A 43,749-nucleotide genomic window follows, 5' to 3' on the forward strand; every position below is an offset into this window, starting at 1 on the left:
AACGCACCCGCACGCGCTACACAGGCCCCCACCGGACCGCAACGGGCCGCCGCAGGCCTCCAGGGGCGCGGGGAACTGCGCAAAACGCCCGCCCCCACCGAACCCGCAGACAACCAGGCGCCCCCACCCCACCAACCCTGGCCACCGCCCCCACCCCCCTGGCAATATCACCGCCATGCCCCACCCGCCGCCGCTCCCCCACCTCACCCGCCGCCAGTCAAAGATCCTCCAAGCCGTCGCCGCCACCCTCGTGGCCCTCGGCCTCCTCCTCTGGTGGCTGCTCCCCCTCGGCAAGACCCCCCCGAGCGGCACGATCATCTTCAGCACAGGCACCCGCGCCGGCGTCTACCAGAAGTACGGCGGGCTCCTCAACGACGCGATCCACAAGGACATGCCGGACCTGAAGGTGGTCCTGAAGGACACCGCGGGCTCCCAGGAGAACGTCAGCCTCGTCGCCAACGGGAAATCCGACTTCGCCATCGCCGCCGCCGACGCGGTGGAGAACTACCTCCAGAAGCACGACTCCCACGCCGACACGCTCCGAGGGGTGGCCCGCCTCTACGACGACTACGTACAACTCGTCGTACCGGCCGACTCGGACATCCGGACGGTGGAAGACCTCAAGGGCAAGCGCGTCTCGATCGGCGTCCCTGACTCCGGCGTACGCCTGATCGCGGAACGCGTGCTCAAGGCCACCGGCATCAATCCCGAAAAGGACATCCAGCCGAGGGCCTACGGCATCAACACCGGCCCCAAACGCCTCGGCCACGACCTGGACGCGTTCTTCTGGTCAGGCGGCCTGCCCACCGACGGTCTGAGGAACCTCGCGGAGCACTCGGCGATCCGCTTCATCCCGATCCAGCCGTCCCTCGTGGCGAAGCTGCACGCGGAAGGCGAGTCCACCCGCTACTACCGCGCCACCAACATGCCGGCGTCGGCGTACCCGTCAGCCCAGAACAACGCGACAGTGCCGACCATGGCCGTCTCCAACCTGTTGATCACCCGCAGCGACGTGGACCCCGAGCTCGTCGACTGGCTCACCCGGACCGTGATCAACAGCAGGGACCGCATCGGCCACGACGTCCACTCGGCCCAGCTGGTCGACGTACGCACGGCGATCTACACGGACCCGGTCCCCCTCCACGAGGGCGCGCGCCGCTACTACCGCTCGGTGAAGCCGTAACAGACGCGGAACCGGCAGACGCCGAACCAACCGCAACAAGACCCCACCCGGAATCGGACGATCCCCCGCCCCACCAGGCACCTCAAACCACAGGCCCACTACGCGGCACAGCCACCGTCACCACCAACCCATGCGGATCCTGACGCCCGTACGAGATCGTCCCTCCCCCCGCCGCCAGCAACGCCCGCGAGATGGACAGCCCCAGCCCGGACCCCTTGACGTTCTGATGCCGCCCGCTGCGCCAGAACCGGTCCCCCACCCGCGAGAGTTCCTCGTCGGTGAGCCCGGGCCCACGGTCGGCGACGACGACCGTCGACGTGTTCCCGTCCGCGGCGACGCTGACCGTCACGGTCTCGTCCTCCGGCGTGAACTTGAGCGCGTTGTCGATGACGGCGTCCAGGGCGCTGGACAGGGTGACGGGGTCGGCCCAGGCGGTGGTGGGCGGACACGTACCCACCAGCCGTACCCCCTTGGCCTCCGCGGTCGGCGTCCACGCGGCCACGCGCTCGGCCGTGAGCTCCCCGATGTCGGTGATCCTCAGATCCGCCTCGGTGTGCTCGGCGAGCGCGAGGTCGAGGAGGTCGTCGAGGACCTGGGCCAGTCGCTTGCCCTCGGTCTGGACGGATGCGATCTCCTTGTTGCCCGGGGGGAGTTCGAAGGCGAGCAGTTCGATGCGCAGCAGCAGGGCCGCGAGCGGGTTCCGCAACTGGTGGGACGCGTCGGCGACAAAGGCCCGCTGCTGTTCCAGCACGTCCTCGACGTTGTCCGCCATCTCGTTGAACGACCGTGCCAGCCGCTGGAGTTCGGGGGGGCCGCCGGCCACCGCCACCCGGGACTTGAGCCGCCCGGTGGCGATGTCGTGGGTGGTGGCGTCGAGCACCCGCACGGGCCTGAGCACCCAGCCGGTGAGCCGCAGTGCCGCACCGACGGCCAGCAGCATCGCCGCGAGTTCGCCCGCGAAGATGACGAGCCAGCCCTTCAGGATCCGTGAACGCATCGGCCCGCTGGGCGAGTCGGTGACGACGACCGCGATGACGTCCCCGTCGCGGATCACCGGCGAGGCGACGACGAGCCGGCCCTGCTGCCAGGGCCACACCTGCTTGGGGTCCTGGCTGCGGCGGCTGAGGAGCGCCTCGTCGAACGCCTCGCGGACCTCGCCCTGTTCGGGGATCGACCAGGTCCGGGGCGCCGTCGCCATGGGCACCCTGCCGTCGTAGAAGACACCGACGCGAATGTCGTAGACGTTGTGGTAGCTGGCGAGTTCGCTCTTCAGGGTCTCCAGGCGCTCGTCGGAGGAGTCGGTGACGAACTGGGCGAGCGCGGCGAAGTGGGCGGTGTCGTCGATCCGGTCGACGACGACCTTCTGCTGCTGCGCGGAGGCCACCCCGATGGCGAGCGGCACGCCCAGCGCCAGCAGCACGGCGGCCATGAGGACGATGAGCAAGGGAAGAAGACGTGTCCGCACGGTCCCGCCTACGCCCCGTCCACCGACGAACCGAGGAGCCACGGCCCCCGGCAGACGCCCGCACGGACCCAATACCCCCCGCAGCTGTCCGCACCGAGCCCCGCACCGGCGCCGCCCCCCAGAGCGCCGCGTCCGCGGACACCCACGCAGCCCCGCTCACCCGCGTCCACAGCCACCGTCCCTCTTCCGGTTCCGGCCCGATCTCCTCGCCCCGAGCCTCGCACAGGTCCGCGCCGCACACTCTCACGCAGCGCCTTCACCTCGGCGGCGCGGTCCACACACCTGACCCCTGACCTTGCAGCGGCCCCTCAAACCCCCGGCGCCACCAACCGGTACCCCACCCCCCGTACCGTCTCGATCAGCGCCGGCATCCGCAGCTTCGCGCGCAGGGACGCCACATGGACCTCCAGCGTCCGCCCGGTCCCCTCCCAACTCGTGCGCCAGACCTCGCTGATGATCTGCTCGCGCCGGAAGACCACACCGGGGCGCTGGGCGAGCAGCGCGAGGAGGTCGAACTCCTTGCGGGTGAGCTGGACGACCGTGCCGTCGACGCTGACCTGCCGGGTCGGCAGTTCGATGCGTACGGCGCCGAGGACGAGCGCGGTGTCGGCGCCGCCGGGGGCGTCCTCGTGGACGGTGCGCCGGCTGACGGCGTGGATGCGGGCGAGCAGTTCGCCGGTGTCGTACGGCTTGACCACGTAGTCGTCGGCGCCGAGGTTCAGGCCGTGGATGCGGGAGCGGACGTCGGAGCGCGCGGTGACCATGATCACCGGCGTGCTGGTGCGCTTGCGGATCTTGCCGCACACCTCGTAGCCGTCCTGGTCGGGCAGGCCGAGGTCGAGCAGGACGACTCCGAAGCCGTCACCCTCGGGGACGAGCGCCCGAAGTGCCTCCTCGCCGTTGCGCGCGTGCGTGACGTCGAACCCGTGGCGGGCGAGCACCGCGGACAGCGCGGCGGCCACGTGGTTGTCGTCCTCGACGAGGAGAAGTCTCACGCCGGCCCCCTTCGATCCATCGGGCGTACTATCTGAATATGTGCTGAACAGGCATAACGCGCACACTCACACGCGCGTGCGCACCGTGCAGTCATGCTGATGGATGAGGACGGCGTCAAGAGGGTTCCGGTTGCGCCGCGGTTCCGTTATCCGGCTGATACGCACACCGGACGCCCCTGGTCACAACTGCTACGACACGTGTCCGATTGCTATCGGATCGTGATGCTCAGATTCCCCTCAATACTAATGACGCTGGTCGCATACGGTTACTACTGTCCTCCGAAACCGAGGAGGACGGAGCCAGAGAGCGATGACCGAAGTATCGGCGGCCAAGGAAGATGCGGTCGCGACCGGCGAACTGGTCGTCCTGAAGGGCGTCAACAAGCACTTCGGTGCGTTGCACGTACTCCAGGACATCGACCTGACCATCGCCCGCGGCGAGGTCGTCGTGGTCATCGGACCCTCAGGGTCCGGGAAGTCCACCCTGTGCCGCACCATCAACCGCCTCGAGACGATCGACACGGGTTCGATCGCCATCGACGGCAAGCCGCTGCCCCAGGAGGGCAAGGAGCTGGCCCGGCTGCGCGCCGACGTCGGCATGGTCTTCCAGTCCTTCAACCTCTTCGCGCACAAGACCGTGCTCGAGAACGTGATGCTGGGTCAGATCAAGGTCCGCAAGGCCGACAAGAAGAAGGCCGAGGAGAAGGCGCGCGCCCTCCTCGACCGGGTCGGCGTCGCCACCCAGGCCGACAAGTACCCCGCCCAGCTGTCCGGCGGCCAGCAGCAGCGGGTCGCGATCGCGCGGGCGCTGGCCATGGATCCCAAGGTCATGCTCTTCGACGAGCCCACGTCGGCACTCGACCCTGAGATGATCAACGAGGTGCTGGAGGTCATGCAGCAGCTCGCCCGCGACGGAATGACCATGATCGTCGTCACCCACGAGATGGGTTTCGCACGATCGGCTGCAAACCGCGTGGTGTTCATGGCGGACGGACGCATCGTCGAGGAGGCTGCGCCCGACCAGTTCTTCAGCAACCCGCGCAGCGACCGCGCCAAGGACTTCCTGTCGAAGATCCTGCACCACTGACGTGCCACCCGGATCGACCACCGACGGCTCTCATCTCTTCACCACCCAAAGGATGTTCACCATGAAGCTCCGCAAGGTCACCGCCGCCTCGGCAGCCGTTCTCGCCCTCGCCCTGTCCGTGACCGCGTGCGGCGGCGACAGCAAGGACGAGGGCTCGGGCTCGGGTTCCGGCGGCGGCAAGATCAAGGTCGGTATCAAGTACGACCAGCCGGGCCTCGGCCTGAAGAAGCCCGACGGCTCCTTCTCCGGCTTCGACGTGGACGTGGCCACGTACGTGGCCAAGCAGCTCGGCTACAAGCCCGACCAGATCGAGTTCGTCGAGACCAAGAGCGCCGACCGTGAGAACGCGCTCGCCCGCGGCGACGTGAAGTTCATCGCGGCCACCTACTCGATCAACGACGAGCGCAAGAAGAAGGTCGACTTCGCCGGCCCGTACCTGCTGGCCCACCAGGACCTGCTGGTCAAGAAGGACTCCAAGATCAGCGAGGCCACGGACCTCAACGGCGAGAAGCTGTGTTCCGTGACCGGCTCCACCTCGGCGCAGAACGTCAAGGACGACTTCGCCCCGAAGGCCCAGCTGCGTGAGTACTCCGGCTACTCGGAGTGCATCGCCGGCCTCCAGAGCGGCGCCGTCGACGCCCTGACCACGGACGACTCGATCCTCGCGGGCTTCGCCTCGCAGGACAAGTACAAGGGTCAGTTCAAGCTCGCCGGCCTCAAGCTGAGCAACGAGAACTACGGCATCGGTGTCAAGAAGGGCGACACCGCCACCGTGAACAAGATCAACGCCGCCCTGGAGAAGATGGTCAGCGACGGCTCCTGGCAGAAGGCCGTCGACGCCAACTTCGGCCCGGCCGGCTACAAGAACGAGCCCGCCCCGAAGATCGGCGTCATCGTCAAGTAACGCGGGGACCCACCAGCGCAGCGCTGCGACCGCGGTTCGGCCGCGCCCCTGCGGGGGCGCGGAGCGCCGGCCCACGTGTGGCCGATCATCGGCGGCACCTGCCGGCGACGACCGGCCGGCGGAGCGTCTGCGCGGGGAACCCACCGGCACGCCGCCGTCCGCCGCGATCAGGGCGGCGGCGGGTCGCGCCCTCATACCTCCGCCACACACCCGGAAGCGCGGGAGATCGTGTTCGACTTTATTTCAGACTATGACGACCCGAGCCTGTGGGGCGCCTTCTGGATGACGGTGAAGCTGACCTTCTTCTCCGGCATCGGCTCCCTCGTCTGGGGCACCCTGCTGGCCGCGATGCGGGTCAGCCCCGTCCCGCTGATGCGCGGGTTCGGCACCGCCTACGTCAACATCGTCCGGAACATCCCCCTGACGGTCATCATCGTCTTCACCTCCCTCGGCCTCGCCGACATCTTCCGCATCACGCTGGGCGCGGGCGACGACGTGAAGGTCATGAGCTTCCGGCTGGCGATCCTCGGCTTCATCGTCTACACCGCCGCGTTCGTCTGCGAGGCGATCCGCTCCGGCATCAACACGGTGCCGCTCGGCCAGGCCGAGGCGGCCCGCGCGATCGGGCTCAACTTCAGCCAGACCCTGCGCCTCATCGTGCTGCCGCAGGCCTTCCGCTCGGTCATCGGCCCGCTGGCCAACGTCCTGATCGCGCTGACGAAGAACACCACGGTGGCGGCCGCGATCGGTGTGGCCGAGGCCGCGTACCTGATGAAGACGATGATCGAGAACGAGGCTCAGACGCTGCTCATCGGCGCGGTCTTCGCCTTCGGTTTCGTGGTACTGACCCTGCCCACCGGCCTCTTCCTGGGCTGGCTGAGCAAGCGACTGGCGGTGAAGCGATGAGCTCGGTCCTCTACGACACACCGGGACCCCGCGCCAAACGGCGCAACGTCCTGCTGTCGATCGTCTTCACCCTCCTGCTCGCCCTCGTGCTGTGGTGGGTGTGGCGGACGATGGACGACAACAACCAGCTGGAGTGGGACCTCTGGGAGCCCTTCACCACGAGCGAGGCCTGGACGACCTACCTCCTGCCCGGCCTCGCTGACACTCTCAAGGCAGCGGCGATCTCCATGGTGATCGCCCTGCCCCTGGGCGCGGTCTTCGGCATCGCCCGGATGTCCGACCACGCCTGGGTGCGGGGCGTGGCCGGCACGGTGGTCGAGTTCTTCCGGTCCATCCCGGTCCTGCTGCTGATGCTGTTCGCCAACGAGCTCTACGTCCGTTCCTCCCTGAACATCAGCAGCGAGGAACGTCCCCTGTACGCCGTGGTCACCGGCCTGGTGCTCTACAACGCCTCGGTGCTCGCCGAGATCGTGCGGGCCGGCATCCTCTCGCTGCCCCGGGGGCAGACGGAGGCGGCCTACGCGGTCGGTCTGCGCAAGGGCCAGACGATGACCAGCATCCTGCTTCCGCAGGCGGTCACCGCGATGCTGCCGGCCATCGTCAGCCAGCTGGTGGTCATCGTGAAGGACACCGCGCTCGGCGGTGTGATGCTCGGCTTCACCGAGCTGCTCAACGCGCGCCAGACGCTGGCGGCCAACTACGCCAACGTCATCCCCAGCTTCATCGTCGTGGCGATCATCTACATCATCGTCAACTTCATCCTCACCAGCTTCGCGAGCTGGCTGGAGCAGCGGCTGCGGCGCAGCAAGAAGAGCACGGGGGCGGTGCTGGGCGAGGACACGGAGATGAACCCGGCGGCGATCGGCGGCACCTTTGGGACCGGCGGCGAGGGCGGCGGTCCGAGCGGATTCACCTTCACCGACAAGCCGCCCCGATGATCTGATGCGCAGTCAAGTGACTTGAGGGGCACGGAGGGCAGTGGCATGATCGCCACTGCCCTCCGTCACTTGACGCAAGCACCGGCAATAGGTTGCATACGTTCTGTGATCGTGCACCCTGCTCCAACCTCCTGTTCACAAACGTCCCTCGGGACTCCGCCGCGGTCAGGAGGCGCCGCACCGTGGACCCGGTGATCATCGTCGGAGCGGGGCCCGTCGGGCTCACGCTCGCCCTGGCGCTGGCGCGCCAGGAGGTCCCCTCCGTGGTCCTCGACGAGGGACCCGGCAAGGACGAACCCCGCCTGGCCCGCACCGCCGTACTGCACGAGGACACCGCTGCCCTGATGTCCCGCCTGACCGGGGTCCCGGTCACCGGGCTGGGCGCGCACTGGGCCGGATGGCGGTCCATGCGCCGCAAGCAGGTGATGCGCGAAGTCGACTTCGAGGAGACCGGGGACGCCCCCCTGCACCTCGCCCAGCACGTCCTGACGAACGCCCTGCGCACCGCCCTCGCCGAGGAGCGGCTGGTGAAGATCGTCACGGACAGCAGGCTCGACGCCGTCGAGCAGGAGCCTTCGGGCGTCACCGCCCACACCCGCGGCCCCAAGGGCACGTGGTGGCGCGGGAGTTACCTGGTCGGCTGCGACGGTCCGCGCTCCACCGTGCGCAAACTGGAGGACATCCGCTTCCCGGGCCGTACGGCGGTGGAGCGCCACGCGGTCGCCGCCCTGCGCACCGAACTTCCCTTCGAGAACTGGGCGCTGCTGCACCGGACGCCCCCTTGGCGGACGTCCGGGGCGTCGGCCGGGGAGATCTCCGCCCGCCCGCTCCCGGACGGCGTGTGGCGCCTGGACTGGCTCCTGCCCCCGGGCAAGGACCTGGTCACGCCCGAACTCCTGGTGAACCGCGTCCGGGAGACCCTCGCGGGCTGGACGGGCGGCTCGACACCGCCGTACGAACTCCTCGACACCGGAGTCCACACCGTGCACCACCGGCTGGCCCGCCGCTGGCGCGCCGGGCGGGTCTTCCTCGCCGGGGACTCCGCGCACTGTCTCGGCGCGCTCGGCACCCAGGGGCTCGACGAGAGCCTCAGGGACGCCGACAACCTCGCCTGGAAGCTGGCCCTGGCCTGGCACCACGGGCCGCACGAGGCGCTTCTCGACAGCTACCAGGCCGAGCGGCGCGCGATCGTCTCCGCCCGGCTGCGCGCCGCCGACCAGGCGCTGCCGCTGGTGCGCGGCGGCGGGGGCCTGCGCTCGGTCGTCCCGGGCTCGGCCCGCGGCCACGACGCGCTGCTCACGGACGGTCATCTGGGGCGCGGTCCGCTCGGCGCGCCGGGGTCGTACGCCCACTCACCGCTCGCACCCCGGCACCTCGAAGGAGAGGTACTGGTCGACACCCCGCCGGGCGCCTCGGTCACGGACGTACGGGTCACCGCCGAGGACGGTTCGTTCGTACGGCTGCACGAGCGCCTCGGCCGGGGCGCCCTGCTGGTCGTCCTGGTCGCGCCGGGCACCGGGGTGTGGGAGCGCAAGCACTGGGTGACCGCCGGAATCATGCCCCGCCTGGCCGCGGCGGTGACGGCGCTACCGCACTCCGCCGAGCTCCTGGTCGCCGAGGAGTACCCGGGAGCCGCCCCGCACACGGTCCTTCTCGTACGGCCCGACGGCTACCTCGTCACCGCCCTGAGCGGTGTCCGCCCGGCCGACCTGTACTCGGCGGCCGAGACGGCACTGGGCGGACCGCCGGCCAGGACCGAGGCGGGCACGGGGGCCGGCCCTCGTTGACGTGCTCACTGTCACTGTGCGTCCACATAGGGACAGTGAGTTGAAAGGCCCCTGGGCGTCATGGTGTACTCCGCATCGTGACCGACACCTGTGTGCGCCTGTGGCGGAGGGTCCATATGGACCTCGTCCGCTATGCGGGCTGCGTGTGTCGCCCGTCCTGCTGAATTCGCCGCTTTCCTTTCTCGCGTGCCGCCGCTGAGCGGCACCGCGGTTCCGCGAACTCTTCTCAGGACGGTACCCGTGTCTGCCCTCCCCTCTGTCTCCGCCGTCGCCGCGCCCACCCAGGCCGAACTCCTCGACTTCGTCCGACGTACGGCCGCCGACACCGAGCTGATCGACTCGCTCCCGCTCGACCCCGAAGGCCGCACCTGGGTACGCCTGGAGGGCCCGGGCGGCAGCGAGGCCTGGCTGATCGGCTGGCCGCCCGGCACCGGTACCGGCTGGCACGACCACGCCGAGTCGGTCGGCGCATTCATCACCGCGGCCGGTGAGCTCAAGGAGAACTCCCTGGCCGCCCGGCTGCCCGCCGACGGCTGGAAGACCCTCGAACTCTCCGACGACGTGGACCGTGAGCGCCGCCTGCCCGCCGGCAAGGGCCGCTCCTTCGGACAGCACCATGTCCACGAGGTCCTCAACGAGTCCACCGAGGTCCACGCGGTCTCGGTGCACGCCTACTACCCGCCCCTCCCCCAGATCCGCCGCTACAGCCGCACGGGCCAGATCCTGCGCCTGGAGCACGTGGAACGGCCGGAGGACTGGCAGTGAGCAAGCCCGGCCCGCCGTCCGTGCGGCCGGAATCCTGGTCCCCCCGGACCTACCCCCGTCTCAGCAGCCCTCGCAAAAGCCCTCGTCTCAGAACCCCTCGTCGCCGAGGAACTCCGTCTCCTCCCCCTCCTCCTCCAGTGCCTGCCTGACCACCCGCAGGGCCATGCCCTCGGAGTAGCCCTTGCGGGCCAGCATCCCGGCGAGGCGGCGCAGCCGCTTGTCCCGGTCGAGGCCCCGGGTGGCCCGGAGCTTGCGGTCGACCAGCTCGCGCGCCGTCGCCTCCTCCTGCTCGGAGTCGAGCTGGGAGACGGCCTCGTCGATCAGCGTGGAGTCGACGCCCTTGGTCCGCAGCTCCTGGGCGAGCGCCCGCCGGGCGAGCCCTCGGCCATGGTGCCGCGACTCCACCCAGGCGTCCGCGAACGCGCTGTCGTTGATCAGCCCGACCTCCTCGAACCGCGACAGCACCTCCTCGGCGGCCTCGTCGGGGATCTCCCGCTTGCGCAGGGCGTCGGCCAGTTGCTTGCGGGTGCGCGGGGTCCCGGTGAGCAGGCGCAGACAGATCGCCCGCGCCCGCTCCACCGGGTCCGCCGGAGGCTCCCCCTTCTCGGCCCTCGACGAGGAAGGACCGCCTCCGTCCTCACCGGGCGACTCCCCGAAGCCGCGCCGGCGCTGCCGACGCCCACGGGGACCGCCCCGTCCGGGAGCGCCGCCGTCACCGCGACGCGAACCCCGTCCGACCGCCCCGAAGCCAGGCGCGGCCGTCTCGTCACGGCCGTGCGCAGGACCGTCATCGCCGTGGGAAGGACCGTCGCCGCACGAGCTGTATGACGCGCCGTCACCGTACGACTCAACAACGCCGTTTGACGGATCGTCACCGTACGGCTCATGGCCGTGCCCCGCGCCCCCGCTCGACCCACCGCCATGCGAGACGGCGGCACCGTCGCCGGGGCGGCCAAGCAGGTACGGCCGGCCGTCGCCGTACCTCAGCGCGCGGCCGAAGCCCCCGTCCGCACCGCCCCCCGACGGCCCGTCGGCGGAGGGCCGACGCGAGCCGCGCGACACCGGGCGGCCGTGTCCCCCGTCCGCCCCGTGCCCCGTACCGTCCCCGTGCTCGTCGCCGTCCGGCCCGGCAGAACCCCCGTCGCCCTTACCGCCCCGCCCTAGCGGAGCGTCCTCGTACTCGGCCCAGCCGGTTCGCCATGTCTCTGAATCAGGCACGGTACGGGATCAGCTCTTGGCGGCCGGGGCCTTGGCCTTCGTCGCCTTCGCGGCCGACGGAGCGGGCACCTTCGCGGCGTCGTCCGCGGCGGCGGCCACCGCGGCGTCCGCACCCGGCTCGGCGGTCGGCTCCTGGGGACGCACGCCGACGCCCAGCTTCTCCTTGATCTTCTTCTCGATCTCGTTGGCCAGGTCGGGGTTGTCCTTCAGGAAGTTGCGCGCGTTCTCCTTGCCCTGGCCGAGCTGGTCGCCCTCGTACGTGTACCAGGCGCCGGCCTTGCGCACGAAGCCGTGCTCCACGCCCATGTCGATCAGACCGCCCTCGCGGCTGATGCCCTGGCCGTAGAGGATGTCGAACTCGGCCTGCTTGAAGGGCGGCGCGACCTTGTTCTTGACGACCTTGACGCGGGTGCGGTTGCCGACCGCGTCGGTGCCGTCCTTCAGGGTCTCGATGCGGCGGATGTCCATGCGCACCGAGGCGTAGAACTTCAGCGCCCGGCCACCGGTCGTGGTCTCCGGCGAGCCGAACATCACGCCGATCTTCTCGCGGAGCTGGTTGATGAAGATCGCGGTGGTCTTGGACTGGTTGAGCGCGCTGGTGATCTTCCGCAGGGCCTGGCTCATCAGACGGGCCTGGAGACCGACGTGGCTGTCGCCCATCTCGCCCTCGATCTCCGCGCGCGGGACGAGCGCGGCGACGGAGTCGATGACGATCAGGTCGAGGGCACCGGAGCGGACCAGCATGTCCACGATCTCCAGGGCCTGCTCGCCGTTGTCCGGCTGGGAGAGGATCAGGTTGTCGACGTCCACGCCGAGCTTGCGCGCGTACTCGGGGTCGAGGGCGTGCTCCGCGTCCACGAAGGCCACCTGGCCGCCGGCCCGCTGAGCGTTGGCCACCGCGTGCAGGGTGAGGGTCGTCTTGCCGGAGGACTCCGGACCGTACACCTCCACCACACGGCCACGCGGGATGCCGCCGACGCCGAGCGCGACGTCGAGCGCGGTCGACCCGGTGGGGATGACCTCGATGGGCTCGTTCGGCCGCTCGCCCATGCGCATGACCGCGCCCTTGCCGAACTGCCGTTCAATCTGTGCGAGCGCGGCGTCGAGCGCCTTCTCGCGGTCGGTTCCTGCCATGGGTTCCACCCGATTTGCTTGAGTCGATCGCTTCACGTCAAAGACGCTAACGCCTGCCACTGACAATGCGCCCTGACGCCCGTCCGGCCTGTGGATAACTCGGGTACTTCTCCGGGCAAATCATGCCGAATGACACGCCGTCGGCTAGGCCGGAGCCTCCATGAGAATGGATGTTCGATTCTTGTGTCAAGCGCACCACGCGGCACCCGAGCGACTTCCCCCGACAGGCTCCGACCGCCTTCAGAAGCCTCCGTCGACCGCCCTCCCCCGCTTTCTCCGGTGGGCCGGCTACTGCCCGCGGCGTACTCCAGGTGCCTTCGGCCGTACGACGACCCCGGGGAGCGTCCTCGCCAGTCTTGAGCCATGAATCCCCGGAACACCAAGGGCCTCCTCTCGTCGGGGGACAGCCCGCTCGTCGCCGCCACGGTCACCGAAGCCTTCACGTCGATGCCGCGGACCCCCGGCGCGCGCCGCATGGAGCGGCTCTGCCATGCCACCGGTCTCCTCCTCGTCGTCTCCGGGCTCGTGCACCTGGTGGTGTTCGCCGTGGACGGCGGCCCATGGGACGGACCGGTCTCCTGGCGCAAGCCGGTGACGTTCGGACTGTCCTTCGGGGCCACGCTGATCGCGGTCACCTGGGTGACGTCGTATCTGCGCGTCGGCACCCGCACGCGTGCCGTACTGCTCGCGGTGTTCGCGGCCGACTGCGTGGTCGAGGTCGGCGGCATCACCCTCCAGGCGTGGCGCCGGGTGCCCTCGCACCTCGACATGGAGACACCTTTCGACACGGCTGTGTCCATGACGCTGGCGGTGGGCGGGGGCGTCCTCGTGGTCCTGCTGACCGTGTTCGCCGTCGCGTCGTTCCGGCAGCGGCCCTCGGGCCCCGCGGGGATGGACCTCGCGGTGCGCTCGGGGTTCGCGATCCTGCTCGTGGCGCTCGCGTCGGGTGCCGTGATGATCGCGCGCGGGGTCGTCCTCACCCGGACCGGGCACCAGGAGGCGGCCTACCACTCGACCGCGCCGCTCAAGCCGCTGCACGGTGTGAGCCTGCACGCGGTCCTGGTCCTGCCCGCGCTGGCCTGGCTGCTGTCCCGCACCCAGTGGAGCGAGACGCTGCGGCGCGGGCTCCTGTACGCGGCGATCGGTGCCTACGTCACGGCCGTCGCCGGCGCCGGACTCTGGGCCGCCCTCACGTACTGAACCGGCGTCCTCAGGCCGACCCGTCCCCGTCGGTGGAGTCCTGCGCCCCATGCCGCCGCCGCTCCCACAGCGCACGCGCGCGCGTGACCGGCGAGGGCCCCTCGCCCCGCTTGCGGTGGCCGTGGACCCGCGGGTCGTCGGTGACGGCGTACCGCTTCACGTACGCCCCCAGGAACGCCTGGAGCGTGGCGACCGCCGGGATGGCGATCAGGGCGCCGACGGCACCGAGCAGGGCGGTACCCGCGATGACCGAGCCGAAGGCGACCGCGGGGTGGATGTCGACGGTCTTCGAGGTCAGTTTGGGCTGGAGCACGTAGTTCTCGAACTGCTGGTAGATCACCACGAAGATCAGGACCCACAGCGCGTACCAGGGGTCGACCGTGAAGGCGATCAGCATGGGCAGGGCGCCCGCGAGATAGGTGCCGATGGTCGGGATGAACTGCGAGACCAGGCCCACCCACACGGCCAGCACGGGCGCGTACGGCACCTCCAAAGCCTGGAGCAGCACGAAGTGCGCGACTCCGGAGACGAGTGCCATCAGACCGCGCGAGTAGAGGTAGCCGCCGGTCTTGTCGACGGCGATCTCCCAGGCGCGCAGCACCTCGGCCTGCCGGGCGGGCGGCAGGACGGAGCAGATCGCGCGGCGCAGGCGGGGCCCGTCCGCGGCGAAGTAGAACGAGAACAGCACGATCGTCAGCAGCTGGAAGAGGCCGCCGAGCACCTGGGCGGACACGTCCAGGACGCCGGTGGCGCTGTTCTGCACGTAGTTGCGCAGCCAGTCGGAGCGCAGCAGGCCCTCCTGGACGTCGACCCGCTTCAGATCGGTGTGGAAGTGCCCGTTGATCCAGCTGATGACGGAGTCGAGGTAGTCGGGGAAGTCCTCGACGATCTTGATGATCTGGCCGGCGAGCATCGATCCGAGCAGCACGATGAAGCCCGCGGACACGATCAGCACCGCGAAGAAGACCAGGAAGGTGGCGAGTCCCCTGCGCATGCCCCGCGCGGCCATCTTGCTCACCGCGGGTTCTATGGCCAGGGCCAGGAAGAACGCGATGAGGATGTTGGTCAGCAGCCCTATGAGCTGGTGGAAGGCCCAACTGCCGAGCTGGAACACGGCGATGAGAGCGAGGGCGAGCACCATGGCGCGCGGCAGCCAGCGCGGCATGCGGGCGTCCGGCCCGGCGCCTGCGGCCGGGGGCCGGGCGGGCGGCGTCGTGCCGGGCGGAGGTGCCTGCGGGGCTGTCTGCCCGGACTCGTCAGTGGGTGCCACGGAGCAAGTCTCACCCACGGCACTGACATTCGGCTGCCCCGGTGCGATCTTCGTGACCGGTCAGTGCTCTTCAGTGCCTCTCCGCGCTCTTCAGTGCCTCTCCGCGGGAACGTTCATCACCGTGCACACCACACGCCATACGTCCTTGGCGTCCCAGCCGGAGTCCAGCGCCTCGTGCACCGTGCGTCCGCCGAGCTCCGCCATCACATGATCGCGCGCGAAGGTGTCGGCGTACCCCGGACCGAAGTGTTCCGCCATCCGCTGCCAGAAGACCGTCAACCGCATGACTCCAGTATCCCGCCCCTGAGGGTGGGCCTCGGCCGGGACCGCTTGCCGAGACCGCTTTCCGCCCTACGGTCTGTCGCATGCCCGAAACAGGAGCTTTCCCACTCCCCCAGACACCACCGGCGCACTCCCCGCTCTTCCGCGCGGAGCACTTCGTCTGGCTCACCGCGCGCGTGCTGGAACAGCGGCTGTTCGCGTACCACTTCCTGAACGGCGGCCCCGACCCGGTGGAGACGGCTCTGGATGCCTACCGCAACACGGACGGCGGTTACGGCCACGCTCTGGAGCCCGATCTGCGCGGCCCGGTCAGCCAGCCCCTGCACATCGCGCACGCCCTGCGGATCCTGGACGCCGTGGGGCGCTGCGGCGGACAGCGGGTGGAGCGTGTGTGCCGCTATCTCACGTCCGTCTCCACCCCGGACGGCGCCCTGCCCGCCGTCACGCCCGCCCAGCGCGGCTATCCGACGGCTCCGTTCCTCCCGGTGGTGGACGCCCCGCCGAGCGAGCTGCTCGCCACGGGTCCGGTGGTCGGCCTGCTGCACCGCAACGAGGTGTGGCACGCCTGGCTGTTCCGGGCCACGGACTTCTGCTGGCAGGCGGTGGAGTCCCTCCAGGTGTCCCACCCGTACGAGATCAGAGCCGCCCTGACCTTCCTGGACTCCGTTCCCGACCGCCCACGCGCGCAGGCCACCGCGGACCGCCTGGGCCGGCTGGTGCGCGAGCGACGGCTGGCCGTGCTGGACCCGGCGGACCTCGCCGCGTTCCCCGTCGCCCCCGGCTACGCGCCGGGCGAGCACCACTTCCCGCACGACTACGCGCAGACTCCGGACTCCCTCGCGCGCGCGTGGTTCACCGACGAGGAGATGGCCCGCTCGCTGGACCACCTGGCGGCCGAACAGCAGGAGGACGGCGGCTGGCCGATCCGCTGGCGCCCCTGGGCACCGTCCACCGCCCTCGAAGCGCGCCCCATGGTGACGATCGAGGCACTGCGCACCCTGCGCGCGTACGGCCGCGGCGTCGGCTGAGCGGCCCCTCCAAGCGTGCTCGGCACCCTCAGGCTCCCAGAGCCCGGACCCCCGCCGTCACGACCACCGCGGTGGCGACCACGACCAGGAACGGCGCCCGCAGGATCAGTGCCACGGCGGCCGCGGCCACTCCCGCGGCCCGCGCGTCGAGCACCGGCACCCGCCCGTCGGCGAAGGTCTGCTGAGCGGTGAGCGCGGCCAGGAGTGCCACCGGCACCAGTGCGGCAAGGCGCTTCACCAAGGGCCGGTCGAGCACGCCCGCGGGCACGAGCAGTCCGAGAAGTTTGACGACGTAGCAACCGAGGGCGGTGACGCCGATCGCGATCCAGGTGCTCACCGCCCCTCCTCCTTCGCCCGCTCGCGACGCCCTTGTTCCCAGAGGACCAGAGGCGCGGCGAGGGCGGCCGCCAGCACCGGCACCCCGGCGGGCAGCACCGGAAGCAGCCCGAGCCCCAACAGCACGGCGAGCCCGGCCACGGCCCTCTCGGTGCCGCTCCTGACCATGGGCGCGAGCAGCGCGAGGAACACGGCCGGCCCGGCCGCATCCAGCCCCCACGCGCGCGTGTCGCCGATCGCGTCGGCGCCCAGGGCCCCCAGCAAGGTGGTCAGGTTCCACAGCACATAGAGGCTGAGCCCCGTGACGGCGAACCCGATCCGACCGGCACGCCGCGTGGGCTGCGCCAGCGAGACCGCGGCGGTCTCGTCGATGACCCACTGGGCGGCGAAGGGCCGCAGGAAACGCGGAAGAGCAAGCAACTGGGACAGCCGCAGCCCGTAGAACGCATTGCGCACCCCGAGGAAGAAGGCCCCGGCCGCGGCCGTGAAAGGACTCCCGCCGGCCGCGAGCGCCCCCACCAGGGCGAACTGGGACGCTCCGGTGAACACCAGAAGGCTGAGCGCACAGGTCTGCGGCAGCGTGAGCCCGCTGCCGGCCGAGGTCACCCCGAAGGCGAAACCGGACAGTCCGACGGCCACCCCGACTCCGAGGGCGTCTCGGACAACGGCGGAGTCCGGCCTTCCGCCACCGTCGGGTTGCCGATCTGCGAGTGCGCTCTGTTCTGCCACCTCTCGGACGCTAGGAGCAGCGGCCCGGAAGAGTCTTGTACGTTCTTGCGCTCCCGCTGGTAGGCCCCGGGCGGCACACCGACGATCCGGGTGAAGTGCCGGTTCAGATGAGACTGATCGGTGAACCCCACCTCGACGGCGGCCGCGGCCGGAGCGGCCCCCGTGTCCAGCAACCGCCGGGCTCTCCGCACCCGGGCATCGGTGAGCCACGTGTGCGGCGGCATCCCATAGAGGCCCCGAAACGCACGCAACAGCGCGAACGGACCGGTCCCGAGATCAGCCGCCAGCCTCTCCAGAGAGGGCGGCTCAGCCATCCGCTCCTCCAGCACGGCACGCGCCCGCACCGCCACCCGCGCTCCGGCGGACCGCACGTCCCGCTCCGGCAGAACCCCACCGTTCAACCGCAGCAACCGCGTCACGGCCACCCGCAGCAAGGTGTCGGCGGCCAGCGCGTTCCCCTCCTCGGCGGCCCGCAGCACCTCGTGCACCAGACCCACGGCATACGGATCGTCGAGCACGGGCCGCACGAAGCCCGGCGTACCGCGCAGCGAGGTGGTCTCGGCCGCGATCCCGGCCACCACCTCGGGCGACGGATAGACGGCTCCGTACCGCCACCCCTCGGGCACCCCGGCCCGCCCGGTATGAGCCGTATCAGGATTGACCAACGCCAGCGTCCCGGCCCCCGCGTACTGATCGGCCCCGCGATGGTGAAAGACCTCGACCCCGTCGGCAATGGCAGCGATCACGAAGTTCTCATGCGTATGACGCACAAACCTCTTCCGCACATACCGGGCCCGCAGCAGATCAACCCCGGGCAGCTCGGCATAGCGCCAATGCCTGGCCCGCTCCTTGGAACCCGCCATATACCCATTGTGCCGGGTGGGGTTCCACGGTCGCCTGCGGCCCGGCGGGGGCTGGTCGCGCAGTTCCCCGCGCCCCTGGGTGGGACATGTGGACGCTCCACCGAACAGCAACGGGCCGCCGCAGGCCTCCAGGGGCGCGGGGAACTGCGCAAGACGCCCGCCCCCACCAAGCCGCAGTCAAACCAGACCGCCGCCCCAATGTCAGTGCCCGGGTGCAGGATGGAACACATGGTCAGCCCAGCACACCGCGCCCTCGACGCCTTCTCCCCCGCAACCCGCGGCTGGTTCACGGGTGCCTTCGACGCCCCCACCACCGCCCAGGCAGGCGCATGGCAGGCCATCGCAGAGGGCTCGGACGTGCTGGTCGTAGCCCCCACCGGCTCAGGCAAGACCCTCGCCGCCTTCCTCGCCGCCCTGGACCAGCTCGCCTCCACACCCCCACCCGCCGACCCCAGGAAACGCTGCCGGGTCCTCTACGTCTCCCCCCTCAAGGCCCTCGCCGTGGACGTGGAGCGCAACCTCCGCAGCCCCCTCACCGGCATCCGCCAGGAATCCGTCCGCCTGGGCCTGCCCGAACCCGAGGTCAAGGTGGGCATCCGCTCGGGCGACACCCCCGCGGCCGAGCGCCGAGCCCTCTCCACCCGCCCCCCGGACATCCTGATCACCACCCCGGAATCCCTGTTCCTGATGCTGACCTCGGCGACCCGAGACGCGCTCACCGGCATCGAGACAGTGATCCTCGACGAGGTCCACGCCGTGGCCGGCACCAAGCGCGGCGCCCACCTGGCCCTCTCCCTCGAGCGCCTGGACGAACTCCTCCCGAAGCCGGCCCGCCGCATCGGGCTGTCCGCGACCGTCCGCCCGGTGGACGAGATCGCCCGCTACCTCTCCCCCAACCGCAAGGTGGAGATCGTCCAGCCGAAGTCGGGCAAGGAGTTCGACCTCTCGGTGGTGGTCCCCGTGGAGGACCTCGCCGAACTCGGCGGCTCCCCGGTCGCCGAGGGCAACGAAGGCGCCGAGCGTCCGTCGATCTGGCCCCACGTGGAGGAGCGCATCGCCGATCTCGTCCAGTCACATCGCTCCACGATCGTCTTCGCGAACTCCCGCCGTCTCGCCGAGCGCCTCTGCAACCGCCTCAACGAGATCGCCTACGAGCGGGCCACCGGCGAGCCCCTGGACGAACACCACGCCCCCGCGGAACTCATGGGCGGCTCGGGCGCGGCCCAGGGCGCACCGCCGGTGATCGCACGGGCCCACCACGGCTCGGTCTCCAAGGAACAGCGCGCCCTGGTCGAGGAGGACCTGAAGGCAGGCCGCCTCCCCGCGGTGGTGGCCACCTCCAGCCTCGAACTCGGCATCGACATGGGCGCGGTGGACCTCGTCGTCCAGGTCGAGTCACCCCCGTCGGTGGCCTCCGGCCTCCAGCGCGTCGGCCGCGCGGGTCACCAGGTCGGCGCCGTCTCCACCGGCGTGGTCTTCCCGAAGTACCGCGGCGACCTGGTCCAGGCGGCGGTCGTCACGGAGCGCATGCGCACCGGCTCGATCGAGTCCCTCAAGGTCCCCGCGAATCCCCTCGACGTCCTCGCGCAGCAGCTGGTCGCGATGACCGCGATGGACACCTGGCAGCTCGACGACCTACTAGCCACCGTCCGCAAGGCGGCCCCCTTCGCCGCCCTGCCCGAGTCCGCGTTCACCGCGGTCCTGGACATGCTCGCCGGCCGCTACCCCTCGGACGCCTTCGCCGAACTGCGCCCGCGCGTCGTCTGGGACCGCATCGCGGGCACCGTCACCGGCCGCCCCGGCGCCCAGCGCCTCGCCGTCACCTCCGGCGGCACCATCCCCGACCGCGGCCTCTTCGGGGTCTTCCTCGCCGGGTCCGACCCCAAGAAGGGCGGCGGAAGGGTCGGCGAGCTGGACGAGGAGATGGTCTACGAGTCGCGCGTGGGGGACGTCTTCACGCTCGGCACCAGTTCCTGGCGCATCGAGGACATCACGCGCGACCGTGTCCTGGTCTCTCCCGCCCCCGGCGTCCCGGGCAGGCTGCCCTTCTGGAAGGGCGACCAACTGGGCCGCCCCCTGGAACTGGGCCGCGCGGTGGGCGCGTTCCTCCGCGAGGTCGGCTCGCTGCCCAAGGACGACGCCCGACTGCGCCTCCTCACCGCGGGCCTGGACGCCTGGGCGGCGGACAACGTGCTGTCCTACCTCGACGAGCAGCGCGAGGCCTGCGGCCACATCCCGGACGACCGCACCATCGTCGTGGAGCGCTTCCGCGACGAACTCGGCGACTGGCGGGTCGTCGTCCACTCCCCCTTCGGCGCCCAGGTCCACGCCCCCTGGGCGCTCGCCCTCGGCGCCAAGCTCTCCGAGCGCTACGGCATGGACGCCCAGGTCATGCACGCCGACGACGGCATCGTCCTCAGGCTGCCGGACGCCGACCTGATGAGCCTGGACCTCCTCGACCGCGACCCGGCCGCGATCGGCACGGAGTACGACGCGGAGCAGGCCCCCGTGGGCGCCGCGGACGTCGTCTTCGACAAGGGCGAGGTCGATCAGGTGGTCACCGACCAGGTCGGCGGTTCGGCTCTGTTCGCCTCCCGCTTCCGCGAGTGCGCCGCCCGCGCCCTGCTGCTGCCCCGCCGCAACCCCGGCAGGCGCACCCCTCTGTGGCAGCAGCGCCAGCGCGCCTCCCAGCTGCTCGAGGTGGCGAGCGAGTTCGGTTCGTTCCCGATCGTGCTGGAGGCGGTCCGCGAGTGCCTCCAGGACGTCTTCGACGTGCCGGGCCTCGTGGAACTGATGGGTGACCTGGAGTCCCGCAAGGTTCGCCTGGTCGAGGTCACCACCGCCGAGCCCTCCCCCTTCGCCCGCTCCCTCCTCTTCGGGTACGTCGCCCAGTTCCTGTACGAGGGCGACTCACCCCTCGCCGAGCGCCGCGCGGCAGCCCTCTCGCTGGACTCCCGCCTGCTGGCCGAGCTGCTCGGCCAGGCGGAGCTCAGGGAGCTGCTCGACGCCGAGGTGCTGACCGAGCTGGAGCGGGAGCTCCAGTGGCTCACCAAGGACCGCCGCGTCAAGGACGCCGAAGGAGTCGCGGACCTCCTCCGCGTCCTCGGCCCGCTCACGGACGCGGAGCTGGCCGAGCGGGGCGCCGAACCGCAGTGGGCACAGGAGCTCGCCCGCGCCCGCCGCGCGATCAGGGTCCGTGTCGCCGGCGCCGACCACTGGGCGGCGATCGAGGACGCGGGCCGCCTGCGTGACGCCCTCGGCACCGCGCTGCCGGTCGGCGTCCCGGAGGCCTTCACCGAGCCCGTCAAGGACCCCCTCGGCGACCTCCTCGCGCGGTACGCCCGCACCCACGGCCCATTCACCTCGGCGACGGTCGCGGCCCGCTTCGGCCTGGGCACAGCGGTCACCGAGGGCGCCTTGCAGCGGCTCGCCGCGAGCGGCCGCGTCGTACAGGGAGAGTTCCATCCGGCGGGCATCGGCCAGGAGTGGTGCGACGCGACCGTCCTTCGCCGTCTGCGGCGCCGCTCCCTGGCCGCCCTGCGCCACGAACTGGAACCGGTGGCGCCCCCGGCCCTCGCCCAGTTCCTGCCGCAGTGGCAGCACATCGGCAAGGGCCACTCCCTGCGGGGCATCGACGGCCTGGTGCGCGCGGTCGAGCAGCTCCAGGGCGCGTCCGTGCCCGCCTCCGCACTGGAGAAGCTCGTCCTGCCGTCCCGCGTCGCCAACTACACGCCCGCCATGCTCGACGAACTCACCGCCGCCGGGGAGATCGTGTGGGCCGGAGCGGGCGCCCTCCCCGGCAAGGACGGCTGGGTCTCCCTCTACCTCGCGGACGCGGCCCCCCTTCTCCTGCCCCCGCCCCACCCCCTGGAGCTGACGGCACTGCACCAGTCCGTCCTGGACGCCCTCGCCGGCGGCTACGGCCTGTTCTTCCGCCAGATCGCCGACCAGGTCCGCGCCACCACCCACCCCGAGGCCACCGACCCCCAACTGGCCGACGCGGTATGGGACCTGGCCTGGTCCGGCCGGCTCACCAACGACACCCTCACCCCCATGCGCTCCCTGCTGGGCTCGGGCCGCACCGCCGGCTCCACCGCCCACCGCGCCAAACGCAGCGTCCCGCGCGGCCGGTACGGCTCCCTCACCGCCGCGGCTCGCAGCGCCTCCCGCACCGGCCCGCCGACGGCGGCCGGCCGCTGGTCCCTGCTGCCCCCACGGGAGCCCGACCCGACCGTGCGCGCCCACGCCCTGGCCCGCACCCTCCTCGACCGCCACGGCGTCGTCACGCGCGGAGCGGTCGCGGCCGAGGGCGTCGAGGGCGGCTTCTCGGCGGTGTACCGCATCCTCTCCGCCTTCGAGGACAGCGGCCAGGCCCGCCGCGGCTACGTGGTGGAGGGCCTCGGCGCCGCCCAGTTCGCCATGGACGGGGCGGTGGACCGCCTACGAGCCGTCTCCAACGCCCGCGACCGTGGCGAGCCCGCCCCGGCCCCCGCTCCCGCAGGCCCGGGCCTCGACGCCCCCACCGACGCCGGCACCACGACCGGGGACTTCGACTGGGCACAGGCCTTCGGCCCCTTCGACCCACCCACCGACCTGGACCCCCAAGCCTCCGACGCCCCCGCGCAAACCCCCAACGGTTTCCCCGCACCGGGACGCGCCCAGCCCTCCCCGGCCTCCCGGGACGAGTACATCTCCCCACGGGACTACCCTCCGTCCTCGCCCGGCTCGGGCTTCCCCCACCGCAGGCACACCACTGCGGACACCTCCGGAGCGGTCGTCCTCGCGGCCGCCGACCCCGCCAACGCCTACGGCGCCGCCCTGCCCTGGCCCGACCCACCGACCGAGGCCGGCCACAAACCGGGCCGCAAGGCGGGCTCCCTGGTCGTCCTCGTCGACGGCGAACTCACGCTCTACATGGAGCGTGGCGGCAAGACCCTCCTGGCCTGGCCTTCCAGCCCCGACAGCACCCCCAACGACGACCCCCGCCTCCGCACGGCGGCCGAGGCCCTGGCAGCGGCAGCCAGGGCCGGATCCCTGGGCACCGTCACCGTGGAACGCATCAACGGCACGGTTGCCCTGACGTCCCCCACAGGCACCCTCCTGGAGTCAGCCGGCTTCATCGCCACGCCACGAGGCCTACGCCTGCGCGCATAGGACCGCCCCCACCCGAGAGACCACGCGCGCATCCTGGAGCACGCCGCGGGTGCCGCCTCCAAAGCCCTCAGAAGGCCGCCCCACCCCGGCATCCCCAGCCCGTGCCACTCTTGACCCATGCCCGAAGGAGACACCGTCTGGCAAGCCGCGAGGCGCCTGCACGAGGCCCTCGCCGGCAGGCCCCTGACCCGCAGCGACCTGAGAGTCCCGAAGTACGCCACCGCGGACCTCACAGGCCGCCGCGTCCTCGACGTCACCCCCCGCGGCAAACACCTCCTCACCCGCATGGAGGGCGGCCTCACCCTCCACTCCCACCTCCGTATGGACGGCGCGTGGAAGGTGTACGCCCATGACCAGCGCTGGACCGGCGGCCCCGCCCACCAGATCCGCGCGATCCTGGGCAACACCGACCGCACGGCCGTCGGCTACCGTCTCCCCGTCCTGGAACTCCTCCGCACCGCCGACGAACACAAAGCCGTCGGCCACCTGGGCCCCGACCTCCTGGGCCCGGACTGGAACCCCGAGCGCGCCCTGGCCAACCTCCTCCAGGATCCCTCCCGCGAACTCGGCGAAGCCCTCCTGGACCAGCGCAACCTCGCCGGCATCGGCAATGTCTACAAGAGCGAACTCTGTTTCCTGCTCGGTGCCACCCCCTGGCTCCCCGTCGGCGCCCTCCCCGCCGACCGTGCGGCCCACCTCCCCGCGCTCGCGAAGAAGCTCCTGGAGGCCAACCGCGACCGCCCGATCCGCAGCACGACCGGCCGCCGCGGGCAGGACCTCTTCGTCTACGGCCGTGCCCCCCGCCCCTGCCTGCGCTGCCGCACCTCCATCCGCGTGGCCGACCAGGGCGACGGCTCTCGCGAACGCCCCACCTACTGGTGCCCCCACTGCCAGACCGGCCCCACCCCGGGCCCCCGGCGCGGAGCACCGAGCGGACACCCCGGAACCTCACGCCGCACGACCAATTGACGCTCCGTCAGAAACCCTCGTACGGTCGCTCCATGGCCGTCAGCGCGTACGACCTCACCGGACGCACCGCGTTCGTCACCGGCGCCGCGAGCGGCATCGGCCGCGCCTCCGCCGTCCTGCTCGCCCAGGCGGGTGCCACCGTGCACTGCGCGGACCGCGACGAGATGGGCCTGCACGGGACGGCAAGCCTCGTCAAGGACGCCGGCGGAACCGCGCACACGCACCCCCTGGACGTCACCGACCGCGAGCAGCTGCGCCGGGCCGTGGCCTCCTGCGGGCACCTCGACGTCCTGGCCGCGGTCGCCGGGATCATGCACAGCAGTCCGGTCCTGGAGACGCGGGACGAGGACCTCGACCGCGTCCTGAACGTCAACTTCAAGGGTGTCCTGTACGCCTGCCAGGAGGCGGCCCGCGTGATGATCGCGCGCGGGACGCGGGGCAGCATCGTCACGATGGCGTCAGGGGCCGTGGACACCGGCGGTCCAGGCCTGCTCTGCTACGGCGCGGCCAAGGCGGCGGTGGTCCAGTTGACGAAAACCCTGGCCACCGAAGTGGGCCGCTACGGCATCCGGGTCAACGCGGTCGCCCCGGGCTGGGTCCGCACCCCGATGACCGACCGCCACGACGAGGAGACCCAGGCCCACACCGAGGCACTCATGTCCCGCATGTCACCGCTCAAGCGGGTCGGCGAGCCGGAGGACATCGCGCACGCGGTCCTCCACCTGGCCTCGGACGCCTCATCCTTCACCACAGGCCAGATCCTCCGCCCGAACGGCGGAGTAGCAATGCCCTGGTAGCGACGGCACCCACACGGCCTCCGGCCGCTTCCGTCCGGACCGCCTCAGCTCACCCCGCCGAATCCACCCGCTCCCCTTGCCGAACCGCCCTCACCGCACCGCAACGCCCACACCAACGCCCTCACCGACCCCTCTCCGCCTCACCCTCCCCCGCAACCGACCCCTGACCGCCGTGACGCCGCGCACTCCCCGTCCGCCACGCCCGACGCCACCGCCCGGCCCCCAGCGCCCCCAGAGCCCGCCCCTTCGGCACGCAGTGGACCGGCAGCAGGCTCAGCCCCCACCCGCCGGCGGCTACCGCCCCTTCGAGCGCCCCGGCGTCGGGTGACAGCAGCAGCCGCGCCACGGCCCACCACCACAGCACCCCGAGCCCGAGAGCCACCCCCCGGCACACGGTCGGCCCCGCCATGCAGCCACCTCCAGCCCGGACGCTAGACCGCCGCCTCACCCGAGAGGGAGGGCGCACCCCGGGCACACGGACGCATCAAGACGTCCGCCGTCACCGAAGCAGCAACCCAGGCACCCGACAACGCCACCCGCACATCGCTCCAAGATGCACGAAAACCCCGACCCGCGCCTCTCCAGATCTACCGGAGAAGCCCGTCCGGGGCCTCGCACACTTCTTCTCAGCGCGCTGTCGGCACACGCTATCACCGGCGTGAGCGACCAGCCTGAGCACTACGCCGCGACGACGTCCACCGCTTCGCTGGGCGCCTTGATGGTGACCCGTTCCGGTGGCACACCCTTGACCGAGACGGAACCCAGCATCGGGCGCACCGGCGCGGGTACGGGCTCGCTGGGGGTGGCCGCAGCGGACTGGGCCAGTTCGGCGAGGGCGAGCTCGTCGCTCACTTCCCGCATGAGTTCGGACATCCGTACGTCCAGCGCGTCGCAGATCGCGGAGAGCAGCTCGGAGGAAGCCTCCTTCTGCCCCCGCTCCACCTCGGAGAGATAGCCGAGTGAGACTCGGGCGGACGAGGAGACTTCGCGCAGAGTACGGCCCTGGCGTTGGCGCTGCCGACGCAGCACGTCACCCAGCAGGCGACGGAGCAGAATCATCGGTGGCTCCCTCCTCGGACCGCGTAGCCGCATCCTTCACGCCCCACCGTACCGCCTCGCGCCGCGGCCGTGCGGGGAGCGATGTCGTGTTCACTCAGGGCTGCAAACATCAAAACCCCCCGTTCCGTTCCGTATCCTGTGCCCGCTCATTCCCGCTCTGTTCGCCCGTAAGCTCTTCCAGGAGCAAAGCGAGTACGCTCCGTACACTCTCCATACGAATTTCCGCGCGGTCGCCGTTCAACCGCAGCGCGGTCACTTTCCCGCCACCAGTTGCCGCGGAAGCGCCCTCGGCGGGCCCGTCGACAGCCACGTACACCGTTCCGACGGGCTTGCCGTCCTGCGGTTCCGGGCCGGCGACTCCGGTGGTCGCGATACCCCAGTCGGCACCGAGCGCCTTGCGCACTCCGGCCGCCATCTGGGCCGCGACCTGCGGATCCACCGCCCCGCGCTGGTCCAGCAGGGTGGCGTCGACCCCCAGCAGCTCGTGCTTGAGTTCGGTGGCGTAGGCCGTCACCGAGCCCCGGAACGCCTTGGAGGCTCCGGGAGCCGCTGTGATTTCCGCCGCAACCAGCCCGCCGGTCAGCGACTCGGCGACCGCGAGCGTCTGTCCGTTCACAGCGAGTAGTCGTACCACCTGGGCGGCCGGGGAGTTCACGCTTCCGCCTCCTCCAACGCCGCCTTGCGCTCAGCGATTCCCTGCCTGCGCAGCACGATGGCCTGTCTCACGTAGTCGAGCCCGGTCGCGACGGTCAGCACGACCGCCACCGCCATCACCCAGAACCGCGCGGTGGCCAGCCATCCCGTCAGAGCCAGGATGTACATCCCCACGGCGATGCCCTGGCTGAGGGTCTTGAGCTTGCCGCCCCGGCTCGCCGGGATCACGCCGTACCGGATGACGAGGAAACGCAGCAGGGTGATCCCGAGTTCCCTGCCGAGGATGACGATCGTCACCCACCAGGGCAGGTCGCCGAGCGCGGAGAGACAGACCAGCGCCGCCCCCATGATCGCTTTGTCGGCGATGGGGTCGGCGATCTTCCCGAAGTCGGTGACGAGGTTGTAGGTGCGGGCCAGGTGACCGTCGAACAGGTCGGTGATCATGGCGACGGAGAAGGCCGCCCAGGCGAACGACCGCCACGCGGGGTCGTGCCCGCCGTCGGCCAGCATCAGGGCGACGAAGCCGGGCACCAGGACCAGCCGGAGCATGGTCAGCAGATTGGCGATGTTCCAGACGCTGGCCTGGTTGACGGCCGCGGCCGCGATCTTCTTGCCCGGCGAGGGCTTGGCGTCGGAGCCGCCCTCGCGGTCCGGGGAGACCTCGGACACGACGGTGGCCCCAGGAGCGACACCCCCACCGGGGACTACACCCGCCCCGGTCGCCACGCCGGCCCGCGCCTCGCCCGCCGTACCGGAGACCGTGTCCGAAGGAGTGCCGGGGACCGCACCGGAGGCGGCACCGGGGACACCGCCCACCGGTCCGCCCTTCGCGGCGGAGGGGCCACCTGCGGCGGACGCCGGAACTCCGGTCATCTGCCCGCCTCCTCACTACACGCGAGCGAACCGTCGAGCGGCTCGGCCACCAGGTCGACACCTTCCGTACCGACCACCTTCGCTTCGACCATACGGCCGACGCTCAGGCCTTCGCCGCTCGTGAGCAGCACCTGGCCGTCGGTCTCGGGCGCCTGGTGCGCGCCACGCCCGTACACGCCCTCGTCGTCGACCGACTCGACCAGCACGTGCACGGTCTCGCCGACCCGCTCCTCGGCGCGCTGCGAGACGAGTTCCTCGGCGAGCCGGGACACACGCGCCAGCCGCTCGGCGACCACGTCCTCGTCCAGCTTGTTCTCGTACGTCGCGGCCTCGGTGCCCTCCTCGTCGGAGTACCCGAAGACACCGATGGCATCCAGTCGCGCGCCGTTCAGGAACCGCTCCAGCTCCGCGAGGTCGGCCTCGCTCTCGCCGGGGAAGCCCACGATGAAGTTGGAGCGCACGCCGGCCTCGGGGGCCTTGCCGCGGATGGTGTCGAGGAGCTCCAGGAAGCGGTCGGTGTCGCCGAAGCGGCGCATCGCGCGCAGCACGCCGGGGGCGGAGTGCTGGAAGGACAGGTCGAAGTAGGGCACGACCTTCGGCGTGGAGGTCAGCACGTCGATCAGGCCGGGGCGCATCTCGGCGGGCTGGAGGTAGCTCACGCGCACCCGCTCGAGGCCGTCGACCTCGGCGAGCTCGGGCAGGAGGGACTCCAGCAGACGGATGTCGCCGAGGTCCTTGCCGTACGACGTGTTGTTCTCGGAGACCAGCATGATCTCCTTGACGCCCTGCTCGGCCAGCCAGCGCGTCTCGTTCAGGACGTCCGAGGGGCGGCGCGAGATGAAGGAGCCGCGGAAGGACGGGATGGCGCAGAACGAGCAGCGCCGGTCGCAGCCGGAGGCGAGCTTCACCGAGGCGACCGGGGAGCCGTCCAGACGGCGGCGCAGGGGCGCGCGGGGGCCGGAGGCCGGCGCGAGACCCTCCGGCAGGTCGGCGGGGGCAGGAGTCTCCTCCACGGCCGGACCGTGGCCGGGCAGCGCGACGGACGCGGCCGACTCCTGACGCTGGGCGGGGCTGATCGGCAGCAGCTTGCGCCGGTCGCGCGGGGTGTGGGCGGCGTGGATGCCGCCGCTGAGGATCGTCTGGAGGCGGTCGGAGATGTCGGCGTAGTCGTCGAAGCCGAGCACGCCGTCGGCCTCGGGGAGGGCCTCGGCGAGGTCCTTGCCGTACCGCTCGGCCATGCAGCCCACCGCCACGACGGCCTGGGTTCTGCCGTGACCCTTGAGGTCGTTGGCCTCCAGGAGGGCGTCGACGGAGTCCTTCTTGGCGGCCTCGACGAAGCCACAGGTGTTCACGACGGCGACGTCCGCGTCGGCGGCGTCCTCCACGAGATCCCAGCCGTCCGCCTCCAAACGGCCTGCGAGCTCCTCCGAGTCCACCTCGTTACGGGCGCAGCCAAGGGTGACCAGTGCGACGGTACGGCGTTCAGGCATGGGCTCAAGACTACTTCGTCCCACCGACACCCCATGTCGAAGGGGTTGGCCGATCTTGGCCAACCCCTTCGCGACGGAAACCGAACAGATGCCTAGCCGACCTGCGGGTCGCCCTTCGTGTACGTCAGGCGCTCCACGGCGCCGGGCTGCCAGTCGTCGTCGATCTTCTTGCCGTTCACATACAGCTGGATGGCTCCGGCGTCACCGAGGACGAGGTTGATCTTGTCGCTGTCCTGGAAGGTCTTGGAGTCGCCCTGCTTGAGCAGTCCGTCGAACAGGGTCCGGCCGTTGTGGTCCTTGGCGAGGATCCAGCTCTTTCCGTCGGCGGCGCTGATCTGCACGGTCACCTTGTCCTGGGGTGCCGCCGCGATGGCGCTGTCGGACGGGGTCGGCTTCGGGTCCTTGGGGGTCGCCTTGTCGGACTTGGGTGTCGGTGACTTGGTCGTGGCAGGCGTGGTGCCGTCGGCGACCTGGGTCGTCCCGCCGTCGTCGCCGCCCTTGAAGGCGGTGAACCCGACGAAGCCGACCACGGCCACGATCGCGGCGACCATGGCCGCGGTCCAGTTGGGTCCCCGGCGCTCGGGACGGATGCGTTCCGCCTCGAACAGCGGGGCGGCCGGGGTGGGGGCCGGACGTCCACCGCCGTGATCGGCGGCGTACTGGTCCAGCAGCGGAGCCGGATCCAGATGGACGGCCTTGGCCAGAGTCCGGATGTGGCCCCGGGCGTACACGTCGCCACCGCAGGGAGCGAAGTCGTCCGCCTCGATGGCGTGCACGATGGCGATGCGGACCCTGGTGGCGCTGCTGACGTCGTCGACGGTCAGCCCGGCCGCGATCCGCGCCTGTTTCAGGGCGTGGCCGACGGAGAGGCGGGCTTCCGGCGGGTCGTCTTCGAACGGACGCTCGTCTTCAGGGGAGTTGCCGATGGACACGGGGGCGCCTTTCGAGCGTTTGAGCCACCTGTGCTGAGGGTTCAGTTTAGGGGGGGTACGAAAGGGTGGGGCAACCGGGCGGTAGGACTTTGTACGCCATCGGTATGGCCGGACACGCCGATGGTGGAGCAGCAGCTTTTCGCTTCCCTCAACTTGACGTGCGCCGAAGGGAAACGGTTGCTCAATGATCCCTTACGGGTGAGTCACGATCGAACATCGGTGGCCGCACCCGTTCCGTGCTCCCCTCAAGCTTCCCCGCGAATCACCGCAAGCACTCCGTCCAGCTCGTCAGCCTTCACGAGAACGTCACGAGCCTTGGAGCCCTCGCTCGGCCCGACGATCCCCCGCGACTCCATCAGGTCCATCAGCCGCCCGGCCTTGGCGAACCCGACCCGCAGCTTGCGCTGGAGCATCGACGTCGACCCGAACTGCGTGGAGACGACCAGCTCGGCCGCCTGGCACAGCAGGTCGAGGTCGTCGCCGATCTCCTCGTCGATCTCCTTCTTCTGCTTGGTCCCCACGACGACGTCGTCCCGGAAGACCGGCGCCATCTGGTCCTTGCAGTGCTGGACGATCGCCGCGACCTCGTCCTCGGTCACGAAGGCGCCCTGCATACGGGTGGGTTTGTTGGCGCCCATCGGCAGGAAGAGCCCGTCGCCCTTGCCGATCAGCTTCTCCGCGCCGGGCTGGTCGAGGATGACCCGCGAGTCGGCGAGCGAGGAGGTGGCGAAGGCGAGCCGCGAGGGCACGTTCGCCTTGATCAGACCGGTGACGACGTCCACCGACGGCCGCTGCGTGGCGAGCACCAGGTGGATGCCGGCCGCGCGCGCGAGCTGCGTGATGCGCACGATCGCGTCCTCGACGTCCCGCGGCGCGACCATCATCAGGTCGGCGAGCTCGTCGACGATCACCAGCAGATACGGGTACGGCTGGAGCTCACGCTCGCTGCCCTCGGGCAGTTTGACCTTGCCGTTCCTGATGGCCTCGTTGAAGTCGTCGATGTGCCGGAATCCGTACGCCGCCAGGTCGTCGTAGCGCAGGTCCATCTCGCGTACGACCCACTGGAGCGCCTCGGCGGCCCGCTTCGGGTTGGTGATGATCGGCGTGATGAGGTGCGGGATGCCCTCGTAGGCCGTCAGTTCCACGCGCTTGGGGTCGACGAGGACCATGCGCACGTCCTCGGGGGTCGCGCGCACCATGATGGAAGTGATCAAGCAGTTGATGCACGACGACTTACCGGAACCGGTGGCTCCGGCGACGAGCACGTGCGGCATCTTCGCCAGGTTGGCCATCACATAGCCGCCCTCGACGTCCTTGCCGAGCGCGACCAGCATGGGGTGCTCGTCCTCGGCGGCGGCCGCGAGCCGCAGCACGTCACCGAGGTTGACCATCTCCCGGTCGGTGTTGGGGATCTCGATGCCGACCGCGGACTTGCCGGGGATCGGGCTGATGATCCGCACGTCCGGGCTGGCGACGGCGTACGCGATGTTCTTGGCCAGCGCGGTGATCCGCTCGACCTTCACGGCGGGTCCGAGCTCGACCTCGTAGCGCGTGACCGTCGGTCCGCGCGTGAAGCCGGTGACGGCGGCGTCGACCTTGAACTCGGTGAAGACGTTCGTCAGCGAGGCGACTATGGCGTCGTTGGCCGCGCTGCGCGCCTTGCCCGGGCCACCGCGCTCCAGGAGGTCGAGCGAGGGCAGCGAGTAGGTGATGTCACCCGAGAGCTGGAGCTGCTCCGCGCGCGCGGGCAGGTCGCTCGGCGCCTCGGGAGCGGGCTTGGTGAGGTCCGCGACCTCGACCTTGAGCTTCTCCTGCTTCGGCTTCGCCTCCTGCTTGGGCCGCGCGGCCGGGACCGGGGTGGGCACCGGGGTCGTCTCCACCCGGTCGCCCACGCTCACCCCCTGGGTGAGGTCGGCGACCAGCGGCGACGGCGGCAGACCGTGCATGACGACGCCGTCAAGGTCCGCGGCGGCGGCCGCGGCGAAGTCCACGGCGTCCATCTGCCGGTCCATCGCGGGCTGCGGCACCGCGGAGCGCCTGGGCCGCCCGCGACGCTGCGAGAGGGCTTCCTGCTCCGCGTCGTCGGGGTCGTACGACTCGGGTGCGGGACCGCGCCTGCGACCGCGCGCGGGCAGCGCCTCACGCCACTGCTCGTCGTAGCGCTCGTCGTCGTCCCCGAACTCGTCCACGACCGGGTCGTGCACGATCCCGAGCCGCACCCCGAGCTCCCGCAGCCGTCGCGGGATGGCGTTGACAGGGGTGGCGGTGACGACGAGCAGGCCGAAGACGGTCAGCAGCACCAGCAGCGGTACGGCCAGGACCTCGCCCATGGTGTACGTCAGCGGGGTGGCCGCTCCCCAGCCGATGAGACCGCCGGCGTCCCTTATGGCCTGCATGCCGGAGCTGCGGGCCGGCGAGCCGCAGGCGATGTGGACCTGCCCGAGCACACCGATGACGAGCGCCGACAGGCCGATCACGATCCGGCCGTTGGCCTCGGGCTTCTCGGGGTGCCGGATGAAACGGACGGCGACGACCGCGAGCAGTATCGGTACGAGGAGGTCGAGCCGGCCGAAGGCGCCCGTCACGATGATCTCGACGAGGTCGCCGACCGGGCCGCGCAGGTTCGACCAGGTACCGGCGGCGACGATCAGGCCGAGTCCGAGCAGCAGGAGGGCCACGCCGTCCTTCCGGTGGGCGGGGTCGAGGTTCTTGGCACCCTGCCCTATGCCGCGGAACACCGCGCCGACGGCATGGGCGAGGCCGAGCCAGAGGGCCCGGACGAGCCGGAGGACGCCACCGGTGGGACTGGGCGCGGGCCTCGGCGGCGCGGCCTTCTTCGCGGGGGCCTTCCTGGCGGGTGCCTTCTTCGCCGGGGCCCTCTTGGCGACCGCCTTCTTCGCCGGACCCTTCGCGGGAGCGGCAGCCTTCTTGGCGGGCTGCTTCTTGGCTGCGGAGGGACGTGAGGCCATAGGTGTGAGATTACCGGTGGAGAAGGCAACGGACACGTGTGCCCGCTGCTTCACCCGTTCGTGTCGCTCCTGAAGAGGCGTGGAACTGACGCACGCTTGTGGAACGGGTGAATTGACGGATGCTCACCGGCGCGATCCCGCGTCAGTTCTGCGAGGACACCGAAGGAGAGGTCCCGGTTCCGGGCTCCAGCGCGTCCAGCGCCCGTCGCAACCCCGTGAGTTTGCGTTCGAGATGGGCCGCGGTGGCCACCGCGGCCGCGTCCGCGGACTCGTCGTCGAGTTGCTTGGACAGCGCCTCCGCCTGCTCCTCGACCGCCGCCAGGCGCGCCGACAGCTCGGCGAGCAGACCGGCCGGCTCCTTGGCGTCGCCGGCCGCGGCCTTGCCGCCACCGCCCTCCAACTGGAGCCGCAGCAGCGCCGCCTGCTCACGCAGCTGGCAGTTCTTCATGTAGAGCTCGACGAAGACCGAGACCTTCGCGCGCAGCACCCACGGGTCGAACGGCTTGGAGATGTAGTCCACCGCGCCGGCCGCGTAGCCGCGGAAGGTGTGGTGCGGACCGTGGTTGATCGCGGTGAGGAAGATGATCGGGATGTCCCGGGTCCGCTCCCGCCGTTTGATGTGCGCCGCGGTCTCGAAGCCGTCCATGCCAGGCATCTGGACGTCCAGCAGAATCACCGCGAAGTCGTCCGTGAGCAGCGCTTTGAGCGCTTCCTCCCCGGACGATGCCCGCACCAGTGTCTGATCGAGCGCGGAGAGGATGGCCTCCAGCGCCAGCAGATTCTCCGGCCGGTCATCGACCAGGAGGATCTTGGCCTTCTGCACCATGGCCCGCCCTCCTCGCCCCGGATGTGCACCGGGTGCCGCCCCTGGGGACGACTCCCTTTCGCCGCCCGTCCTTGTGCCGGTCATCGTAGCCGCACCCTGTCTGTCGCCACACCCTGTCACCGCGATGTCACTGTGCACGTAGCACGAACGAAGCGGGAGACCAGAAGGTTCCCCGAATCCCGCAGTTCTACACGGCGTCGGACACACTCGGTCAGCAACTCCGCGTGAACTTCGCCGAATCCCATCACTCTCCCCGCATCCACTGTTGCATCACCGACAGCAGATGATCGGGATCGACCGGCTTGGTCACGTAGTCGGAGGCTCCCGACTCCAGCGCCTTCTCCCGGTCGCCCTTCATCGCCTTCGCGGTCAGCGCGATGATGGGGAGCCCGGCGAACTGCGGCATCCTGCGGATCGCCGTCGTGGTCGCGTACCCGTCCATCTCCGGCATCATGATGTCCATCAGGACGACCGCCACGTCCTCGTGCTGCTCCAGCACCTCGATGCCCTCACGGCCGTTCTCCGCGTAGAGCACGGACAGTCCGTGCTGTTCGAGGACGCTGGTGAGCGCGAACACGTTGCGGATGTCGTCGTCGACGATCAGCACCTTCTCCCCGCCGAACCGGATGCCCCGGCGCGGCTGCGGCGCGGACTGGTGCTCCACCGCCGACCACTGGTCCGGCTGCCCGATCCGCTGCTCAAGGGCGGGCGCGGTCCGGCGGCGGCGCCGGAACAGCGCCGCGGCGCCGTTCTGCGTCTCCTGGTACGACCTCACCTCGGCCGGCGTCTCCACCTCGGCCCCGGACACGCCGTTCTCCGACGTGGACGCCACGAGGTCGCCGGCCTCCAGGGCGGGCATGGACTGCTGGTAGCCCTGGGGCGGCAGTTCACTGGGGTGCAGCGGCAGATACAGCGTGAACGTCGATCCGCGTCCCGGCTCGCTCTGCGCGTGGATCTCACCGCCGAGCAGCTGAGCGATCTCCCGTGAGATCGACAGGCCGAGACCGGTACCGCCGTACTTGCGGCTGGTCGTGCCGTCGGCCTGCTTGAACGCCTCGAAGATCACCCGCATCTTGCTCGCCGCGATCCCGATGCCGGTGTCGGTCACCGAGAACGCGATCAGGTCGGCGTCCGCGTCACGCAGCGAACCGGCCTCCAGCAACTGCTCCCGGATCGCCACCGGCACATCCCGCCCGGCGGGCCGGATGACCAGCTCGACGGCCCCGGAGTCGGTGAACTTCACCGCGTTGGACAGCAGGTTGCGCAGCACCTGGAGCAGGCGCTGCTCGTCGGTGTGCAGGGTGGCGGGCAGCTCGGGCGAGACCCGTACCGACAGGTCGAGCCCCTTCTCCGCGGTCAGCGGCCGGAAGGTGGCCTCCACGTAGTCCACGAGCTGCACGAGCGCGATCCGCGTCGGGGAGACGTCCATCTTGCCCGCCTCGACCTTCGACAGGTCGAGGATGTCGTTGATCAGCTGGAGCAGGTCGGAACCGGCCCCGTGGATGGTCTCGGCGAACTCGACCTGCTTCGGGGTGAGGTTGGAGTCCGCGTTGTCGGCGAGCAGCTTGGCGAGGATCAGCAGCGAGTTGAGCGGTGTCCGCAGCTCGTGGGACATGTTGGCCAGGAACTCGCTCTTGTACCGCATCGACACGGCGAGTTGCTCGGCACGCTCCTCCAGGACCTGCCGCGCCTCCTCGATCTCGGTGTTCTTCACCTCGATGTCGCGGTTCTGCTGGGCCAGCAGCTCGGCCTTCTCCTCCAGCTCGGCGTTGGACGCCTGGAGGGCCTTCTGCCGGTTCTCCAACTCCGCCGACCGCTCCCTGAGTTGCTCGGTGAGCTCCTGCGACTGCTTCAGCAGCACCTCCGTCTTGGTGTTGACGGAGATCGTGTTGACGCTGGTCGCGATCATCTCGGCGATCTGGTTGAGGAAGTCCTTCTGGATCTGCGTAAAGGGTGTGAAGGAAGCGAGCTCGATGACTCCGAGCACCTTCCCCTCGAACAGCACCGGGAGGACGATCACTTGCGCGGGCGGCGCCTCTCCGAGACCGGAGGAGATCTTCAGGTAGCCGCTGGGCGCGTTCTCCACCAGGATCGTGCGCTTCTCCTCGGCGGCCGTGCCGATGAGCGCCTCCCCCGGCCGGAACGACGTCGGCATGGAGCCCATCGAGTAGCCGTACGACCCGAGCATCCGCAGCTCGTACTGGTCGTCGCTGTCGGCCGCGAGGTCCTTGCCGTCGAGCAGCGGCATGGCGACGAAGAACGCGCCGTGCTGGGCGGACACCACCGGCGTCAGCTCGCTCATGATCAGCGAGGCCACGTCCTCCAGATCCCGGCGGCCCTGCATGAGTGCCGAGATACGGGCCAGGTTGCCCTTGAGCCAGTCCTGCTCCTTGTTGGCGATCGTGGTGTCGCGCAGGTTGGCGATCATCTTGTTGATGTAGTCCTGGAGCTCCTGGATCTCGCCGGACGCGTCCACGTCGATCTTCAGGTTCAGATCGCCCCGGGTCACCGCGGTCGCCACGCGCGCGATGGCGCGTACCTGGCGAGTGAGGTTTCCTGCCATTTCGTTCACGGACTCGGTGAGGTCGCGCCAGGTGCCGTCGACGTCCCGCACCCGTGCCTGTCCGCCGAGCTGTCCCTCCGTGCCCACCTCGCGGGCGACTCGGGTGACCTCCTCGGCGAAGGACGACAACTGGTCGACCATCGTGTTGATCGTGGTCTTCAGCTCAAGGATCTCGCCCCGGGCGTCGATGTCGATCTTCTTCGTCAGGTCACCCTTGGCGATGGCCGTGGTCACCATGGCGATGTTCCGCACCTGACCGGTCAGGTTGGAGGCCATCTGGTTCACGGACTCGGTGAGGTCCTTCCAGGTGCCGGCCACACCGGGCACCCGTGCCTGACCGCCCAGGATGCCGTCCGTGCCCACCTCGCGGGCCACCTTGGTGACCTGGTCGGCGAACGAACTCAGCGTCTTCACCATGGTGTTGAAGGTGTCGGCGAGCTGGGCGACCTCACCGCGCGCCTCGATGGTCACCGTCCGCGTGAGGTCACCGTTGGCGACCGCGTTGGCGACCTGGGAGATGTTGCGCACCTGCATGGTCAGGTTGTTGGCCATCAGGTTCACGTTGTCGCTGAGGTCCTTCCAGATGCCCGTGACACCCGGAACCCGTGCCTGACCGCCCAGCTGACCCTCGGTGCCCACCTCGCGGGCCACCCGCGTCACCTGCTCGGCGAACGACGACAGCTGGTCCACCATCGTGTTGACGGTGGTGACGAGCTCGAGGATCTCGCCCTTGGCGTCGACGGTGATCTTCTTGGAGAGGTCGCCCTTGGCGACGGCGGTCGTGACCTCGGCGATGTTGCGCACCTGGATGGTCAGGTTGTTCGCCATGAAGTTCACGGACTGCGTGAGGTCCTTCCAGGTGCCGGAGACCCCCTGCACCTCGGCCTGCCCGCCCAGGATGCCCTCGGTGCCCACCTCGCGGGCCACCCGCGTCACCTGGTCGGCGAAGCTGGAGAGCTGGTCCACCATCGTGTTGAGGGTGTTCTTCAGTTCCAGGATCTCGCCCCGGGCGTCCACGTCGATCTTCTGCGACAGGTCACCCCGGGCCACCGCGGTCGCCACCTGGGCGATGTTCCGCACCTGGGCAGTAAGGTTTCCTGCCATTCCGTTCACGGAGTCGGTCAGGTCCCGCCACACACCGGCTACGCCGGGCACCTGCGCCTGGCCGCCGAGTCGGCCCTCGGTGCCCACGTCACGGGCCACGCGGGTCACCTGGTCGGCGAAGGCGGAGAGCTGGTCGACCATCGTGTTGATGGTGTTCTTCAGCTCCAGGATCTCGCCCCGGGCGTCCACGTCGATCTTCTGGGAGAGGTCACCCCGGGCCACCGCGGTCGTCACCTGGGCGATCTGCCGCACCTGCGAGGTGAGGTTGCCACCCATGAAGTTGACGGAGTCCGTGAGTTCCTTCCAGGTGCCGGAGACCCCCGGCACCACGGCCTGACCGCCCAGGCGCCCCTCGGTGCCCACGTCACGGGCCATCCGCGTCACCTGGTCGGCGAAGGCGGACAGCTGGTCGACCATCGTGTTCACGGTGTTCTTCAGCTGGAGCATCTCGCCGGAGACGTCCACGGTGACCTTCTGCGACAGGTCACCGTTGGCCACCGCCGTCGTCACCTGGGCGATGTTCCTCACCTGACCGGTGAGGTTCCTGAACGCCGTGTTGACGGAGTCGGTGAGGTCCTTCCAGGTTCCGGCGGCCCCGGGCACCTGGGCCTGACCGCCCAGCTCACCCTCGACGCCGATCTCGCGCGCCACCCGCGTGACCTCGGCACCGAACGCGGACAGCTGGTCCACCATCCCGTTGACGGTGTTCTTCAGCTCCAGCATCTCGCCGGCCACGTCGACGGTGACCTTCTGCGACAGGTCACCGTTGGCCACCGCCGTGGTCACCGCGGCGATGTCCCGCACCTGCGTGGTGAGGTTCCGGAAGACCGTGTTCACCGAATCGGTGAGGTCCTTCCACGTTCCCGCCGCACCCGGCACGTTCGCCTGCCCGCCGAGCTGCCCCTCGGCACCGACCTCATTGGCCACCCGCGTGACCTCGTCCGCGAAGATCCGCAGCGTCTCGGTCATCTGGTTGATCGTGTCGGCGAGCTGCGCGACCTCACCGCGTGCGGACACCGTCACCTTCTGCGACAGATCACCGCTGGCGACCGCCGTCGTCACCTGGGCGATGCCGCGCACCTGGGCAGTAAGGTTTCCTGCCATCAGGTTCACCGAATCGGTGAGGTCCTTCCACACACCGGCCACACCCGGCACCTGCGCCTGGCCACCCAGCTCGCCCTCGACACCCACCTCGCGCGCGACGCGGGTCACCTCGGAGGAGAAGGACGACAGCTGGTCCACCATCGTGTTGACGGTGTTCTTCAGCTCCAGCATCTCGCCGGCCACGTGCACCGTGACCTTGCGGGACAGGTCACCCTTGGCGACCGCAGTCGTCACCAGGGCGATGTCCCGCACCTGGGCCGTCAGCCGGTACGCCATCGTGTTGACGGACTCGGTCAGGTCCTTCCAGGAACCCGACATGCCCCGCACGCGTGCCTGGCCGCCGAGCTTGCCCTCGGTACCGACCTCGCTGGCCACCCGCGTGACCTCGTCGGTGAAGGTCGACAACTGATCGACAAGGTTGTTTACAGTCCGCCCGACCTTCAGGAACTCCCCGCGCAGCGGGTGCCCCGTCCCGTCCGGCGCCTGCGTCCTGAGCTCCATGCGGGGCGAGAGGTCACCCTCCGCGACCGCCGAGAGCACCCGGCCGACCTCGGAGACCGGCCGTACGAGATCGTCCACCAGCGCGTTGGAGGCATCGATGGCGGACGCCCAGGAGCCCTCACAGGCGCCTGTTTCCAGCCTTTCCGTGAGCTTGCCCTCACGGCCCACCATGCGCCGCACCCGCGACAGCTCACCCGTCAGATGCAGATTGCGGTCGGCCACCTCGTTGAAAACAGCCGCGATCTCCGACATCGGGCCGTCGCCGGACACCGTGAGCCTCTTGCGGAAGTTCCCGTCCCGCATGGACACCAGGGCCGCCAGCAGCCGGTTCAGGGCCGCCGTGTCCACCGTGGTGGTGCCATTGCTCGGTTTACGCTGGTTGCTCGGGGACTGTCCGCCTTTCGCGCGCGTCTTAGTGCCCCGCGTCGCTGCGCCAGACTCCACTGTGTCCCTCCCGCAGGGGTCGACCGTTACTGCTGTGCTCGGGTGGTACCGCGCGGCATACCGGTTGCTGCCGCGCACTCCTGCTTACTACAGCGATATCTCAACCGGGCGAACAAAGCCGCACTACGGGCTGCTGCCCGTCTCACGCGGACGGCACTCGGCCTGCCCGAACCTTCTTCAGGAGCCTGCCCAGTGTTTCACCCCGGTTGAACCCGGCCATAACAGTTCGGCAGCTTCGCACATCGTCCGCACACCCTCCGGACGGAAACACTGCAGACCGGCATCCGCACAGCCGTCGAAGGTAAGTAACCTTGCATGCGGCTGTCCAGCCGAGCCGGTCCGTCCGGCCTGGGCGGTGGCACGAGCACGAGCGGGCATCGGAGGGCGGCCGCACACATGACCACCGGACTGGTCCCCGGGGGACAGAACCCGGACCCCCGGCCGACGGGCGGCCTGCCGCAGCAGCGGCACCACCCGGTCGGCCCGGCAGCCCTGCACGTCGACAACCGGTCGAGGAGTTCTGTGATCACCGCGCGCGCGGCAGCCAGCTTCGAGCCCGTCGGACGATCGGTAGCGACCGCCCGCTCCTTCGTCCGCGACACCCTCCAGGGCTGGGGCTTCGCCGACATCGTCGACGACGCGGTGGTCCTGACCAGCGAACTCGTCACCAACGCGGTGGTCCACGCGGGCACCTCCGCGGACGTTCTGTGTCTGCGCAGTGACGAGGGCGTACGGATCGAGGTCGCCGACCGCTACCCCGAGCGCGAGATCCCCCTCCAGGGCCAGGCCGTCAACATGGGCAACCTGGACCGCGAGGGCGGCCGCGGCCTCCAGCTCTGCGCCGCGCTCGCCAGCCGCTGGGGCGTCGAGTACACCCCCACCCACAAACAGGTGTGGTTCCGCCTCGACCTGCCCGAACGCCCGGTCGGCACCCGTACGGCCGGTCCGTCGCTGCCCGCCGACCTGCTCCCGCTGGCCGACGGCCGCGTCCGCGTCGCCGTCGTCCAGATCGACCGCACGTGCGCCATCACCTCGTGGAACGAGGACGCCGAGGAGCTCTTCGGCTACCCCGCCGAACAGGTGATCGGCAAACCCCTCACCGACCTCGCGGCCTGGCCGCACACCCCCGGCACCGGCACCGGCATCGCCGAGGCCCTGCGGCTCTCGCGCTGGGAAGGCAGTTACGGCATCAGGGCCGCCAACGGCCGCGTCACCTCGGTGTACGCCTCCCACCTGCGCGTCCGCGACTCCGGCGGCGAGCCCTCCACGGTCTGCCTGCTGGTCCGCGACCACGAACGGGCCGTACTCCAGACCCCGTTGCGCGTCGCGGCCTCCGACACGACCACGTCCCCCGACGGCCAGAGCGCCGACCCCTTCGAGGTGTTCATCGGCTCCCCCGCCCCCGACGACCTCGACGGCCTCCTCCAGCGCACGGTGGAACGCGCCCGGGACATGCTCGACGGCGACTCCGCCTTCCTGCTCCTCGCGACCGACGACGAGACGGAACTGGAGGTCCGCGCCTCGACCGGCCTGCCGTCCGCCCGCCAGCGCTTCGCACGCGTACCCGTCGAGGCGGGCCCCGGCCGCTACGGCTCCGCCCGCATGCCGGCCGTCCACGACGACCTGTCGGCCGTACCGGGCGCCGTACCGCTCCTCAGCGGCACCGGAATGCGCTCGGTCGTCACCGTCCCGCTGAAGGTCGAAGGCCGCCTCACCGGCTCCCTCGGCGTGGCCGCGGAAGCCCCCGGCAGGTATTCGAACGAAGAGGCCCTGCGCCTGCAATTCGCCGCCGACCGCATCGCGTTGGCCGTCGAGTCGGCACGCCTGGGCGAGCTGGAACGCCTGCGCCGCGGCTCGCTGAGCTTCCTCGTCGAGGCCTCCGACCTCCTCGCCGGCACCCTGGACCGCGACCAGACACTGGCCCTGATGGCCCAGATGACCGTCCCGACCCTGGCCACCTGGTGCGCCGTCTACACGATCGCCGACCAGGCCTCGGAGCCCTATCTGTCGTACGTCCTGCACGAGGACGAGGAACTCATCGACGGCATCAAGTCGTTGCTGTCGAAGGTCCAGCCCCCGGACCCTGTCCCCACGCCCGGCGCCCGCGTCTGGTCGGCCCCGGGCGAGGCCGCCCACCAGGCGGCCCTGCGAAGCTCCATGCGCAGCCTCGGCTTCAGCGGCGCCCCCACCCACCAGCTCGCCTCCGGGATCGGCCCCACGCTCGCCACGGCCTCCGCGGTGGGCGGCGAGACCGTCGTCCTCCCCCTGGTCGCCCGCAACCGCGTCATCGGCATGCTCACCCTCGGCAAGCCCACCGACGAACACTTCCGCCAGGAAATCCTGGAACTGGCCGAGGACTTGAGCCGCCGGGCCGCCCTCGCCCTGGACAACGCCCGCCTCTACTCCGAGCGCACCGCGATCAGCCAGTCCCTCCAGCGCAGCCTCCTGCCTCCCGAGCTCCCCGAGATCGACGGCGTCGAGGTCGAGGTCATCTACCGCGCGGCCGGCGAGGGCAACGAGGTCGGCGGTGACTTCTACGACGTCTTCCCGATCAGCGACGGCGCCTACGGCTTCGCCATCGGCGACGTCTGCGGCACGGGCCCGAACGCGGCGGCGGTGACGGGCCTCGCCCGCCACGCCCTCCGTCTGCTCGCCCGCGAGGGCCTGAGCGGCCCGGCGGTCCTGGAGCGCCTGAACTCCGCCATCCTCGACGAGGGCGCCCGCAGCCGCTTCCTGACCCTCCTCTACGGCGAGTTGTGGCCTCAGGAGGACGGCAGCGCCCGCCTGAAGGTCGTCTGCGCCGGCCACCCGCTCCCGCTCCGCCTGCGCCAGGACGGCACCGTCGAACCGGCCGCCGAGCCCCAGCCGCTCCTGGGCGTCATGGAGGACCTGGAGCTCTACGAGGAGACCGTGACCCTCGACCCGGGCGATGTCCTCCTCTGTGTCACGGACGGCGTCACCGAACGCCGTGAAGGCACCCGCATGCTGGGCGACGACGGCCTCGCCGACGTCCTGACCACCTGCACAGGTCTGACGGCTGGCGCGGTGGCGGCCCGCATCATGCGCGCGGTAGAGCGCTTCGCCTCCGACGCCCCGTCGGACGACATGGCGATTCTGGCGATGCGTGTCCCGGGCCTTCAGAAGGACTGAGAGAAAGCACGAAAAAGGCCCCGCCCGATTGGGCGGGGCCTTTTGACTGGAGCCCCCTAACGGAATCGAACCGTTGACCTTCTCCTTACCATGGAGACGCTCTGCCGACTGAGCTAAGGGGGCCTGTCGCCTTTTCGAGGTTTCCCTCGCGGCAACGGAATAGATCATACCCCGAACAGACCCGTGCTCCCAACTCGCTCAGAAGGCAGGCTGAAGCAGTCCCCCGAGCGCATTGCACGCGGCCACGACGCGCTGCATGTCCCGCTTGGTCAACGAGGCGTCCACCGGCAGGGCAAGGGTCTCGTCGGCGGCGCGCTCGGTCTCCGGCAGCGACACACAGCGCCGGAACTCCGGCAGCCGGTGCACGGGTGTCTTCACCGGCACCCGGCAGTCAACTCCCTTGCCTCGCAGGGCGCGAGCGAAGGCGTCCCGATCCGGACGACCGTTCCCCGGCACCCGCACCACGTACTGCTGATAGGTGTGCCCGTCCCCACCGTCGGGCGTGCGCACCCCGCGCAACTTCCCGTCCAGGTAGCAGGCCCGCTCCCGCCGCTGCGCGACCTCGTCGTACGGCGCCTCGGACTCGCCCTCCTGGAGAACGAGCAGGCCGTGCCGCTGCCCGACCTCGAGCAGCCGCCGCATATCGGCGGGCCGACCGAAACGGTGGACGACAACGACGGCCGCCGTCCGCGGAGTTACGGCCGCTTCGACAGCGGACGCGTCAAGGCAGTAGGTCGACGGATGTATGTCCGCGAACACCGGAAGCGCACCGGCGAGTGTCACCGCCTCGGCGACCTCGACGTTCCCGAAGGCCGGTACGACGACCTCGTCACCGACTCCGACGCCGGCGGCCCTGAGCATTGCAGCAGTACCCATGCTTCGGATGGTGATTGCGCAACGTGAACTTCAAGTGACGCACAACAAAAAAGGGTTGGACCCCGAACCGAAGTTCAGGGTCCAACCCTTTGAATGATTGTTCGGCGGTGTCCTACTCTCCCACAGGGTCCCCCCTGCAGTACCATCGGCGCTGTAAGGCTTAGCTTCCGGGTTCGGAATGTAACCGGGCGTTT

At 70.4% G+C, this 43,749-nt stretch carries 33 protein-coding genes, 1 tRNA gene and 1 rRNA gene; 14 read left to right on the forward strand and 21 right to left on the reverse strand.

The features are described from left to right. Positions 1 to 175 precede the first annotated feature (175 nt). A complete protein-coding gene (locus tag IF54_RS0136670; RefSeq protein WP_030326870.1) occupies positions 176 to 1,183 on the forward strand; it encodes a TAXI family TRAP transporter solute-binding subunit in 1,008 nt (335 codons plus the stop codon). 82 nt (positions 1,184 to 1,265) lie between these two features. Here the strand turns inward: IF54_RS0136670 and IF54_RS0136675 are convergent, their stop codons facing one another. Both IF54_RS0136675 and IF54_RS0136680 read right to left on the reverse strand, forming a co-directional pair. Next, a complete protein-coding gene (locus tag IF54_RS0136675; RefSeq protein ID WP_030326871.1) occupies positions 1,266 to 2,648 on the reverse strand; it encodes a sensor histidine kinase in 1,383 nt (460 codons plus the stop codon). A 308-nt stretch (positions 2,649 to 2,956) separates the two neighbouring features. Next, positions 2,957 to 3,643 carry a response regulator transcription factor gene (locus IF54_RS0136680; protein WP_030326882.1) on the reverse strand — a complete coding sequence of 229 codons (687 nt, stop codon included), beginning with the start codon at positions 3,641 to 3,643 and terminating at the stop codon, positions 2,957 to 2,959. A 310-nt stretch (positions 3,644 to 3,953) separates the two neighbouring features. On the opposite strand from IF54_RS0136680, the gene IF54_RS0136685 reads away from it, so the two are divergent. From IF54_RS0136685 to IF54_RS0136710, 7 genes are all read left to right on the forward strand, one after another. Then, positions 3,954 to 4,730 carry an amino acid ABC transporter ATP-binding protein gene (locus IF54_RS0136685; protein ID WP_020139116.1) on the forward strand — a complete coding sequence of 259 codons (777 nt, stop codon included), beginning with the start codon at positions 3,954 to 3,956 and terminating at the stop codon, positions 4,728 to 4,730. A 61-nt stretch (positions 4,731 to 4,791) separates the two neighbouring features. Beyond that, positions 4,792 to 5,634, forward strand: coding sequence for a glutamate ABC transporter substrate-binding protein (locus tag IF54_RS0136690; protein WP_030326883.1), 843 nt, complete (start codon positions 4,792 to 4,794; stop codon positions 5,632 to 5,634). A gap of 228 nt (positions 5,635 to 5,862) precedes the next feature. After that, positions 5,863 to 6,540 (forward strand): amino acid ABC transporter permease, encoded by a 678-nt coding sequence (locus IF54_RS0136695; RefSeq protein ID WP_028809886.1) that lies wholly within the window; start codon positions 5,863 to 5,865, stop codon positions 6,538 to 6,540. Continuing rightward, positions 6,537 to 7,478, forward strand: coding sequence for an amino acid ABC transporter permease (locus IF54_RS0136700; protein ID WP_030326884.1), 942 nt, complete (start codon positions 6,537 to 6,539; stop codon positions 7,476 to 7,478). The genes IF54_RS0136695 and IF54_RS0136700 overlap by 4 nt, the downstream gene beginning before the upstream one ends. 182 nt (positions 7,479 to 7,660) lie before the next feature. Next, positions 7,661 to 9,265, forward strand: coding sequence for an FAD-dependent monooxygenase (locus IF54_RS0136705; protein ID WP_030326888.1), 1,605 nt, complete (start codon positions 7,661 to 7,663; stop codon positions 9,263 to 9,265). Positions 9,266 to 9,381: 116 nt separating this feature from the next. Beyond that, positions 9,382 to 9,429: a hypothetical protein gene (locus tag IF54_RS44270; protein ID WP_309506048.1), complete on the forward strand. Its 48-nt coding sequence runs from the start codon at positions 9,382 to 9,384 to the stop codon at positions 9,427 to 9,429. 76 nt (positions 9,430 to 9,505) lie between these two features. Further along, on the forward strand, positions 9,506 to 10,030 hold the full coding sequence (locus IF54_RS0136710; RefSeq protein ID WP_030326891.1) for a cysteine dioxygenase: 525 nt from the start codon (positions 9,506 to 9,508) through the stop codon (positions 10,028 to 10,030). Positions 10,031 to 10,117: 87 nt separating this feature from the next. Here the strand turns inward: IF54_RS0136710 and recX are convergent, their stop codons facing one another. Together recX and recA are read right to left on the reverse strand one after the other, a co-directional pair. Then, complete coding sequence (recX, locus tag IF54_RS41750; protein ID WP_078852241.1) at positions 10,118 to 10,990, reverse strand: recombination regulator RecX; 873 nt, start codon at positions 10,988 to 10,990, stop codon at positions 10,118 to 10,120. A 267-nt stretch (positions 10,991 to 11,257) separates the two neighbouring features. Next, positions 11,258 to 12,382, reverse strand: coding sequence for a recombinase RecA (gene recA / locus IF54_RS0136720; protein ID WP_030326899.1), 1,125 nt, complete (start codon positions 12,380 to 12,382; stop codon positions 11,258 to 11,260). A gap of 447 nt (positions 12,383 to 12,829) precedes the next feature. On the opposite strand from recA, the gene IF54_RS0136725 reads away from it, so the two are divergent. Next, complete coding sequence (locus IF54_RS0136725) at positions 12,830 to 13,582, forward strand: hypothetical protein (protein WP_030326901.1); 753 nt, start codon at positions 12,830 to 12,832, stop codon at positions 13,580 to 13,582. Between the two features lie 10 nt (positions 13,583 to 13,592). Here IF54_RS0136725 and IF54_RS0136730 read toward each other — a convergent pair whose 3' ends face one another. Both IF54_RS0136730 and IF54_RS0136735 read right to left on the reverse strand, forming a co-directional pair. Further along, entirely contained in the window at positions 13,593 to 14,852 is a 1,260-nt protein-coding gene (locus IF54_RS0136730) for an AI-2E family transporter (RefSeq protein ID WP_078852239.1), read from the reverse strand. Positions 14,853 to 14,942: 90 nt separating this feature from the next. Then, positions 14,943 to 15,137, reverse strand: coding sequence for a DUF3046 domain-containing protein (locus IF54_RS0136735; protein WP_030326905.1), 195 nt, complete (start codon positions 15,135 to 15,137; stop codon positions 14,943 to 14,945). An 80-nt stretch (positions 15,138 to 15,217) separates the two neighbouring features. Here IF54_RS0136735 and IF54_RS0136740 point away from each other — a divergent pair, with 80 nt between their 5' ends. Beyond that, positions 15,218 to 16,162 (forward strand): hypothetical protein, encoded by a 945-nt coding sequence (locus IF54_RS0136740; protein ID WP_030326909.1) that lies wholly within the window; start codon positions 15,218 to 15,220, stop codon positions 16,160 to 16,162. A gap of 28 nt (positions 16,163 to 16,190) precedes the next feature. Here IF54_RS0136740 and IF54_RS0136745 read toward each other — a convergent pair whose 3' ends face one another. The 3 genes from IF54_RS0136745 to IF54_RS0136755 are packed head-to-tail and all read right to left on the reverse strand — an operon-like array spanning position 16,191 to position 18,090. After that, complete coding sequence (locus IF54_RS0136745; protein WP_030326911.1) at positions 16,191 to 16,499, reverse strand: AzlD domain-containing protein; 309 nt, start codon at positions 16,497 to 16,499, stop codon at positions 16,191 to 16,193. After that, positions 16,496 to 17,137, reverse strand: a complete 642-nt coding sequence (locus IF54_RS41755; protein ID WP_234439151.1) for an AzlC family ABC transporter permease — start codon at positions 17,135 to 17,137, stop codon at positions 16,496 to 16,498. Before IF54_RS41755 ends, IF54_RS0136745 begins: the two co-directional genes overlap by 4 nt. Next, positions 17,101 to 18,090 (reverse strand): AraC family transcriptional regulator, encoded by a 990-nt coding sequence (locus IF54_RS0136755; protein WP_037821105.1) that lies wholly within the window; start codon positions 18,088 to 18,090, stop codon positions 17,101 to 17,103. The genes IF54_RS41755 and IF54_RS0136755 overlap by 37 nt, the downstream gene beginning before the upstream one ends. Before the next feature lie 228 nt (positions 18,091 to 18,318). Between IF54_RS0136755 and IF54_RS0136760 the strand changes: the two genes are divergently transcribed. The 3 genes from IF54_RS0136760 (at position 18,319) to IF54_RS0136770 (ending at position 25,010) form a co-directional block, all read left to right on the forward strand. Further along, on the forward strand, positions 18,319 to 23,244 hold the full coding sequence (locus IF54_RS0136760; protein ID WP_030326917.1) for an ATP-dependent helicase: 4,926 nt from the start codon (positions 18,319 to 18,321) through the stop codon (positions 23,242 to 23,244). Between the two features lie 117 nt (positions 23,245 to 23,361). Continuing rightward, the gene (locus tag IF54_RS0136765; protein ID WP_030326919.1) at positions 23,362 to 24,213 is read left to right on the forward strand and encodes an Fpg/Nei family DNA glycosylase; all 852 of its coding nucleotides are present in this window, start codon (positions 23,362 to 23,364) and stop codon (positions 24,211 to 24,213) included. 32 nt (positions 24,214 to 24,245) lie between these two features. Then, complete coding sequence (locus tag IF54_RS0136770) at positions 24,246 to 25,010, forward strand: SDR family NAD(P)-dependent oxidoreductase (RefSeq protein ID WP_030326924.1); 765 nt, start codon at positions 24,246 to 24,248, stop codon at positions 25,008 to 25,010. 121 nt (positions 25,011 to 25,131) lie between these two features. On the opposite strand, the gene IF54_RS43745 is transcribed toward IF54_RS0136770, so the two are convergent. The 9 genes from IF54_RS43745 to IF54_RS0136815 form a co-directional block, all read right to left on the reverse strand. Further along, entirely contained in the window at positions 25,132 to 25,419 is a 288-nt protein-coding gene (locus IF54_RS43745; RefSeq protein ID WP_051735678.1) for a hypothetical protein, read from the reverse strand. Positions 25,420 to 25,688: 269 nt separating this feature from the next. Continuing rightward, on the reverse strand, positions 25,689 to 26,069 hold the full coding sequence (locus IF54_RS0136780; RefSeq protein ID WP_007385114.1) for a helix-turn-helix domain-containing protein: 381 nt from the start codon (positions 26,067 to 26,069) through the stop codon (positions 25,689 to 25,691). A gap of 109 nt (positions 26,070 to 26,178) precedes the next feature. Further along, positions 26,179 to 26,724, reverse strand: a complete 546-nt coding sequence (locus IF54_RS0136785; protein WP_030326927.1) for a CinA family protein — start codon at positions 26,722 to 26,724, stop codon at positions 26,179 to 26,181. Further along, positions 26,721 to 27,596, reverse strand: a complete 876-nt coding sequence (gene pgsA / locus IF54_RS0136790; protein ID WP_030326928.1) for a CDP-diacylglycerol--glycerol-3-phosphate 3-phosphatidyltransferase — start codon at positions 27,594 to 27,596, stop codon at positions 26,721 to 26,723. Before pgsA ends, IF54_RS0136785 begins: the two co-directional genes overlap by 4 nt. Beyond that, on the reverse strand, positions 27,593 to 29,086 hold the full coding sequence (gene rimO, locus IF54_RS0136795; protein ID WP_078852240.1) for a 30S ribosomal protein S12 methylthiotransferase RimO: 1,494 nt from the start codon (positions 29,084 to 29,086) through the stop codon (positions 27,593 to 27,595). Before rimO ends, pgsA begins: the two co-directional genes overlap by 4 nt. A 92-nt stretch (positions 29,087 to 29,178) precedes the next feature. Continuing rightward, the gene (locus tag IF54_RS0136800; RefSeq protein WP_030326932.1) at positions 29,179 to 30,018 is read right to left on the reverse strand and encodes a helix-turn-helix domain-containing protein; all 840 of its coding nucleotides are present in this window, start codon (positions 30,016 to 30,018) and stop codon (positions 29,179 to 29,181) included. A gap of 245 nt (positions 30,019 to 30,263) precedes the next feature. After that, positions 30,264 to 32,987, reverse strand: a complete 2,724-nt coding sequence (locus IF54_RS0136805) for a DNA translocase FtsK (RefSeq protein WP_051735679.1) — start codon at positions 32,985 to 32,987, stop codon at positions 30,264 to 30,266. 142 nt (positions 32,988 to 33,129) lie between these two features. Then, on the reverse strand, positions 33,130 to 33,813 hold the full coding sequence (locus tag IF54_RS0136810; protein ID WP_030326935.1) for a response regulator: 684 nt from the start codon (positions 33,811 to 33,813) through the stop codon (positions 33,130 to 33,132). A gap of 244 nt (positions 33,814 to 34,057) precedes the next feature. Next, complete coding sequence (locus tag IF54_RS0136815; protein WP_107047943.1) at positions 34,058 to 39,529, reverse strand: HAMP domain-containing protein; 5,472 nt, start codon at positions 39,527 to 39,529, stop codon at positions 34,058 to 34,060. 396 nt (positions 39,530 to 39,925) lie between these two features. Here IF54_RS0136815 and IF54_RS0136820 point away from each other — a divergent pair, with 396 nt between their 5' ends. Then, complete coding sequence (locus IF54_RS0136820) at positions 39,926 to 42,679, forward strand: SpoIIE family protein phosphatase (protein ID WP_030326937.1); 2,754 nt, start codon at positions 39,926 to 39,928, stop codon at positions 42,677 to 42,679. Positions 42,680 to 42,726: 47 nt separating this feature from the next. On the opposite strand, the gene IF54_RS0136825 is transcribed toward IF54_RS0136820, so the two are convergent. The 3 genes from IF54_RS0136825 to rrf all read right to left on the reverse strand — a co-directional run. Further along, positions 42,727 to 42,802 (reverse strand) — tRNA-Thr (locus IF54_RS0136825). 75 nt (positions 42,803 to 42,877) lie between these two features. After that, positions 42,878 to 43,540: a DegT/DnrJ/EryC1/StrS family aminotransferase gene (locus IF54_RS0136830; RefSeq protein WP_020139089.1), complete on the reverse strand. Its 663-nt coding sequence runs from the start codon at positions 43,538 to 43,540 to the stop codon at positions 42,878 to 42,880. Between the two features lie 114 nt (positions 43,541 to 43,654). Further along, a 5S ribosomal RNA gene (rrf, locus tag IF54_RS40630) occupies positions 43,655 to 43,749 on the reverse strand; the annotation flags it as partial.

This window comes from Streptomyces sp. NRRL B-3229 (assembly GCF_000719505.1).
Classification (GTDB): domain Bacteria; phylum Actinomycetota; class Actinomycetes; order Streptomycetales; family Streptomycetaceae; genus Streptomyces; species Streptomyces griseorubiginosus.

Excerpts from the sequence above, each read along its gene's own strand:
- IF54_RS0136670 (WP_030326870.1), top strand. The coding sequence starts at position 176 with ATGCCCCACCCGCCGCCGCTCCCCCACCTCACCCGCCGCCAGTCAAAG.
- IF54_RS0136685 (WP_020139116.1), top strand. The coding sequence starts at position 3,954 with ATGACCGAAGTATCGGCGGCCAAGGAAGATGCGGTCGCGACCGGCGAA.
- IF54_RS0136690 (WP_030326883.1), top strand. The coding sequence starts at position 4,792 with ATGAAGCTCCGCAAGGTCACCGCCGCCTCGGCAGCCGTTCTCGCCCTC.
- IF54_RS0136700 (WP_030326884.1), top strand. The coding sequence starts at position 6,537 with ATGAGCTCGGTCCTCTACGACACACCGGGACCCCGCGCCAAACGGCGC.
- recA (WP_030326899.1), bottom strand. The coding sequence starts at position 12,382 with ATGGCAGGAACCGACCGCGAGAAGGCGCTCGACGCCGCGCTCGCACAG.
- IF54_RS0136725 (WP_030326901.1), top strand. The coding sequence starts at position 12,830 with ATGCCGCGGACCCCCGGCGCGCGCCGCATGGAGCGGCTCTGCCATGCC.
- IF54_RS0136735 (WP_030326905.1), bottom strand. The coding sequence starts at position 15,137 with ATGCGGTTGACGGTCTTCTGGCAGCGGATGGCGGAACACTTCGGTCCG.
- IF54_RS0136740 (WP_030326909.1), top strand. The coding sequence starts at position 15,218 with ATGCCCGAAACAGGAGCTTTCCCACTCCCCCAGACACCACCGGCGCAC.
- IF54_RS0136755 (WP_037821105.1), bottom strand. The coding sequence starts at position 18,090 with ATGGCGGGTTCCAAGGAGCGGGCCAGGCATTGGCGCTATGCCGAGCTG.
- IF54_RS0136760 (WP_030326917.1), top strand. The coding sequence starts at position 18,319 with ATGGTCAGCCCAGCACACCGCGCCCTCGACGCCTTCTCCCCCGCAACC.
- IF54_RS0136765 (WP_030326919.1), top strand. The coding sequence starts at position 23,362 with ATGCCCGAAGGAGACACCGTCTGGCAAGCCGCGAGGCGCCTGCACGAG.
- IF54_RS0136770 (WP_030326924.1), top strand. The coding sequence starts at position 24,246 with ATGGCCGTCAGCGCGTACGACCTCACCGGACGCACCGCGTTCGTCACC.
- IF54_RS43745 (WP_051735678.1), bottom strand. The coding sequence starts at position 25,419 with ATGGCGGGGCCGACCGTGTGCCGGGGGGTGGCTCTCGGGCTCGGGGTG.
- IF54_RS0136780 (WP_007385114.1), bottom strand. The coding sequence starts at position 26,069 with ATGATTCTGCTCCGTCGCCTGCTGGGTGACGTGCTGCGTCGGCAGCGC.
- pgsA (WP_030326928.1), bottom strand. The coding sequence starts at position 27,596 with ATGACCGGAGTTCCGGCGTCCGCCGCAGGTGGCCCCTCCGCCGCGAAG.
- rimO (WP_078852240.1), bottom strand. The coding sequence starts at position 29,086 with ATGCCTGAACGCCGTACCGTCGCACTGGTCACCCTTGGCTGCGCCCGT.
- IF54_RS0136805 (WP_051735679.1), bottom strand. The coding sequence starts at position 32,987 with ATGGCCTCACGTCCCTCCGCAGCCAAGAAGCAGCCCGCCAAGAAGGCT.
- IF54_RS0136810 (WP_030326935.1), bottom strand. The coding sequence starts at position 33,813 with ATGGTGCAGAAGGCCAAGATCCTCCTGGTCGATGACCGGCCGGAGAAT.
- IF54_RS0136820 (WP_030326937.1), top strand. The coding sequence starts at position 39,926 with ATGACCACCGGACTGGTCCCCGGGGGACAGAACCCGGACCCCCGGCCG.
- IF54_RS0136830 (WP_020139089.1), bottom strand. The coding sequence starts at position 43,540 with ATGCTCAGGGCCGCCGGCGTCGGAGTCGGTGACGAGGTCGTCGTACCG.